Below are 55,351 nucleotides of genomic sequence, written 5' to 3'. Positions count from 1 at the left end.
CGTACCGTCGATACCGTCGAGGACATCGTGGTGATCGTGCACACCGACACCGGGCACATCGGCTACGGCGAAGCACCGGCCACCGCCGTGATCACCGGTGACACGCATGGCTCCATCATCGAAGCCATCGGCAAATTCATCCGGCCACGCCTGATCGGGCAGGAGATCGCCAACCTCAACCGGATCACCGACCTCATCCAGACGTCGCTGGAACGCAATACCAGCGCCAAGGCAGCGGTGGAGATCGCCGTCTACGACCTGTGGGCCCAGTTGTACGACGCCCCGCTCTACAAGATGCTCGGGGGCGGCGACCCGGTCATCACCACGGACATCACCATCAGCGTGGACTACATCGACAAGATGGTGGCCGATTCCATCAGTGCGGTAGAGCGTGGCTTCGAGTCGCTGAAGATCAAGGTGGGCAAGGACATCGGCCTGGACATCGAACGCGTGAAGGCCATCTATTCCGCCGTCGAAGGCCGCGCCCTGCTGCGGCTGGACGCCAACCAGGGCTGGACCGCCAAGCAGGCAGTGTTCGCCATGCAACACCTCGAAGACGCCGGCGTGATACTCGAGTTGCTGGAACAGCCGGTCAGGGCGCGCGATCTCGAGGGCCTGAAATACGTCACCGACCGCGTGCACACGCCGGTGATGGCCGACGAGAGCGTATTCGGGCCCGCCGAAGTCATCGATCTGATCAAGATGCGCGCCGCCGACATCATCAACATCAAGCTGATGAAGACCGGCGGCATCTCCAATGCCATCCGGATCGCCGACATCGCCTCGCTATACGGCGTGGAATGCATGATCGGCTGCATGATCGAGACCAGCATCAGCGTCGCGGCCGCTGTCCATGTGGCTGCCGCGAAAGCCAACGTGATCACCAAGGTGGACTTGGACGGCCCGTCCCTGGGCCAGTTCAACCCTGTGGAGGGCGGGGTGATCTTCAACGAATCCGAGATCACGATCACCGATGCGCCCGGCCTGGGCATCCGTGAGATCCGCGGGCTGGAGATGCTGCCGGGCTGAGCCCGGTGGCGATGGCCCGTTGTCAGTCCCGTCCGCCGCCATCACACTCACGCCATGACAACGTCCCTGGTGAAGATCCGCTCCGAACGCGACCAGATGTCGGCCATCGAGCGCCGCATCGCCGACTTCATCCTCGACAACGCGCACCTGCTGCGCGACTACTCCTCGCAGCAGCTGGCCAGCGCGCTGGGCATCAGCCAGTCGAGCGTGGTCAAGTTCGCGCAGAAGTTCGGGTTCAAGGGCTATCCCGACCTCAAGTACACCATCGGCGAGGCCGTGGCGCGCAATGGCAACGGCCAGGCACAGCCACAGGCCTCCTCGCTGGACGATGCAGGCGATGCCTACCAGCAGCTGCAGGACGGGCTGCGGCGCAGCAAGGCCTCGGCCGAAGAGGAAACCCGCAGCCTCAATCCGCGTTCGCACATCGAGCCGATCGTCGAGCTGATCGACCGGGCGGACAAGGTGTTCGTGTGCGGCCTGGGCGACGATGGCCTGTTCGCGCGCGAGTTCGCGATGAGGCTGTCACTGCTCGGCGTGCTGACGGTGCACCATACCGACCCGATACTCATGATGGCCAACCTGTCGGCAACGCGACCCGGCGACGTGCTGCTGATGTTCTCGGAGTTCGGCAAGTTGCCGGAACTGTCCCAGGTCAGCCGGCAATTCCAGGCCTGCGAAGGCAAGGTCATCTCGATCACACGGCACACGGCCAATCCGCTGCGCGCGCACGCCGATGCCGCGCTGGTGATTTCCGCGCACGACCCTGCGCCGCACGTGGAACAGCTGCTGTACCGCTCTTCGTTGCAATCGCTGCTGGATTTCGTCTTCGTGCTGTTATGCCAGACCAATCCGGACCGGAACCGGCAACTCGCCATCAACCTTGAACGCATCCATCATCTGCTGGAGTCGTGATGCCCGCACTGCAGTCCATGCGACACTCGTTTCGCTCGCTCGCCTTCGCGGCCCTCACGCTCGCGTACGGCGGTAGCGCTTCCGCCGCAGGCACTCAGGAGTCCACTTCGCTACCTTGGCGCGACGCACGCCAGATGGTGCTGGTCCTGACCGATGGCTGGGATGCCACCAGCGGCACGCTGCAGCGCTTCGAATTCAGGGATGGGCGCTGGCAATCCGAGGCTTCCGCCGCGCCCATCACGGTGGGACGCAATGGATCGGCATGGGGCGCAGGGCTGCACCCGGCGCAAGCGCAGGGACCGGTGAAACAGGAAGGGGATGGACGCGCGCCCGCCGGTATCTTCACTCTGGGCGAGGCATTCGGCTACGAATCCAAGGCAGGCACGGCCATGCCGTATCGTCCGATGCATGCGACCAGCTACTGCATCGACGTGCCGGACTCACCGCTCTACAACCGCATCATCGATACCCGCGAGCAAGGCGAAGCGGCCGCTAAGGGATCGACGGAACCCATGCGATTGGACCTGCACAACGACGGCGACCCGCGCTATCGCAACGGCCTGGTGATCGGCCACAACCCCAACGCGACGCCGCGCGGCGGCAGCTGCATCTTCGCGCACCTGTGGCGCAAGCCCGGCGAAGCGACAGCGGGCTGCACCGCGATGGCCTCCGAGACGATGGACGGCCTGCTGGCCTGGCTGCGGCCGGACGCACGACCCGTGTTCGTACTGCTGCCGCGCGAGGAGTACGCGCGCCTTGTGCATGACTGGCGGCTGCCGGAGACGACGCCATGAGCGGCCTGAGGTGGCCCAGCGCCACGGCGCGCGTATTGCTCGGATTGGGCGCGGGTGCCCTCGCAGGCCTGTCCCTGGCGCACTGGCTGCCGGACAGCGCCGGCGCTGCCGTCGCCATCGCGCAGCCGATCGGCAAGCTGTGGCTCAGCGGCCTGCAGATGACCGTGGTGCCGCTGGTGCTGTCGCTGGTGATCCTGGGCGTCGCCACCGCCAGCGATGCGGCGGCCTCCGGTCGCGTCGCCCGGCGCGCCATGGTGGTCTTCATCACCTTGCTCTCCCTGTTCGCCGCCTATGCCGCGATCGTTGCGCCACTTGTGTTGTCGCTGGTGCCGCCCAGCGCCAGTCTCACGGCCACCTTGCGCGGCACATTGCCGGCGGCAGGCGAGATCGCAACGCCAGGGCTCGCGGACTGGATCGGTTCGGTGGTGCCCAGCAACGCCATCATGGCGGCGGCGCAGGGCGCAATGCTGCCGGTGGTGGTGTTCGCGCTGTTCTTCGGGTTCGCACTGACCCGCGTGCAGGAAGACCGGCGCGCACAGATCATCGCGTTCTGCCATGGCATCGCCGACACCATGATCGTGATCGTGCGCTGGATGCTGCTGGCGGCACCGATCGGTGTTTTCGCCCTCGTGCTGGCCGTATGTGCGCAAGCCGGCATCGGCGTGATCGGCGCGCTGGCGGGCTACATCGCACTGCAATGCGGCATGTATCTGGGTGCCACCCTGATCTGCTATGTGCTGGTCGCGGTTTTCGCGGGCCAGTCGCCGCTCGCGTATGCGAAGGCGATCCTGCCGGCCCAGGTGGTGGCGGCCAGCACGCAGTCTTCCCTCGCCTCGCTTCCGGCGATGGTGGAGAGCGCGCGCTTCCGGCTGGGCCATCCGCGCGCGGTGGCTGCGCTGGTCCTGCCTATGGCGGTGACGCTGTTCCGCATCACCAGCCCGATCCAGTACATCGTCGCTGCATGCTTCGTGGCGTGGGCCTACGGCATCGACCTGAATGCCGTGACGCTCGCCGCGGGCGCCGCGCTGGCGGTCGTGATCAGCCTGGGCTCGATAGGCCTCCCAGGGCAGGTGAGCTTCATGGCGACGGTGATGCCGGTGACGCAATCGATGGGGCTGCCGATCGAGCCGTTGGGCCTGCTGCTGGCGGTGGATACCATTCCCGATGTCTTCGCGACGACGGGCAACGTCACCGGCGACCTTACCGCGACCAGCATCGTCGCGCGGCAATCACCCGATGCGCGGGATGCAGATGAAGTCGGCGGCTGAGGCGACGCACTTTTTCCAGAGATGACTGCGGGACGCGATGCATCGAAGAAGCATCTTCGCCACCGGTGATGAAGCTCCATGATGGACATCCGGCCGACCTGGCGCCCCAATGCCTAGAACGGCTGGTATCGCGGCATGGCGCGCCGTGCGCTCGATGCGGGATGGTTCGAGTTGCGGTAGGCACTGACCAGCCGCCGTAAGGGATCCGCGATGTCGGGATGCAGGTTCAGCGACGCGATCACCACGTCCCAAATTCCTTCGTGGGTCCACCGCGTGAAACGGACGTAGACGCTGTGCCAAGGGCCGCAGGCCTTGGGCAACCGGCCCCAGGGCTGCTGTGTGACTGCAACCCAGAGTACGCCTTCGAGGAAGGACCGCGTACGTACTCCGTTCAATGCCCTTGCGCGCACCAGCGGCGGCAATGCTGCAACGATTGCACTCCATCGCATCTCATCGAGTTGAACGGCAGGCGAGTCCATGTCCTCGTTCCTGCTGTCTGGGGCCTGCCCACAACCTTGATCTTCCATCATCGTCTAGCTCCTGCCGCTCCGAAAAAGCCTGCACGTCTGCACGCGCTGCGAAATCCTTCCGCTCAACGTTCCATTCGCCACGGCCTGATCGAAGAGGACAGGAATAAAGGGCGAATCCCGGGAAGCCAATAAATGCAACCGGCGAAAGTTCCTTGCCTCGACCCCTAATTTATGTACTGGTAAGTTTGATATTCAGGGCGTGTTGTGAGCTGAAGCGGATACTTCGCCCACCGTCGCTTCCCCCGAGGCGGCGGATACACAACAACAAAATAAAAGGCGTTTCCATGAAGAAGTCCTTGCTTGCCCTGACCTTGCTGGCTGCTGCTCCTTTCGCTGCTTCGGCTGCAGAAGGCGTTTCCTACAACTACGTCGAGGGTGGCTACACCGCCGCGAATCTCGATGGCCCTGACACTGACGGCTGGGCGCTCAAGGGTTCGGTTGCCGTGCATCCGAACTTCCACCTGTTCGCCGACTACAGCACCCAGGAAGTCGATGACGTGAATGTCGATTTCGACCAGTGGCGCGTCGGCCTGGGTTACAACCACGAACTGTCGCAGCGTGTCGACCTGTTGACCCGCGTTGCTTACGAAAAGGCGAAGACCGACAGCTTCACGGTGGGTGGTCAACGGGTGCCCAGCCTGAGCGCGGACGGCTATAGCGTCGAAGTGGGCGTCAACAGCGCTTTGACCAATCGCCTCACCGGCTACGCGCTGGCCGGTTACGAGGATGGTGATGACTATGACGGCGACTTCTACGGCCGCCTTGGCGCGCAGGTGAAGTTCACCCCGAACTGGAGCGCTTCCGCTGATGTGAAGTTCGCCGACGGCGTCACCCAGTGGTTTGTCGGTCCGCGCTTCAGCTGGTAGTACGCGACATCGTTCCCCGCGACGCGTCCCTCTCTCCCCGCGTCGCACCCAGCCCGGCCCTTGTGGCCGGGCTTTTTCATGCGCCAAAGAAAAGCCCGGCCACAGGGGCCGGGCTGTTCGTTTCCGGACTGCCGCGATCTACTTGAACAAGGTTTCCGGATATTCCGGCTTCTGCTCGCGCGACAGCAGGTGTTGCAAGCCGGCGGCGGGCGTGAGATCGCCATGCAGTACGGCACGCACCGCGCTGGAAATCGGCAGGTCGATACCGTGACGGTCCGCCTGGCGCATGACCTCGTCGGCGGTCTGCACCGATTCGACAACCTGCCCGATGTCGCGCACCGCGTCCTGCAGCGACTGACCACGACCCAGCGCGAGGCCGAGCCGGCGGTTGCGCGACAGGTCGCCGGTGCAAGTCAGCACCAGATCGCCCAGGCCGGCGAGGCCCATGAGGGTTTCCGGCTTCGCACCTATGGCGGCGGACAGGCGCAGCATTTCGTTCAAGCCACGGGTGATCAGCCCGGCACGGGCGTTGAGGCCCAGCTGCATGCCGTCCGCCACGCCCGTGGCGACCGCCAGCACGTTCTTCATCGCGCCACCAAGCTCGGCGCCCACCATGTCATCACCGGTATAGGCGCGGAACGCCGGCCCATGCATGACATCCGCCACCGCCTGTGCGAACTCCGCGTCGGCACCGTGGACCGTCACGGCAGTGGGCAGACCCAGCGCGACTTCCTTGGCGAATGACGGACCGGTGACCACGGCCAAGGGCACGTCCGGGCCCAGGATGTCTTCGGCTACTTCGTGCAGGAAGCGGCCCGAGCCGGTTTCGAAACCCTTGGTGGCCCAGGCAACGCCGGCACGCGCCGGGCGCAGCGGGGCGACCAGTTTCAGCGTCTCGGTGAAGGCGTGCGACGGCACCACGATCAGTACCTGGTCCGCATCGGCGAGCGATGCGGCCAGGTCGGTGGTGGCGCGCAGGTTTTCCGGCAGCGGAATACCCGGCAGATAGCGGGTGTTCTCGTGCTGCTGGTCGATGGCCGCAGAAACGACGGGATCGCGGCCCCACAGGGTGACCGCGTGCCCGTGCCGGGCCATCAGGGCCGCCAGTGCGGTGCCCCAGGAACCGGCACCGAGGACGGCGATCTTGAGTGGATTATCCGGCGTTGACTCGGCCATCCGTCCCCCTGCGCGTTGCGTCGCGGTGTCCGACGGTTGCACGGCCAATCAGGCGTTGCCGACGGGTTCCGAATTGGCCAGCTGGCCTTCGGCCCCGCCCTGCGCGGCGCGCTGGCGCAGCGATTCGGCGTACAACGCCTCGAAGTTGATCGGCTGCAGGAAGAACGGCGGGAAGCCGCCGGCCTGCACCAGGTCGCTGACCAGCTGGCGCACGTACGGGAACAGGATGTTCGGGCACTGCGTGCCGAGCAGCACGTCAACAGCCTGCGGCTCCAGGCCGATCAGGCCGAAGATGCCCGCCTGCTGCACTTCCGCCACATACGCCGTCTTGTCGCCGGCCTTGCAGCTCAGGGTCACGCCGAGCACCACTTCGAACGCATTCTCGCCCAGGCGCTGCACGCGCTGGTTGAGGTTGAGTTGCAGCTCCGGCTGTACGTTTTCGGCGAACACCGCCGGGGCGCCGGGAACCTCGAAGGAAACGTCCTTGACGTAGATCTTTTCGACAGTGAAAGCGGGGCCAGCGGCTTCGGCGGCAGGCGCAACCGCGCCGTTGGTGGTCTCGTCGGACATTTCTTGACTCCGGAATCTGGATTGCTGCGGTGAATGGAAATTATGTCATGGCGGCACGCGGGCCCCTGTTCAAGGGCGGGGCCGCGGCCAAAGCAGGCTCAGCGGCCCTTGACCAGCGGCAGGTCGGCCTGTTGCCAGGCGGCGATGCCACCATCAAGCGCATAGACCTTCTCGAAACCCGCTTTTTTCAAACGCTTGGCGGCACCCGCCGAGGCCTGCCCGGTCCGGCAGACCAGCACCACCGGCAGGGCCTTCGACCCGGCCAGCAGTTTGCTTTCGGGATCGAAGCTGCTGGGCAGCACGTTGCGACTGCCCGCAATGTGGCCCTTCTCGAAGTCGTTGCTCGCCGACAGGTCTACCACCAGCGCGTTCTCGCTGTTGACCAGGTGGGTCAGCTCGGCCGGGCGCAGCGCCTTGTAGCCGCGGAACAGGCGTGCGATCTCGGTGTAGATGATCGCGACCGTCAGGCCGACGAAGGCCAGTGACAGCATCTGGTTCCAGGGCGAACCGGTGGCAAAGGCCAGGATTTCTTGGAAATTCACGGGATTTGGAGGCAGTGGAGCGGGCGGCGATTGTCGCACAGGACGTCGCCAGGGCGGCGGACGGCTACTCCCCGTCCCACAGGTCCGGCAGACCCACTACCAGCCACCAACGCTTCATTTCCGGATCCCAGCGCCAGCGTTCGCGGTAGCGCAGGGTCCGCTCGGCCATGGTGTGCTTGTTGATCACGCGCAGTTCCACCGCACGCTCCACCGTCCCGTCCGGGCCGGCATTGGTCGAAACATCGCGGTACCCGGAGATCTGGACCTGCTGGTAGCGCTCGAACTCCAGTTCGGTCATCGGGTGTTCGAGCTTGTAGGCGGGATCGACGGCCTGCCATGCGTTCTCGAAATCCCCCCAGCGGATCGAGGCCGCGTAGGTATCCTGCATCTGCTGCAGCTTGCCGCGCTGCAGGCGACTCTGGGCAGCGGCGGGCGCAAGCACCAGCATCAGCAAGCCCACCGCCAACAGCATCTTCCGGATCACGTGCATGGCACCCCCTCTGTCATGCCGGCATGCTACCGCTTTGCGATGGCGACGAACCGTCCCACCAGGGTAGTGGCACTGCCGCCTTCAGGTAGCACAACCCGGGCATCGACCTGGATCCGCGCACGGCCACGCTGCACCAGCGTATCCAGAAAGGTCTCCCAGGACTGCCCTTCGCCGAACATGGCGTCTGCCACTAGGTCGGCATACAGCGGCGCGAGATAGCGGACCTGGCTGTCGGCCACGTAGACCTCGGCTTTCAGGCCCGCCAGACGGAGTTTCAGCGTTACCAGTCCCCACCCCGCCACGGTCATCAGCGAGGTCAGGCTGCCGCCGAAAGCGTTGCCCTTGTCGTTGACGTTGGCGGATAACGGAGCGGTCAGCCGCAATGCCCCGTCGTGGAAGCCGTCAACCTCCACGCCCATCGCCGCCACCGGCGGCATGCCACGACAATACTCACGCAGTTCCTGCAAGGCTTCTTCTGCACTCATCACTCATAATCCGCGCATGGGACACCCAACGCCGCCGGCATGGTACGTCATCTCGCTGCGGCCCCAGGGCGGCCACGATGCACTTCGTCGTGCCGCGCGACGCCACGGCGCCGGATTGCTGGCTATGTCGCCCTGGCGCATCCAGCGATGCGATGACAACGCCACGCGCGCTGATCTGCGTGACGCCCTCGCCTGCAAGAAAGTCGTGTTCACTAGCCCTGCCGCGGTTTCAGCGGCGCACGCCCTGCAGCCCCTGGACGCGCGACCCGGCCAATCATGGCTGGCAGTGGGTGCCGGCACTGCGACGGCGTTGCGCCGCGCCGGCATCGCGCACGTGTCGTTCCCTGCACGCATGGATAGCGAAGGCCTGCTCGCCCTGCCGGCGCTGGCCGACGTGCGCGGGACTGACGTCGGCTTCGTCACTGCACCCGACGGCCGCAACCTGCTGATACCCACGCTGGAATCCCGCGGCGCCCGCCTGCACCGCGCCGAGGTCTATCGTCGTGAACCCGTCGCACTGACACCCCGCGCCCTCGCGGCACTCGCTGGCCTGCACGCGCCCGCCTGCCTGCTGGTGAGCAGCGGCGGCGCCCTGGAGCAGGTCCTCGCACAGCTGCCGGGCCCGTTGCAGGCACGCCTGCGGGATACCACCGTGGTCGCCGCAAGTGCACGCCTGGCCGACGCTGCGCGCGATGCCGGGTTCGCGCATGTCCTTCAGGCCGCCGGTCCGCGCCCGGCCCAGATGATCAGGACGGCCTGCACGGCCATGCTTCCCGGCATCCGGTAGCATCTGCGGCGCCCATCACGCTTTCGACCGCCGACAAGGATGCTTGTGTGAACGAAGAACCGTCCCCTCCCCGCCGCGCCGATGGTGCGGGCCGCCTCATCACCGTGGCGCTGGTGGTGTTGGCCATCGGCGTCGGCGCATGGCGGGGCTGGGTGTGGTGGCAGGCTCGCAATGCCGAGGAGCAGACCGCACAGTCGGCGGCCATGCAGCGCATCGAGGCACTCGAAGCGCGCACGGACGCCCTGAGGCGCGATCAGCGCGCGCAGGCGCAGCGCCTGCTCGATGCGGCGGCCACCAACCGCGTGTTGCGCGACGAAGTGCTCGGCCTGGGGCAGCGCGGTGCCTTGCTCGAGGAGAGCGTCGCCAAGCTGACCGACCCGAACCGGCACGGTGCGCAGGCACTGCGGCTGGACGAAGTGGAACTCCTGCTTTCGCAGGCGGCGCAACGACTGGATATTGCGCGTGACCTGGACGGAGCGCGACGTGCTTACGCACTGGCCTCCGGCACCCTGGACGGGATGGACGACCACCGCCTGTTGAACCTCAAGCAGACACTGGCGCAGGAGCGCGCTGCGCTGGACGCGCTGGGCGCCGGCACTCAGGCGGCGTCGCTCACGCAGCTGGGCGCCCTCGCTGATGCGCTCGCGGGCCTCCCGCGCGACAACATGGTCGATGCACAGGCGCACGCTCGCCCGGCATGGCAGCGCATGCTCGCGCCCCTGGTCGACGTGCGGCCCACGCGCGATACCACGCTGGTGGCACCCGACGACCGCGCCACTGCCGACGCGGCGCTGCAGATCGAGATCAGCCTCGCGCGGGCTGCTCTGGAACGCGGGGACGCAGCCGCCCTGCGCGTCGCCCTCGCACGCATCGCGACATGGCTGCCGCGCTTGTGGCCCGATTCACCGCAACGACGGCAGGTTCAGGTCCAGCTGCGCACATTGCAGCAAGCGCCCGCACCCACGCGGCCGGCCGTGCTGGGCAGCACGCTGCAGCAGTTGCGCGCATTGCGTAACGCCGGCGTGCGATTGTCGGTGCCGGCCGCGAACACGCCGGAGGTGACGCCATGAAACCATTCCGCACCGTGATGCTGCTGCTGTTGCTCGTCCTGGCGGGCGTGCTGGCAGCGCAATGGATGGCGGGTACCGACCGCGACCTGGGCGAGGTCTTCATCCGCTTCGCCGGTTACGACCTGCACACGAACGTGCCGCGCGCGCTGCTTTCGCTGATCCTGATCGGTGCAGTGTCATGGCTGGCCTGGCGCCTGATCTCGCTGCCGTTCCGTGCATGGGGTCGCCATCGCCGCAAGCAGGCGCGCGCGCGCCTCATCGATGGCCTGGATGCGCTGCACGCTGGGCACTGGCAGAAGGCCGAGAAGTTGCTGGAGCGCGCCGCGGACGATGGTGAAGTAGGTCCCGTCGCACGCATCGCCGCCGTGCAGGCGGCGCAGGCGCGCGGCGATGAAACCTCGATGCAGCGCCATCTCGCCGCGCTGCGGGAGCGCTCAGTGACGGCGCATGCGCTGGCATCGGCACAGATCGCGCTGGACGCGGGACGGCCGGACGAGGCTCTCGCCATCCTCGATGGCGCAGACGTTCAGCCGCTGCCGCCGCGCGGCCTGCTACTGCGCACGCAGGCGTTGGCCGCCACCGCACGTGCGGGCGAAGCTTATGGCCTCCTGGGCTCGCTGAAGCAGAACCAGGCCATGGCGCCTGGCGCGTTCGAAACGCTGGAGATCCGCCTCGCTTCGCAATCACTGCTCGAAGCGACCGATCCCAACGTATTGGCGGAGCGCTGGGAAACGCTAACCAAGCCGCTGCGGCTCCACCCCGCAGCGGTCGCCGCCTACGCCGAACGCGCTGCGTCGCTGCGCTGGGAAGATGCCGCGACCCGCAGTATCGAGCAGGCGCTGGAAGCCCGCTGGGATGAATCACTCGCCGCGTTGTACGGCCGCCTGCCGGTCGGGAAGCTCGACTCCCGCCGGGCCAGCGCACAGCATTGGCTGGCGGCCCATCCCGCCAGCCCTTCGCTGTTGCTTACCCTGGGTCGACTTTCGCGCCTGCAGGGGCAATGGATGCAGGGACAGGACTTCCTGCACCGCGCGATCGCGCAGGGCGCGGGTGCAGAAGCATGGGAAGAGCTTGGCGACGGCTTCAGCGCGGCCGGCGACACGGCGATGGCGCAGCAGTGCTACGGCAATGCGCTGAAGGCCGCACGTGGCGGCGCGACCATGGAATTGCCCGGTCGCGACATGAAGCAGAAGATCCACGACGAGGCCGTCGTGGAGGAGCGCGATGCGCACGGATTGCCGCGACTCAGGGACTGAGCGCGCGGCGCGCGATCAGCCGACCGCCGGCTTCCGGCGCCAGCGCCGCCAGCCCAGCAACAGCGCAAGCACGCATAGCCACAACGGCCACAGTGCGGCCAGTGCGATGACGACCTCCAGCCCGCCGCGCCAGCCGATCGCGAGCGCATCACGCAGCCGGTTGAAGAAGCCGGGTCCGTTGTCGCGGAACACGGCATCCACGTCGACACGCTCGGTCCTGCGCACGTGCGCATCCTGGTGCAACGACAGGGTGATGGTGCTGAAGGCGACGCGGTCCTCGAACTCCTTCTGCGCGATCAGTGCCTCGTCGCGGCTGGCACGCGCCGCGCCGCGCGACTGGATCGCATCGGTCTTGTCGCCCAGCTTGCCGCCCGCCTGCACGGCCTCACCCAGTTCCTGCTGCTCGTCCTGCGCGCGCTGGCGTGCCAGTTGCTGGCGCAGCAGGTCGAACTGCGCATCGCGGGCCGAGAAGCTGCGCCGGTCCAGGAATGCCATCTGAGCGGCGACGGCGCGCAGGAAAGCCTGCGTGCGCTCGCTGGGTACGCGTACGGTCAACTCGCCCTGCAGGGTGTACTCGGTCAGTTCCAGTCGCTTGCCTTGCCCGAGCGGGCGGCTCAGCACACGCTGCACCTGCGAGGTGATCTCGTTGCCGACGACGAAACCGCCCTGTGCGGCGACCTCATCCTCGATCGCCAGCGCGGTGCGGTAGACATCCACCACCTGGAACTGTGCCTGCGCGGTGCGGATGAAGTGGCGTTGTGGGTCGACCTGGCTCGCCACATCCGAGGCCATCTGCGAAGGGTCGACCCCGGGGCCCTGCAACGCCGGCGACGCGACGTTCTTCTGGGGCGCCGCCGCGGCGAAATCATCGGAGGGCGCTTCGGCCAGTAGGGGCGCGCCTGTGGCGTCGGCGCGTGACTCGGCGGCAGCAGCGGCATCGGGCTCGGCCATTTCTCGCTTGCTGCAGGCAACAACGAGGATCGAGAGAGCTAACAGCGGAACAACGCAGTACATCCTGTGCAGGCGCATGGAAACTCCAAAGGCTGGGAGGGCGATGGCCGGGTTGCCGACCCGACTACCAACGCATGGCGCGGGCCACCGGGGTTGGCGGGCATCATTCCATGCTTCGATGCGCTGTGGCGCAGGTCTCGGCGTGGCCCGCCGAGACCCGCCTGGACCATGTGACAATCGGATCGCCTGCCCTTCGGTGATCCGCGATGACCCGACTCCTGCGTGCCGTCTTTCTGCTCGCCCTGCTGGCCGCCACGGGTGCGCATGCCAAAACGCCGGTCGCCTCCGGCACCGGCGGGGGTGCGGCGACGATCAGCGAACAGGCCACGCGGTCGGCGATCGCGGTCCTCGACCGCGGCGGCAATGCGGTCGATGCCGGCGTCGCGGCGGCGGCCACGCTGGGCGTCACGGATCCCTTCAGCTGCGGGATCGGCGGGGGCGGCTTCATGGTGGTTTATCTGGCAAAGGAGAAGCGCGTGGTCACCCTCGACCATCGCGAGACGGCGCCCGCCGCCGTTGCGCCCGCCCTCTTCATCGAGGAGGGTCGAGAGATGGACTTCGATACCGCCGTCGCCAGCGGCCTGTCGGTCGGCGTGCCCGGCACCGTGCGCGGTTGGCACGAGGCGCTGCGGCGCTACGGCACGATGTCGTTCGAACAGGTCCTGGCACCGGCGATCTCGGTAGCAGAGCAGGGCTTCACCGTCGATGCCAACTTCTCGAATCTGGTCGCGCGGAATGAAGGCAAGTTCCGTCGCTTCCCCGCCACTGCTGCGCTGTACCTGCGGGAAGGCAAGGCACTCCCTGCGGGTACGACGCTGCGCAATCCCGATCTCGCACGTGCGTACCGCCTGCTGGCGCGCGGTGGTGTGAAGGCCTTTTACGAAGGCCCGTTGGCGCACGCGATCGTCGACGCGGTGAATCGTCCACCGACGGCGGCCGGCGTTTCGGTGCGCGGCGGCCGCATGACGCTGGCGGATCTGGCCGACTACGAAGCCCGCGTGCGCGCGCCGGTGCGCTCCACCTACCGCGACTATGAGCTGTACGGCATGCCGCTGCCGAGCAGCGGTGGCGTGACCGTGTTCGAAGCGCTGAACATCCTCGAAGGCTACGACCTGAAGGCGCTGCCGCGCGCGCAGGCGGAGCATCTCTATCTGGAAGCGAGCCGTCTCGCCTTCGCCGACCGCGACGCTTACCTGGCCGATCCCGAGTACGTGGATGCGCCCGTGGCAGGTCTGCTCAGCAAGGCGTATGCCGCGCAGCGGCGCACATTGATCGATCCCGCGCACGCCGCGCCGGGTCCGGTCGCCGCCGGCGATCCCTTCGCCTTCCAACAGGATGCGAGTTATCCGCTGCGTCCCGCGCCGCGCGCGCTGCTACCGGAGAGCGCCCACACCACGCACCTGACCGTCTCGGACAAGGACGGCAACGTCGTCGCGTACACGTTCACCATCGAGGACTGGGGCGGCAGCGGCATGGTGGTGCCGGGTTACGGGTTCCTGCTCAACAACGAGCTGACCGACTTCGACTTCACCGGCCCGCACCCCAACGTGCCCGAAGGCGGCAAGCGCCCGCGCAGCAGCATGACGCCGACGCTCGCGCTGAAAGACGGGAGGCCCGCGTTCTCCATCGGCAGCCCGGGCGGTTCCACCATCATCAGCACGGTGCTGCAGACCATAGTCAATTACATCGACCTGGGCCTGCCCATGGATCAGGCGATAGACGCGCTGCGGCTGTCGCAGCGCAACGGCGACACGACGGACGTCGAGCCCGGTTTCGCCGGGAGCGCACAGGCTAACGCGCTGGTGCTTTACGGACAGCGCTGGTCGGCGCAGGCGGAGGAGATCGGCGCCGCGAATGCACTGGTGTTCAACACGGACGGCACGGTGACCGCCGTCAGCGAGGGCCACCGCCATGGCGTCGGCAGCGCGCAGGTGCAGATGCCGGCGCGGTGAGGCGGCATCTTCCCAGCCAAACAACGCGTTTGACGCTGCGGTGGCTCAACGCTCGATGATCGCCACCACGCCCATGCCGCCAGCGGTGCAGATGGAGACCAGCGCACGGCCGCCACCACGCTGCTTCAGTTCCTTGGCCACGGTGGCGACGATGCGCGCACCCGTGGCGGCGAACGGATGGCCCGTCGCCAGCGAGGAACCGTTGGGGTTCATCTTGGCGGGATCGATCCTGCCCAGCGGCGCGTCCAGGCCCAGGCGGTTGCGGCAGTAGTCTTCGCTTTCCCACGCGCGCAGCGTGCACAGCACCTGTGCGGCGAAGGCTTCGTGGATCTCGTAGATGTCGAAGTCCTGCAGCGTCAGGCCATTGCGCTTGAGCATTTCCGGCACGGCCACGGTCGGCGCCATCAGCAAGCCTTCGCCGTGGACGAAATCGACCGCCGACACCTGCGCGTCCTTCAGGTAGGCCAGTGGCTCGTGGCCGTGCGCCTTCGCCCACTCGTCGCTGGACAGCAGCACCGCGGCCGCGCCGTCGGTCAGCGGCGTGGAATTGGCGGCGGTCAGCGTGCCACGGCCAGAGGTCTTGTCGAAGGCCGGCTTCAACGTAGCCAGTTTTTCCAGCGAGGTGTCGGCGCGCAGGATGTTGTCGCGCTCGAGGCCGCGGAACGGAGCGATGAGGTCATCGAAGAAGCCGCGCTCGTACGCGGCGGCCAGCTTCTTGTGCGACGCGACGGCGAGTTCGTCCTGCGAGTCACGCGAGATGTTCCACTCCTTCGCCATGTCCTCGCAGTGGTCGCCCATGCTCTTGCCTGTGCGCGGTTCGGCCACCCCGGGGAACTCCGGCTTCAGTTCGCTGAACTTGAAGCCGCCGACCAGCGCCTTGATCTTGTCCTGCGTGGTCTTGGCACGATTCGCGGCCAACAGCCGCGCGCGCAGCTTCTTGCCGTAGACGATCGGCACTTCGGACGTGGTGTCCGAACCGCCGCCGATGCCGGAGTCGATCTGGCCCAGTGCGATCTTGTTGCCGATGTGGATGATGGTGTCCAGGCTGGTGCCGCAGGCGCGTTGCAGGGTGATGCCCGGCGTCAGCGGCGACAGGCCGGACGACAACGCGGCTTCGCGGCCCAGGTTCCAGTCGGAGGAATGCTTGATCACCGCACCCATCGCCACTTCGCCGAGTTGCTGGCCGTGCAGGCCGAAGCGCTCGACCAGCGCGCCCAGCGTGCGCACCGACATGCCCAGGTTCCCGACATCCGCATAGGCCGTGTTCTGGCGGCAGAACGGAATGCGGACGCCGCCGAGGATGGCGACGGGACGGGGAGCGGGCATGGGGACCTCGGTGCGGATGGCGATGATGGATGGGTGAAGATGCGCCTGCGTACGGCAGGCATAATGGGGGAGTGTAATGCGCCCCTCCATCGCCTCCAACCGCTGACATGACTCGACCCCCAACCGGCCCCGTCGTCATGGGCGTGATTGCCCTGGAGCTCGCCGCCGGCCATCCGCCGCAGCGCGCAGCGCTGGCCGCGTCTGAAGCGAGCGAACTGGCCGGCAAACTGGGGCGCGACCTGGCCGTGCATGCGCCGCAGGTGCGTGACCTGGATCTCGTCTTCGCCGCCGCGCATTTCGATCCCGCCGAAGCCCTGCGCCCCGGTTGGCCGCTGCACCAGCGGCTGCGCGAGCTGCACCAGCGCGCACCGGGAGGCGGCGAAGGCGCACGCCTGATCGCGTTCGGTGCCGATGAATCCGGCGACATTCCGATGCCGTTGCAGGCGGACGATGGCCTGCGCGGTGGCCTGCTGCGCGTGGTGCCGTTCTTGCTCAGTGGCGAGGACCATACGGTCGAAGCCGTCAGCGAACGGTTGGAGACCGTACTGCTCGAAACCGGCATGGCCCAAGCCGATACCGCGCTACTCGCACAGACCGCCTTCGGTGCGCAGATCGAGCACGCGCGCTACATGACCCTGCACGACCTCGCCGCGATGACCGCGATGCAGTACGAACACGGCGGCCTGGGCGCGCTGTGGCCGGTCATCGAAACCGCGCTGATGGCGCCGGCGGAAGAACAATGGCTGGATGCGCTGCCGGAACCGTTGCTGCGCTACGCGGGCGGCGAAGTGCACATTGCGCTGTTCGAACCGCTGGCATGGCGAGCGCGGTACGCGCCGCAGGAAGCCACCGATGAGCGACTGGAACGCGCGTACCAGCACTTCCAGGCACGCCAGCAGCAGATCGCCGCCGTGCTGGAAGCGCACGGCGTTCCGGTGACGTTCGCGCACTGCCCCGGCAACGCGGATCCGCGGACTGCGATGGCGTAATGGCGTAATGGCGGACATCCGCCCCACGCATTCCCTGCAGGAGGGGCTTCATCCCCGGCGCTTTCGCGGGGATGTCTGAGAAGCAAGAGCCTCGGGGCTGAAGCCCCTCCTGCAACACCAGGCCGGGTTACCGGGTGATCTTGATGATGCCGCAGGCCACCCGCGCCCCGGCGTTGCCGGCGGGCTGGCTGGCGTAGTCATCCGGCGCGGCGTGCACGATCAGTGCGCGCGTGGCGACATCGTTCACCGCGCCGCCACCCAGCGTGACGCCTTCCACATGTGCATCCACCTTCGCCACGCCGTCGGCGTTGGCGGTGAGGTTGTTCATGTCGCCTGCATGGTGCGCGCCGCTGCCGGCCTTGCCGTGCGCCGTGTTGAACGGATTGAAATGCGGGCCGGCGCTGCTGGCGTCGGCGGCGCTGCAGTCGCCCTTCTCGTGGACATGGAAGGCATGCGTGCTGTTGGCCTGCAGGCCACCGATTTCGCCGGTCAGGTGCAGGCCCTTGCCCATCGGGGTGAGCGTGACGCTGCCACTGACCAGGCTGCCGGACGCGGAAGCCAGCACCGCGACGGCCTGCTTGGCGGTGCTGGTGGTGGGAACGTCAGACGTGGCCGTCGACGGGGGCGAAGACGAGGATGGCGTGGTGCCGCAAGCCGCGAGCGTGAGGGCGGAGGCGGCGGCCAACAAGGCGATGCGCATGGGGAGCTCCAGGTGCAGGTCGTGGCCCGCTACCGTAACCATCGCTACCTTCATGTTCGATGAAAGCAGCGGGGCACGCCTATCCGCGCTTGCGACCGGGACCCAGCTTCCGGGTCACGGTATTGCGCCCAACGCCTAGCCGGGCCGCCGCTTCGGCGCGGCGGCCATGGGTCAGTTCCAGCGCGACCTCGAGCAGCGTGCGATCGAGTCGCTCGCGCGCCTCTGCATGCAGCGACTCGGCGCCTTCCAGCAGGCGACGGCGCGCCCATTCGCCCAGTGCATGGTCCCATTCGCCACGCGTGCCCGTCGCAGGCGCATGCAGCAGCGCACCCTGCAGATCGGCCGTGTTGATGAGATCGGCCGGTGCCAGTGCGGCCAGCCGCCAGCACACGTTCTCCAGTTCGCGCACGTTGCCGGGCCAGTCATGGGCCTGCAGCAGGTCCAGTGCCGGCGCGCTGAAACGCTTGGCCGCGATGTCGAGCTTGCGGGTGGCCGTCGCGAGGAAGTTCTCGGCCAGTTGCGGCACATCCGCGCGGCGCTCGCGCAACGGCGGCAGTTGCAGCCGCACTACGTTCAACCGGTGCAGCAGGTCGGCACGGAAGCGGCCTTCCGCGACCAGTCCGTCAAGGTCCTGGTGGGTGGCGGCGATCACGCGCACGTCCACGCGGATCAGCTCGCGTCCGCCGACGCGGAAGAACTCGCCCTCTGCCAGCACGCGCAGCAACCGGGTCTGCAGTGGCAGCGGCATGTCGCCGATCTCGTCGAGGAACAGCGTGCCGCCATCCGCCTGCTCGAAGCGGCCGATGTGCCGCTTCTGCGCGCCCGTGAAGGCACCGGCCTCATGGCCGAACAGTTCGCTTTCCAGCAACTCCGATGGAATCGCCGCGGTGTTGAGTGCCACGAACGGTTTTCGCGAGCGCGGCGACTCATGGTGCAACGCATGCGCAACCAGTTCCTTGCCGGTGCCGGTTTCACCGGTGATCAGCACCGACAGCGGCGCCTGCGCCAAGCGACCGATCGCGCGGAACAGCGCGCGCATGGCGGGCGTGTCCCCGATCAGCTGCGGCGTTGCCGATGCCGCTGCGTCGACATCCTGGGTCGTCCCTGCCGCCTCTTCCGCATCCGGCAGCGTGCGCGCGGCCAGCGCCACGGCATCGTCGAGGTCGAACGGCTTGGAGAGGAATTCATGTGCGCCACCACGGAACGCGCCGGCCGTGCTGGCAACATCGGTGTAGGCGGACATCACGATGACGGGCAGCTGTGGATGCGTGGCCTTCAGCTTGTCGAGCAGCACCAGGCCGTCGTCGCCGGGCATGCGCACGTCGGTGAACAGCAGGTCGGGCGCACCGCGGGAACCAAGCGCGTGCAATGCCGCGGCGGCGCTGTCGAAGCCGTCCACCGTGTAACCCGCGTCGCGCAATGCGGTGGCCAGCACGAAGCGCACCGAACGGTCGTCATCGACCACCCAGATCCTGCGGGCGTCGGTGGCGGCGCTGGTGGCGGCCAGGCGATCAGTGGACATGACGTTCCTCGTCGGGGTCGTGCAACGACTGCGGCAGCAGCAGGGTGAAGACCGTATGGCCGGGGCGCGAGCGGTAGGTCAGCGACCCCCGGTGTTCGCGCGCCACCTGCTGCGACAGCGCCAGGCCCAGGCCGCTGCCTTCCGCGCGGCCGCTGACCAGCGGCAGGAACAGATGCTCGGCGAGCGCTTCGGGCACGCCGCGGCCGTCGTCGACGATCTCCACCCGCAACGCCATCGTGTGCAGGTGGTCGTGGATGCGTGACCCGTGTTCGACACGGGTGCGCAGGATGATGTTGGCGGCGCCCGCCTGCAGGGCGTTGCGCACCAGGTTCCAGACCGCTTGCGTCAGTCGGTCGGCGTCGCCGGACAGTTCCGGCAGGCTGGGGTCGTAGTCGCGCTGCAGGCGCACCGACCAGCCACCCTCGTTCTCGGCCAGCCGCAGCACGCGCTCCAGCACGGTATGGATATTCAAGGCAGCGTGCGGGCGCTGAGGGGATGGCGAAAGCAGTTGTTCAAGCAGGGTGTTGAGGCGGTTGATTTCGGATTCGATCAGTTCGATCAGCTCGCGCTCGTCGTCGTTGTCGTTGCGATGCGCAGCCCGGCGCGCCAGCAGCTGGGCAGCGCCCTTCAGGCCGGCCAGTGGATTGCGCAGCTCGTGCGCCAGCCCCTTCAGCGCGGCGCTCAGTGCATTCGGCAGGACTTGGGTGGGATCGAGCGCGGGGAATTCGTCCACCGGATGCGCTTCCAGCAGCCAGCCTCCGCCGTCCAGCCGCGACAGCCAGCCCTCGGCGAAGCACGGCGACTCGCCGGGCATGCCCAGCGCCATGCGGTGCAGCCGCAGGACGTCGCGATCAGTGTTGTCCAGGAACCGTGCCATGGCGTCGCCTTCGATCTCCAAGGCCGCCAGGGGTTGTCCCAGCAGGCGGCGGCTACTGACGCCCAGCCAGCGGGCGAAGGCAGGATTCACGCCGCGGATCAGGCCGTCGGCATCCGCCCAGGCCACCGGTGTGCTGAGCGCGTCGGTGGTGGGCTCAAAACGCATGCGGGATGGGTCCGGGGACGACATTGCACCAGTTTAGTGCAAAGCCGTCCCCGGCAATCCATCAGGCCTCGTAGGCCGATTCGCCGTGCGAGGCGATGTCCAGGCCCTCACGTTCGGCGTCTTCGGTCACGCGCAGGCCGAACACGATCTTCGCGATCAGGAACGCGACCACCGACACCACGCCGATCCAGACGATGGTCAGGCCCACGCCGGTCGCCTGCTTGATGACCTGCGCCACCATGTCGAAGTCCTCGCCACCGGTGCCACCCAGCGACGGCGCATGGAACACGCCGGTCAGGATCGCGCCGATGATGCCGCCGACCGCATGCACGCCGAACACGTCGGCGGTGTCGTCAACCTTCAGCAAGCGCTTCAGGCCGGTGACGCCCCAGACGCAGACCACGCCGGCGATGAAGCCGATGGCCACGGCACCGAACGGACCCACCAGACCCGCGGCCGGCGTGATGCCGACCAGGCCGGCCACCGCACCCGAAGCCACGCCCAACGCGGACGACTTGCCCTTGAATATCTTCTCGGTCAGCGCCCAGGCGATGACGGCGGCGGCCGTGGCGACCAGCGTGTTGATGAAGGCCAGCGCGGCACCGGCATTGGCTTCCAGGTTGGAGCCCGCGTTGAAGCCAAACCAGCCCACCCACAACAGCGACGCACCCACGTAGGTCAGGGTGACGTTGTGCGGCTTCAGCGCGGTCTGGCCGTAGCCGAGGCGCTTGCCCACGAAGTACGCGCCGATCAGGCCGGCCACGCCCGCGTTGATGTGCACCACCGTGCCGCCGGCGAAATCCAGCGCGCCCATTTCGAACAGGTAGCCGCCGGTGGCCCACACGATGTGCGCGATCGGCAGGTAGCCGAAGGTGAACCAGATCACCGAGAACAGGATCACGGCGGCGAACTTCATGCGCTCGGCGAACGCGCCGACGATCAGCGCGCCGGTGATGCCGGCAAACGTCGACTGGAACGCGATGAACACGTACTCGGGCAGACTGACGCCGTCGGTGAACGTGGCCGCCAACGTTTCCGGCGTCACGCCCTTCAGGAAGAGCTTGTCCAGGTTGCCGAGCCAAGCGCCTTCGCCGGAGAACGCCAGGCTGTAGCCGTAGACGATCCATAGCACCACCAGCAGCGAGAACACGGTGATGACCTGGACCAGCACGGACAGTACGTTCTTCGACCGCACCATGCCGCCATAGAACAGCGCCAGGCCCGGCACCACCATCAGCAGCACAAGCAGCGTGGACGTCAGCATCCACGCCACGTCACCCTTGTCGACCACCGGCTCGGCAGCGGCTTCTTCAGCGGGCGCCGCCTCGGGCGCGGGTGCTTCGGTCACCGTCTCGGTGACGGTTTCGGTGACGGTTTCGGTGACGACACCCACCGCGGGTGCTGCTTCGGCGGTCGCTTCCGCCGCTGGCGGAGCGGTGTCCTGCGCGATGGCGGTCGCGGCCACGCCCAGGGTCATCAGGCCGCACAAGGTGGCCAAGCAGAGTACGTGCGCACGGGTCTTCCACCCGGACAACAGTCGAGTCTTCATGTGGGGGCTCCGAGTGTTAGAGCGCGTCCGCGCCGACTTCGCCGGTGCGGATGCGGATGACCTGGTCGATGGTGGTGACGAAGATCTTGCCGTCGCCGATCTTGCCGGTGCCGGCGGCCTGCTGGATGGCCTCGATGACGGCATCCAGTCGCTCGTCGGTCACGACGGTTTCGATCTTGATCTTGGGCAGGAAATCAACGACGTACTCGGCGCCGCGGTACAGCTCGGTGTGGCCCTTCTGCCGGCCGAAGCCTTTGACTTCGGTGACGGTGATGCCGGACACGCCCGCTTGCGACAAGGACTCTCGGACCTCGTCGAGCTTGAACGGCCGGATGATGGCGGTGATCAGTTTCATGCGCATACCCCGATGGTGGATGGAACCGGCCGACCGGAGCCGGCCGGCGGTTTCAGGTCACCGATGCGCGCAACCCCCTGGCCGCGTGCACGTGATCGGTGCGGAGCGATGCATGAACCGCATTCGTGCCCGCCGCGATCACTTGCGGCAGGCACGGATGACGTGGGAGGGAGCTGCGGTTCATGGACCTCTCCTGTGTTTCCCCTGGTACAGCGTTGGTGCGATCTCCGGAAATCGAAGATGGGTGGTGCCCCGGTTCCCCAACCGGTCGAAGCCATCGCAACGCGATGTCTCCAATAAGGTGCGGCGATGGCGACGGGTGGGAGGGGAGATCCGTCGCCATCGCCGCGGTGACTCAGTGCGCGCCCGCTGCGACACGGAGGACCGGTGCCCGGTCCTCCGCGTGCATCGCGATGTGCGCGTGCGCCCGCATCAGCTGGCGTAGTACAGCTGGTATTCCAGCGGGTGCGTGGCCGCGCGGAACTTGGTCACTTCCTGCATCTTCAGCGCGATGTAGGCATCGATGAAGTCGTCCGACATCACGCCGCCGGCCTTGAGGAAGTCGCGGTCCTTGTCCAGCGCGTCCAAGGCCTGGTCGAGGCTGGAGCAGACCTGCGGGATGTTCTTCTCTTCTTCCGGCGGCAGGTCGTACAGGTCCTTGTCGGAAGGAGCACCGGGGTCGATCTGGTTCTTGATGCCGTCCAGGCCGGCCATCATCAGCGCGGTGAAGGTCAGGTAGCCGGACTGCAGCGGATCGGGGAAGCGGATCTCGATGCGGCGCGCCTTCGGGTTGGCCACCCACGGGATGCGGCACGAGGCGGAGCGGTTGCGCGCCGAGTAGGCCAGCATCACCGGCGCTTCGAAGCCCGGGACCAGGCGCTTGTAGCTGTTGGTGCCCGAGTTGGCGAATGCGTTGATCGCCTTGGCGTGCTTGAAGATGCCGCCGATGTACCACAGCGCCAGCTGCGACAGGCCGCCGTATCCATCGCCGGAGAACAGGTTCTGGCCGCCCTTGGCCAGCGACTGGTGCACGTGCATGCCGCTGCCGTTGTCGCCGACGATCGGCTTCGGCATGAAGGTGACGGTCTTGCCGTTGCGGTGGGCGACGTTGCGCACCACGTACTTCATGCGCTGCAGTTCGTCAGCCTTCTGCACCAGCGTGTTGAACTTGGCGCCGATCTCGCACTGGCCGGCGGTGGCGACTTCGTGGTGGTGCACTTCGACTTCGATGCCGACCTGCTCCAGTGTCTTGCACATCTCGGCGCGCAGGTCGTGCAGCGAGTCGGTCGGCGGCACCGGGAAGTAGCCGCCCTTGATGCCGGGACGGTAGCCGCTGTTGGCGCCGTCGTAGCTCTTGCCGCTGTTCCACGCGCCTTCTTCGGAGTTGATCTTGAAGAAGGTGTTGCCCATGTCGTTGGCGAACTGCACGGAGTCGAAGATGAAGAACTCGGGTTCCGGGCCGAAGAACGCCAGGTCGGCGACGCCGCTGGCCTTCAGGTGGGCTTCGGCGCGCTTGGCGATGCCGCGCGGATCGCGCGTGTAGCCCTGCATGGTGGCCGGGTCGAGGATGTCGCAGACCAGGACCAGGGTCGGGTCGGCGTAGAACGGATCGAGGTAGGCGGTGGTCGGGTCGGGCAGCAGCACCATGTCGGACTCGTTGATGCCCTTCCAGCCCGAGATCGATGAGCCGTCGAACATCTTGCCGTCTTCGAACAGGGACGCATCCACGATGCTGACGGGGAAGGTGACGTGCTGCTCGACACCGCGCATGTCGACGAAGCGCAGGTCGACGAACTCGACCTTGTGGTCCTTGATCAGCTTCTCAACGTTGTCCAGGGACATCTCGGAACCTCGGGTTGGATAAGTGTGTGACGGGATAGAGCAATCCCCGTGCCAACCCCAAGATTCGCTCAACCTATTGATTTACATAGGCGCCTTTGACATGCCCGTCACGCAGAGTCCCTTGTTTGGTGCATTTTCCTTGCGTCACGAACCAACGCGGTGCATCGTCGTTTCCACTATTCTTTGCCGCCTCCCTTACCGCGCCCTCGCTCATGACAGACCTGCTCGCCGCGCTGCTGCTCGGCATCCTCGAGGGCCTGACCGAATTCCTGCCGGTCTCCAGCACCGGCCACCTGCTCATCGCGCAACACTGGCTGGGCGAGCGCTCGGACTTCTTCAACATCGTCATCCAGGCCGGGGCCATCCTCGCCACCACGCTGGTGTTCCGGCGCCGGATCTGGGAACTGGCGACCGGCTGCTGGCGTGATGCCGAGGCCCGCGACTACTCGATGAAGCTGGCGGCCGCCTTCCTGGTCACCGCGCTGGTCGGCCTGCCCGTCCGCTTGGCCGGCTGGGAACTGCCGGAGACCGTCACCCCGATCGCGTGGGCGCTGATCATCGGCGGCGTGTGGATGCTGGTGGCCGAGCACTTCGCCGAAAAACGCGGTGATGTGGCCACCATCACGTGGAAGGTGGCAATCCTGGTCGGTCTTGCGCAGGTGGTGGCCGGTGTCTTTCCCGGCACCTCGCGCTCCGCAGCGGCGATCTTCATGGCCATGCTGGCCGGCACCAGCCGGCGCTCGTCGGCAGCGGAGTTCGTCTTCCTGCTGGGCATTCCCACCATGTTCGCGGCCAGCGGTTACGCCTTCCTGGAACTGGTGAAGGACGACGCGCTGGGCAGCGAGAACTGGAGCGAAGTGGCGCTGGCGTTCGCCGCCGCCACCGCGACGGGCTTCGTGGTGGTGAAGTGGCTGCTCGGCTTCATCAAGGCGCACCGCTTCACCGGCTTCGCCATCTACCGCATCGTGCTGGGCGCGCTGCTGCTGTTGCTGATGCCCGTGGGCAGCTGAGCCGCCGCTCCCTATTCCCTGTAGGAGCGACGTCAGTCGCGACCGCGCCCCGATAGCCATTCACCGTGCATGAGGATGAACGCGCCGCAGCGCGCCCGGATGGCGAACAGCCGCTTCAGGGCATGCCGGCCGTGCGGTCGCGACTGACGTCGCTCCTACAGCAAGTGCGTCGCCCGGCCTTCACCCCGTTCCAACCCGTCACGCGTTTGCATACCGCCACCCCGATGGAGAACACCATGAAACGATTGCTGCTGCTCGCCCTGCCGCTGGTGCTGATCGCCTGCACCAAGCCCGCAGAACAGACCGACGTGCCCGCGCCCGCCAACGCCACCGCGGCGACGCCAGCGGCGGCCACCCTTGATGCGTCCGCACTGCTTCCGCAGTACCACTGGCAACTCATGGACGCCACCGACGCGCAGGGCAAGCGCATCGATGCCTTGTTCGCACGTGCCGACAAGCCGCTGCAACTCGATTTCAAGGAAGGACGGCTGGGCGTGTCCAACGCCTGCAATCGCATGGGCGGCACCTACACGCTGTCGGACACCAGCCTTACCATCGGCCAACTGACGTCCACCATGATGGCCTGCACCGACAACGCGCTGATGGCGCTCGACCAAGAGATCGGCAAGCGGTTGGAGGGCACGTTGAAGGTCGCTGCCACGCAGGACGGCGTCGCCCAACTGGCGCTCACCACCGCGACCGGCGACAAATTGCTGTTCGCCGGCAACCCCACGGTGGAAACCCGCTACGGCGGCCCCGGTGAACGCGTGTTCCTGGAAGTCGCGTCGGAGACCAAGCCCTGCAGCCACCCGCTGATCCCCGACAAGCAGTGCCTGCAGGTGCGCGAGATCGCGTACGACGACAAAGGCCTGAAGGTCGGCACGCCCGGTGAGTTCCAGCACTTCTACGACAGCATCGAGGGCTACACCCACGAACCGGGCGTCCGCAACGTGCTGCGCGTTGACCGCTACACCGTGAAAAACCCGCCAGCCGATGCCTCGGCGAATGCCTACGTGCTGGACATGGTGGTGGAGTCGGCGAACGAGAAGAAGTGACGGTCCGCCGCACGATGCGTGCCCTGCGTGCAGGGCGCGCATCGATGCTGCAGGCCAGCCGCTATAGTGGCGCGTCACTGGCTGCGACGCGCGATTGATGAACCACCCCGCAAGGAACGCTTCCGCCCTTCCCTGGATGGCCGCCGCCCTGTTGGCGGCCTCCGCGCTCCTGATGTGGTGGCCGGCACTGGACACGCCGTTCTGGGGCGATGACTACGTGTTCCTGCACGCCGCGCATGCGACCAATGCGGCCGGCGCGCCATGGTGGTCGGATTTCTGGCCGTCGTCGCCTCCGCGTTTCTGGCGGCCGTTCTCGCAGGAGGGCTATTGGCGCTGGATCGATGCGTCGCTGGGCGGCAGCGCGCATGCCGCGCACGTGGTCAGCCTGGTCCTGCATGTACTGGCCACGCTTGGCGTCGCGCTGTTCGCCTTCCGCGTGGCGCGCGCCTGCTGCTGGACGCATGCCTGGCGCATCGCCACACTCGCTGCCGCCGTGTATGGCGGACTGACGATGCACCTGCTGCCCGTGCACTGGGCGGCCGCCGCGAACAACGCCATGCTGACGCTGTTCACCACGCTGCTGCTGGCCGCCTGGACCAGCGCGCGCGACACCGCGGGCACGTGGCGCGCCCTGCTGTTGGCCTCGCTCCCGGTGTGGCTTGCCCTGGCGCTGCTGAGCAAGGAGTCCGCGGCACTGACGCCTGCGCTGATGCTGGTGGTGGCATGGTTCGTCGCCGCGCGCCGGCCACACCGCGATGAATTCTTCGCCTGGTTGGCCTGTGTCGCCGTCGTCGCAGTCTGGCTGTGGCTGCGCGCGCGCTTCACCGCCAATACCGATGACGCCTACGCATTGAGCCTCGGAAGCAACCTGTTGCGCAACGCGGCGTCGTTCGTCGCCTGGCTGCTGAATGTCCCGCGCGAGGCGATGCGGATGGCGGTCGCGGGTGACCGCATGCAGGGGCTGGCCTGGATCGCGACCACCGCACTCCCGATGCTGGCCGCCTGGGCGATCGCCGGCTGGCGCGGACGTGGCCTGTTGGCACCGCGGCAATGGGTATGCGTTGGCGCGTTCGCGGTGCTCGCCTACGCCCCGTACTTCCTGCTCGCATGGAACAGCTACGAGTACTACGCCGCCATCGCCGTGATCCTGCCCGTCGTCGCACTGGCGCGTTGCGTGGCGACCGATCGCGCCGCACTGCTGGTGGCCGCGCTGGTCGCCGTGTCGTCCTGGATCGCAGTGGAAGGCACGCGCCGGCTGGACCATCCCGGCCTCATCGGCCGCGCGCACTGGGCGGAGGCGACCCTGCAGGCACTGGCGCGGCAGCCCGTCGCCTCGCCACTGCACGTGAGCGTGGCAGATGACCAGCGCTTCTACGCCATCGGCCAGATGGGCCTGGCGTGGCGGCTCGGTATCGCGCCGAATGCCATCCACGTGGCGGCGACGTGTCCGCCCGCCGGCACCTGTCTGGTCATCGAGCGCGACGGGCGCTGGCGCTGGCGCGATCCGAACGGATGACGCGATCGCCGCGCGTCAGGCCGTGAGTGCCACCGCGCGGCGCGTCCGCACCACCCGCGTCCGCGGCCAGCGGTCATGCCAGCCTCGCGGGTCCTCCTCGTCGGCAAGCAGGACGGAGAACGCTTCGAACGGCACCACCCGCGTCACGCTGCGCAACAGCGCCTGGCGGAATGTCGCCTTGCGCCCGCTCTCATCGACGATGCGCGTGCCGGTCAGCAACTTGCCGAGGGTGGTGCCGGTGAGGCCTTCCATCAGCGTGTAGTAGACGATGATCGCCTCGAACCCGATCAGCTGGTCCTGCCACCAGGTGAGGCGTTCGGCCCACGCCAGCGCCTCGTCGCCACCCACGATGCCGACCACGATCATGGCCAGGAAAATGACGCCGACCACGATGACCCGGTCGATCAGCCAATGGACGAAACGCCGCAGCTTCGTGGCCGGAGTCAGGGGCCCGATCTCCTCGATGGTGTCCGCCACCAGGCTCCGGGGACTTTCGTACGGGTTGTCTCCGTCGCCGGCCGTCATCCGCGCAGCGCGGCGTTCAACGTGTAGGTGCCGTGCACGGCGGCTTCGGCGAGCACGTGCCCCTGCATCGTGCGCTCCACATCACCGGCGGTGAATCGCGCCGGCAGGTCGAGCGTGGCGAGATCCAGCGCGAACAGGCGGAAGAAATACCGATGCACACGCAGGTCGTTGAAGGGCGGGTATGGACCGTCGTAGCCGTAGTAGTCGCCCCCCATCTGCGCGTCACCGGCGAACCAGCCGGTGTAGTCGTTCAGGCCCTGCCGCGCACCCGCCGGTCCTGCAGGCTGCTGCTTGCCCTTGGCCGTGACGCCGTCGCTGCAGCTACCGGCGGCGATCTCCCGCACCTCCGGTGCGATGTCGGCCATCGCCCAGTGGATGAAATGCCCGCGCGGTTGCTCGACCGGGATCTGCAGGTCGTCGCGACCGACCGTCTCCGGGACGGTCGGTGCGTCGGGGTCGATGCACAGCAGGGCGAAGGACTTCGTCCCGGCAGGCACGCCGTCCCAGGCCAGGTGGGGATTGCGGTTCGCGGCGAATCCGTCGGGCTGGCCCATCGCGAAGCCGGCGGGGATGGGCTTCGTATTCTCGAAACTGTCGCTCCAGAGACGCATGCGTGACTCCTGCAGATGCGGGAAAAGGGGATCAGGCTTCCGGATAACCCAGCCGCACCGCCACCGGCGTCAGCGCGGCGAACGGGCCGGCCAGCACGTCGGCGTAGTGGCGCCAGTGACCAGCGGGGAAGCGGCGCGCACCCGAAGAAGGCGGTTCGGTCAGCTGCGCGCCCAGCGCCCGGCTCAGCGCCTGCGCCACGGCCGCGGCATCGTCCTTGATCGCATCCATCGCGATCAGTCGGCTCGGGAACAGGTCATGCTCGTGCACATCGGCGACCTGGTCGAACAGCTGCGCCAGCCAGCGCGCGCCGGCGTCCAGGTCGTCCAGGGCCAGCGGGGCCGGGGCACCGAATGCCAACCAATCCAGGAAGGCATCACGTGGATCGCGCACCGCGATGATCAGCAGCGCCTCCGGCAGATGCGGACGGAGGGCCAGCAGGAGCGCGTTGTCCCACCACGGCAGCCAATCGACGATGCCGCCATCTTCCGAGCGGTTGGCCAGCGTCTCGCGCCACCCCGCCACGCAGGCTTCACCCGACAATTCGCCGGACAGGAGCCGTGCCGGCGTGTGGTAGTTCTGGAAGGCGTCCACCGGCGGATTGGGCAGGAAGCGGTCACCACGCAGGCGATGGCTGATCGCGCCCAGGACACCGGCGATCGATTCGACCACGGTGCCCGGCGCGCCCCACAGCAGGATGGGGTATGGGCGGCCGGCGGACGACATCGGAATCGGCGCCACGTCGGGCCAGGGGCCCTGGGCGCCGCTCGGGGTCCACAACGGCAGGCGCGTGGGGGCGAGTTCGCGGGCCAGTGCGGCCCACGTGGCGGCGGCATCGGCATACCGGCCGGCGCGGTCGCGGACGAAGGCCTGCCAACTGCGCAGGCTGCGCTTGTGGTGCGGTTCGGTGGCCTGGTCGGCGAGTTCGCCGACGCGTGCGATAGCGGATACCGGATCGCGTTCGAACAGTGCCTCGACCACCCGCTGCTCGGCGCTCGCACGGCCCGGGTCGAGAGCGACGATCCGTCGCGCCACGGCTTCGGCCGCATCACGCTCGCCTGCCGCATCCAGCACCGACATCTGGGCCTCCATCGCGGGCACGTGCTGCGGCATCGCCGACACCCAGCGCTCGACCACCGCGCGCGCCTCGGCGCTGCCCACGGGCTCGAACAGCAGGCGCGCCAGCCACAGATCGTGCTCGTCCGGCGTGGTGGCCAGGGCGGCATCCAGCGTGTTGCGCGCATCATCCTGCATGCCCAGGCGACGCCACGCCTCGATGATCGCCAGCACGGTGTCGCGATCGCGCGGCTGTCCGGCCAGGGCGATCCGCAGCGAGGCCAGCGCTTCCTCATCCTGTCCTGCGGCAAGGCGCAGGTGGCCGATGTAGCGGTGCAGCGCGGGCGCGTTGTTGCGCGCCACCAGCGGGACCAGTTCGTCGGCGGCATCGGCGGGACGCCCCTGCCGGCGGATGAGGTCCGCGATCAGGCTGCGCAGGCTGTCCGCGCCCGGCGTCCGCTCCACCACGCCACGGAATGCCTGTTCGGCGAACGCCCAGTGCCCGAGCGCCATGTGGATGAAGCCGAGCGAATAGCGCAGCTGCACTTCCTCGGGTGCCACCTGCAACGCCGCACTCACGATCTTCAGGGCCGTGTCGGCATCGCCGCGACGCAAGGTGACCATGCCTTCGACGGCGGCAAGCTGCGGATGATCCGGTGACACACGGGCGGCAAGGCGGTTCAGGCGTTCGGCCTCTTCCAGGTCGCCGCGACCCAGCGCCAGCTGCGCCTGCACCAGGTACGCGGTGAACTGGTTGGGATCCAGCCCGGTGGCCTGGGCCAGCGACGCCTGCGCCTCGTCGGGCCGCCGGCTGCCCACTAGCACGCCCGCGCGGGCCAGGTGCAGGTCGGCGTTGTCCGGTGCCAGCGCGATGGCGCGGTCGATGCTGGCCAGGGCGGCGTCGGGCTGGCCGCCCTGAAGCTGGGCGGCGGACAGCCAGCGCAACGCCTGGGCATCGTCAGGGCGTTCGGCCACCAACGCTTCCGCAGCGATCAGGGCATCGGCCACTGCGCCGCGGCGAAGGGCATCGAGGATCGGGTCGTACATGGAGAACTACCAGGATTCGGGCAAACGCCGATTGTACCGGCCGTTCCGCGGCTCAGGCGGTGCCGCCGGCCAAGCGTTCGGCCACCCAGCGCTCGGCGTAGCCGTCGCAGGCGGCGTTCTCGATGAAGGCGCAGTGCCCACCCCACGGGGCGATCTCCAGCGTCGCCTGCGCCGGCAGCGCCCAATCGCGGAAGGTCTCGAACGGGATCACCGGGTCGTCCTCTGCCATCAGGATGTGCGCCGGCACGGTCAGCCCCGCCAGGCGGCCACCGGCGATGGCATAGCCGTCGAAGTAGTCCTCCAGCGTGCCGAAGGCCGTGTGCCGCTGCACCAGCCAGTCGGTCAGCGCGCGGATGTCCAGCGCCAGCACCGTGTCGTCGAAGTCATGCCGCTGCGGGAACAGGCTGCGCTTGCGTTCCAGCGAACGGCGCCATTTGCGCGCGAAGTACCAGTCGTACAGCGGCAGGCCACTCTCGATGCGGTCCATCGTCGTGGCCGGATCCAGCAGCGGGCAGACCGCCGCCACGTGTGCCAGCGCCAGTCCCGCCTCCGGGGCGCGCAGTGCCAGCCGCAACGCGAAGTTGCCGCCCAGCGAATAGCCCGCCACCCGCATCGGCACATCGCCGGCGAACCGCCGCGACACGTCGAGCGCCGCATGCACCACTTCATCCAGGCGGTTGGAGTGGAACAGGTCTTCGTTGAGGTGGTGGGTATCGCCGTGGTCGCGGAAGTTCAGCCGGAACACGTCGAAACCGCGCGCCAGCAGCTGCGCGGCGGTCAGGCGCATGTAGCTGGAATCGGCACTGCCTTCCCAGCCGTGCAGCAGCAGCACCAGGCCGCGCGGGGCCTGTCCCGACATCCGGCTGAGGAAACCCTGCAGGCGCACGCCATCGCCGCCATCCACGATGTGCTCCACCGTCACCGCACCACTGCCCGCCAGCGCGCGCAGCCCGCGGCGGCGGCGCAGTGCGCTCGAACCCAGCACCGATTGCAGGTGCGGATTGCGCAGCCAGCGTGGCGGGCGGTAGTCGGCGGCAGTGATCATGGGGTCATCGCAGCGGCGTCGGGACGAGAGTGGCACCGCAGTGTGGAGTATTCCTTCGATTCCGTCGCGATGCCGGTGGAAGGCATCCGCTCAGACTTCCGACATCGCCTGCACGATGCGCTCGCGCGACAGCTCGGCGATGCGGCGGCGGCCTTCGACGTCGGCGACCCGGATCGGCTCCAGGAAACAGATGTCGGCCGTGCGGGCCGGCTCTCCCAGCAGGCGAACGAAGTTGGCGAAGAAGCTCTCCTTCGGCCCGAACGCCACCACCGGCTGCGCACTGCCGCGCTCACCGTAGCGCAGCGCCACCGGCTGCACCGGCACGCCGGCTTCCACCGCCGCCAGGAAGATGCGGGCGTGGAACGGCCCCACCGAGCGGCCGTCGCGGGTACGTCCTTCCGGGAACACCCCCACTGGCCGGCCCTCGCGAAGACGCTGCATCATGGCCTGCAACACGCCGCCCAGCGACTCCTGGCTGCCGCGCTGGTGGAAGATGGTGTGGCCCTGTGCCGCCAGCCAGCCGACCACCGGCCAGCCGCGGATCTCATGCTTGGCAACGAAGCCCATCATGCGCTGGCTGTGCAGCGCTTCGATGTCGATCCAGCTGACGTGGTTGGCCACGAACATCGTGGCGCCAGGGAGTGGCGTGCCCACGCGGCGCAGGCGGAACCCGAAGATGCGCATCAGTCCGCTGGACCACCAGCGCACCGCCACCTCGCCCACCCGCACCCAGGCCAGCAGTGGCGACAGGCATAGCAGGATGATCGGTAGGAAAACCAGCAGGTGGACCAGCAGCAACGGCACGCGGTAGAGGTAGCGGATTGCCCGCGCCACACCGCTGCCGCCAGCAACATGAACAGGGGGCGGCGTCATCCCGTCACGATAACAGGAGTTGGGGGGGAGAGGAGCGAGGAGGGCATCAGCAGGATACCTGCGTCGCGATCATTCCCCGCTCGTTTCCCCGCCCATCAGCCCTTCACCACCGGCACCACCGCCAGGGTCAGGCGCGACACGCATACCAGCTTGCCCTCGTCGTTCTCGATGCGGATTTCCCATAGCTGCGTGCTGCGGCCCACATGCAGCGCACGCGCGGTGCCGGTCACCATGCCACCGCGCATCGCGCGCACATGGTTGGCGTTGATCTCCAGCCCCACCACCATCTCCTTCGTGGTGTCCACGCACAGGTTGCCCGCCACGCTGCCCAGCGTTTCGGCCAGCGCCACCGACGCACCCCCATGCAGGATGCCGTAGGGCTGCACGGTGCGCGCATCGACCGGCATCGTGCCGCGCAGCCAGTCCTCGCCCGCTCCCGTAATGACGATGCCGAGATGGGACACCAGCGTGTCGGCGGCGTGGGCGTTGACGGCGGCGAGATCGACGGGGGCGCGGAAAGCCATGGCGTGCGGTATCCGAGGGAGAAGAGCGGATTCTACGCGGCGCTTGCAGGAGGGCTTCGGCTCCCGGCAGAGAACGGCGCGCATCGATTCACCAGGTGGGCGCGCTGCGGCGCGCGCTTCATCGCGCGGGCGGCCGGACCGTCGGGGCGCGGGCTGAAGCCCCTTCTACAAGGGCGCTGCCGCCAACCGTTGCAGCCGGCGGCGCTACAGGATCGGCACCAACCCCGCACCGAACGCGGTCAGCACGCGCGTGTAGAGCCATTTCGGGCCGACATTGACCTCCGGGAAGTCGCCCACCGCCACGTAGCACCGGTGGAACGCCGGATCCTTCGGCCCGACCGGCAGCGGGCAATCGGGACCAGGCTGGAACTCGTAGCTGGTCGCATACCGCCACGGCCAGACGTCGAAGATCGGCAAGGCCTCGGACACCTTGCCCAGGCTGTAGTCCAGGCCCGAGAACACCGGCGGCTTGGCGCGCGGCGCGATCACCCATGCGTTGCGCGGCGACATGTCGCGGCGGATGCTGTCCGCGAGCGCCTGCGCGAAGGCAGGGTCCTGGATCACCACGGCCGCCTCGGTGTTGTAGTTCTCCGAGCGCGGATCGAAGTTGTGCGTGCCGATCACCGCCGTGCCGCCGTCGATGACCATCGATTTCGCGTGCAGGCCCATGCGCACGCCGGCACGCTTCAACGGCAGCGGCTCGGAACCGGCGCCGCTGCTCAGGAACGACGGCCGTGATTCGGTACGCTGCAGGCGACGCGTGGTCTCGCCCTCGGAGCCGGCCGACGGCCCGATGGATCCCGAGGGTCCGCGAACGCGCCCGCTGCCGCGACTGCCGCCGGTACCGCTGGCCGACGTCGCCAGCGGTGGTCCTTCCGGCATCAGCGCGGCGTAGTCCACCGGCGCATCTTCCGGGAACGGCTTGTACTCATGGATCTGGAAACCGAACTCGCGCAGGTAGCGGCGCTTGTACTTGAACGACATCGAATACACGACCGGGTTGTCGGTCGCGGCCAGGCTGTTGGTCGATACGATCACCTGCGGCGGCGGTTCGCGCGTACGCATGTCGCGGAACATCGCCTGTGCCTGTTTCGACATCACCAGGTAAGGCGTCTGCAGCAGCACTTCAGACTGGGCGCTGCGGATCAGCGCTTCCAGTTCCGGTGCGGCGGGCGCATCGTCGTCGCGGCGCTCGCGCCGGTGCTTCTGCGGCAGGTCGGCGATGTAGCGCACCGCACCGACCGCAAAAGCCGCATCGACGAAGCGCTCCCGCATCACGGCCGGGTCGCTCGCCTCCACCCGCGCCGCCTGCACCCGCGCCGGGCGCAGATAGCGCGGCACCGGCATCGCCGGCACGCCTTCGTACAGCAGCGTACGGCCGACATCGTTCAGTCGCTCTGCCGGCACGCTGCGCCGCGCCTCCCAGAACGCCTGGAAATTGGTGGCCATCGCCGCCGCCTCCGGACCCGCGACCAGCACGTCCCGGTCACGGAAGTTGTATTCCGCGTCCCAGTCGAAATAGTCGTCCTGGTAATTGCGCCCGCCGCTGATGCCGATGCGGTCGTCCACCAGCAGCAGCTTGGTGTGCATGCGCTGGTTGAAGCGGCGGAAGCAGCACAGCACGCTGCCGGCATAGTCGAAGTAGTTCAGCTTGGCCTTGCCGAAACTGGGGTTGTAGATGCGGATGGCGAAGTTCTGATGCGCACCGGACAGCGCCGCGAGGATCTCCAGGTCGGCGATGGCGGACAATTGGTCGATCAGCACCCGCACCTTCACCCCGCGCCGCGCCGCCGCCAGCAGTTCGTCCAGCACCAGCCGCGCGCTGTCGTCCTTGTCGAAGATATAGGTCTGCAGGTCGATGCGCGCGCGCGCGCTGCGGATCAGGTTCAGGCGTGCCAGCAATGCATCGGAGCCCTGGTCCAGGATCACCGCGTAGTGGCGCGGCGCCTCCGGTGTGGACGCGGCGCGCGCCTGTCCGGCCAGGTCGTAGAGCGGCGACGACAGCGCGCAGGCATCGGCCTGCGTGCATTCGACCACCGAAGAACGCGCGCCTGCGGCGATGCCGGCAGCACGCTCACGCTGGCGGTCGGACAGGCTGGCGCAGGCGCTGCCCAGCAGCGCGACACACAGCACCGCGCACCGCGCGGCCAAGGCGGGGAAACGGCGGTTCACGGTGTCTTCGCACTCCGGATGCGCGCACGCAGCACGAACACCACGCGGTCACTGACCGCCAGCATCCAGTCGTCCATGTCGTAATCGCTGCGGCGCACCGCGCCCGTCGCCACCACATCGCAACCCACCGCTGGGTGCGAACAGGTGGCCGGCGCCACGTCCAGGCTGCGCGGCCGGTTGATGCCCTTGATGCTCAGGTCGCCCTCCAGTTTGCCGCCGTCGTACAGCAGCATCGGGTCATACGGCCTGGAGGTGAACGTCACCACCGGGTAGCGGTCGGCATCGAAGAATTTTTCGCTGCGCGCCCACTCGCTGTAGCGCGGATGCCCGGCGATCTCCACCTCGCGCGTGTACATGCGCAGGCGGACCTGCTGGCGGCCATCGGGCAGGTGTTCCACCGAGCCCTCGTAGCGCTGGAACACGCCATCCAGCACCTGCCCCCAGCGCGTGCGCAGTTCGAACCCCAGGCGCGTGTGCGAGGGGTCGAAATCGTTGCGTCCATCGGCCAGGGCAGGCGCTGCCAGCAGCGCGCCCAGCCCCAGCGCGGCCAGCCGCATGATCCCCGGGACTGCCTGTGTCATGGCCACCAGAAAGCGGAAAGCTGCGCCACTCCCGGCTCGATCGCGGTGTCCACCGGCAGCGTCAGCACCACCACGCTGGCGGGCGGCATGCCACGGTATTCGCTGGTCACGCCGGAATACATCAGCGCAGCCAGCTGCTCGAAGCCGGGATTGTGGCCCACCATCAGCAGGCGCTCGGCTTCACGGTGCTGGTCGGCCAGGTCGGCCAGCGTGCCCGGCGTGGCTTCGTAGATGCGCTCCTCCAGCCGCTGCTCCACGTACCCGACGGCACCCAGCACCGCCTCCAGCGTTTCGCGGGCCCGGCGTGCCGGGGAGCACAGCACCCGATCGGGCACCAGGCCCTTGTCCTGCAACCAGCGCGCGGCGGCCTCGGCCTCGGCCAGGCCCTGCGGCGACAGGGGGCGATCCAGGTCCGACTGCCCGGAGGTCGCGGGTTCGGCATGGGCATGGCGCAGCAGGATCAGTTCACGCATGGGACAACGACTCCTTCGGGTTTGGCCTGATCAGGCCTTCTTGATCCATTTCAACAACGGTTCCCAGTCAGCCTGGTGATCGCGCACCTGGGCCGAGCGGTAGTCGAACAGGCTGCGCCCCAGGCCGGCCATCACGACATAGGCCTGGGTATCGCGCAACTGGGTAATCACCGGATACGGCCAGGTCTTCAGCATTTCGACCGCCTGCTGCGACGCATTGGTCCACGGCTTGCTGCGGTTGACCACCAGGCCCACCGGCAGCTTGCGCTTGTGCACGCGTGGCACCTTGGCCATGGTGTTCAGGAAGCCCACCGTCGCCTCGATGTCCAGCGCCGACGGCAGCACCGGCACCACCACGGCATCGGCATGCTCCAGGAAGCCACCCAGGTCGTCGGCCATCGCGCCGGCCGGGGCATCGATCACCACCCGCTCCGCGTCTTCCGGCAGCCAGGCGCGCCAGGCGCGCTTGCCACTGGCATCGATCGGCAATACGGCGGTTTCCAGTTCCGCCCGGCGCTCGGCCCAGCGGGTGGAGGAATGCTGCGGATCGGCATCCACGAGGACCGTGCGCTTGCCGTCCAGTGCGAAATGTGCGGCCAGATTGGTCGCCAGGGTGGTCTTGCCCGCGCCGCCCTTGGAGCTGGCGACCAGAATCGTCTTCATGCGCGCACCTCGTTGCTGGAGAACCCGGAGGGTACACCGGGGCAAGTTAAGCGGGAACCGGCGCGGTGAAGCGCGACCCGTTGTCGCGGGCCGGTCGGCTCCCCGTACCCGTGCGCGCTTGCTATCGTGCCCGTCCCCACGGACCGGATGCCCCATGAACGAGCTGCAGGACCTGACCGCGCTGATCCGCGCCAACACCCCGCTGATCGTCATCGAGACCCAGGACGAAGCCCGCGTGGTCGACCTGTTCCGGCAGGCCCTGGGCCAGGTGTGGCGGGCGCTGCACCGCTGGAGCATCACCGAAGGCCTGCGCCGGCTGGACATGGACCGCGAAGACGACGCCGTCGGCCCGCCCGACGCCAGCGCCGCCCTGCAGGCCATCAAGCAGGCCGACCAGCGCGGCATCTATCTGCTGCTCGATTTCCATCCCTATCTGGGCTACGCCAGCAGCCAGCGCCAGCTGCGCGACATCATGCAGCGGCGCCACAGCCTGCCGCACGTGGTGGTGCTGGTGGGCGCGAAGATCGAACTGCCGGCCGAACTGGAAGCGCTGGCGGTGCGCTTCAATCCGCGCCTGCCCGACGGCCATGCCCTGTTGAAGATGGTGCGCGAGGAAGCCGACCACTACGCCCGCGAACACGGCGGCCGCCGGGTCGAAGCCGACGGCGAGGCGGTCAAGCAGATCGTGCGCAACCTGCAGGGCCTGAGCCTGGTGGATGCGCGCCGCATCGCGCGGCAGCTGATCTTCGCGGACGGCGCCCTGACCAGCAGCGACCTGCCCGCGCTGAACAAGCTCAAGTTCGAACTGCTCAACCGCAGCGGCCACCTGCACTACGAATACGACACCGCGAAGTTCGCCGAGGTCGCCGGCGCCAGCCGCCTGAAGCGCTGGATCGAGCAGCGCCGCGCGGTGTTCGTCTCCGGCAACCCGCCGCCCGGGCTGGACCTGCCCAAGGGCGTGCTGCTGCTCGGCGTGCAGGGCTGCGGCAAGTCGATGCTGGCCAAGGCCACCGCCGCCGGTTTCGGCGTGCCCTTGCTGCGGCTGGATTTCGGCACGCTCTACGACAAATACCACGGTGAAACCGAGAAGAACCTGCGCGCCGCGCTGGCCTCGGCCGAACAGCTGGCGCCGTGCGTGCTGTGGATCGACGAAATCGAGAAGGGGCTGGCCAGTGGCGGCGACGAGGACGGCGGCGTCTCGCGCCGCGTGCTCGGCTACCTGCTCACGTGGATGGCGGAACGCAAGGCCGGTGCCGGCAGCGGCCAAGTCTTCCTCGTGGCCACGGCGAACCAGGTGCAGGACCTGCCGCCGGAACTGCTGCGCAAGGGCCGCTTCGACGAGATCTTCTTCGTCGACCTGCCCTCGCCCGAGGCGCGCGTCGAGGTGCTACGCGTGCACCTCGCCCGCCGCCAGTTGGATCCGGAAGCCTTCAACCTGCCCGCACTCGCCGCCGCCGCGAACGGGTTCTCCGGCGCCGAGCTGGAACAGGCCATCGTCTCCGCGCTGTACGCCGCGCATGCCGAACAGAAGCCGCTCGACACCGACCTGGTGATGCACGAGATCCGCAGCACCCGCCCACTCTCGGTGATGATGGCCGAACAGGTGCAGGCCCTGCGCGACTGGGCGCGCGAGCGCACCGTGCCCGCCGACTGACGGCCCGTTCCGTGGCGGGAGCGGCGCGGCTGACAAGCGCACGTCCCGCGCCAGGCGACGGCATTCACTGGTTGCATACTCGCGCCATCGCATCATGCCGTTCCCACGGAGACTGCCATGACCCGCCGTCGCAGCGCTGCACGTGCCCTGGGCACGCAACTGGTGGAACTCGGCACCGCGGCGCCGTTCGTCATCTCCCACCGCATGGCGCGGATGGCGACGGCCGGCCCCAACCCGTCGGCCCGCGACCGGCGCGAGTTCGCGCTGATGTCGAACGAGAAGGTCGCGGCCGCCTGGGAGTCCTGGCGCGCCATGGCCGGTTACGCGGTGACGTTGAACACCACGGCAACGCAAGCCGCGCTGGCATTCTGGATGCCATGGGCATTCACGGCCAAGCCCCTGCCATCCCCTGAGGACGCCGTAGTCGACATGGCAAGCGCCGGCATGAAGCCCTACCGCCGCATCACCGTGGCCAACCAGCGCCGCCTGAGCAAGCGCAAGCCGTCCCGCTGATCCAGGGCCGCCGGAGGGTTGGGCTGCAGGACTGCAGGATGGATTGAGCCGCAGGCGGCTTTCAACGGCGAAGCCGGTATACCCATCGATCCGCTTCTTTGGATGATTCTTCAGGCATGGCGCGTCCAGCGCCGTACACACCAGACGAAAGCGTATTGCAATGCCATGGGCAACAAGCCGAATACGACAATGCAGAAGGCGATGGAGCCAAGGAAGACAAGCCCTACGTCCATCGCCAGGAGAACGAACGGCCTCACCTGCGCTGCTGGATGAGCGTACTCCGAGCGAAATGCGACCAGACCCAGTGCAGGAAGTGCTCCGATGACCGCACCGACCGCGCCCGTGCTGATGATGGTTTCCCTTAGCTGCCGTCTCTGCCACATGGATGCATGCCACCTGGGTTGAGCCGACCCATCATATGACCCGGCGCGAATGACGTGTCTGGCCGCGCGGCGGGAGCCGCCCGCTACTCAACCCACTTGCATGCGGGCCACGGCACCTCAGGCATCCACGATGACGTTGAAGCCCCCGTAGATCATGCGCCGTGCGTCGAAGGGCGGGACTTCATCGCCGCGCTCCATCCTCGGGTCGGCCATGACCTTGCTGTTTCCCTCGTCGCGCGCCTCTTTCGAGGGCCACGAGATCCACGCAAAGACCACCACTTCATCCGGCTTCCGTTTGACGGCCGAGTGGAACGAGGTCACTTCGCCCTCCGGCACGTCATCGCCCCAGCACTCGACAACATTGAGCGCACCGTGTTCACGGTAGATCGCGGCGGCCTCGACCGCCATCTTCCGATAAGCCTCCAGGTTGGCCACCGGTACGGCCGCCACGAATCCGTCGATATACATATCGCCCTCCTGATGTCGTCCACGTTGCGTTGTGCGCTTTGAAGCCGAGGCAAGCATGGGGACCGGGGAAACGTCCCTCCGTGGCTTGGCGCATGGGTGGCACAAGCGTAGCGCACTCCAACAATGTCGCTCCCGTGCAAGTTCCCGGCCCGGAAGACCCGGCCGCGCTTCGCGTATCCGGATTACGTTGGCTGATCGAGTTTCATGGGGTGATGACGCCCAGGTTGAGCCCTGTCGCGAAGGGACATCGACCTGGGGAAATCATCAGGGGACAAGCTGCACTTCTTCACGGCGTACATCCGAACCCAGTTCGCCATAGACCTTCGTTGCCGTTGCACGCTTCATGAAGTCCGCTGCCAGAAGCGTCGGGCGGACGGCCTCAAGGAGGGCATCGGCATCCGGTCCGTAGAGGTACAGATAAGCATCGCTGCCATCTGCCGCGACTTCGTTCCCGTCAAACTCTCCCGCACCGGTCTTCTCCAGTACTTCTTCCAGCTGCGCTTCCAGCGCGAAAAGCGGCGTCAGCTCGGTCGATCCGTAATCAAAGTGGACGATCACGGCCTGTTCTTCGCTCACAGTCTCTCCCCCGGCCCCACACGCGGCGAGCAATGCGCTTAGTGCCACTCCAAGTGCTGCGAATTTCACCTTTCTCCCCTGACGTCTTATGTCTTCCGATGAGCCGCGCCGAGAAGCGGCGTCGGCTTGAATGAATTGTTAGCGGGCATACGCGCGCCAATGTAAACCGCGCTGTCCGGTCTTGTGTATGCCCACAAATTCGAGATGGGTTGATGCGTCCGACTTGCATCGAGAGAACACATAGGACGCCCTCAGCTCCTCTGGAGTTGGCCACCATGACCGATTGAAATGCGATGGGACGAGCCCCGGGAAGGTGATGGGCTTGCAGTCGCCTGGAAGTTGCAGGCGCGAACCGTTTGGAAGGTCGAATGTCAGTGCGCTGACATTTGTATCAAGGTTATGGACCTCACGGAGGTTTGTGGCGGTGACCGGAATCCACTCAGGCACCCATCCGCGAGTGATCGCCCCATCCGCAATGGCGGCCGCCGTGGTTGGGTATTTCGCGTCAAGGGTGGTGTCCAGGCAGCCCGTGACCGAGATGGTCGTCAGGAGAAGAAGTACGGCTTGCTGCGATCTGGACATATCCGCTAACGGTTGACATGAGGGGCGGCCGACAGCTGGCGAAGCCAGATGTTGGACGTCCCCTCGATGGAAGGGTTAGGCCCCGCGCACGATGGCATGGACGAACTCTGCTTTGGCATCGGTGTAGGCCTCCCGATCGTTGGGATGCGTCGCGGCGAGCTGAGTCTTGAGCGCGGCATACTTTGCGGCGAGCTCTGGACTGGACCGTAGCGCATTGCGGAACCTCAGCCGTGCGTGCCAGACGGGACTGCCATGGACGACGAGATGAAGATGATGCGTTCGATGCCCGTTTGCCCAGCGCATGAACCACTTGCGATCTGACAAGGACTCGTTGAACTCTGCAGAAGTGGTGTAGCCGGATTGGCACAACGGCAGCGCAAGTCGTTCAGCAACTGTGATGGACTGAACGCCGGCAAGAATGTCGATGACCGGTTTGGCACTGAGTCCCGGAACCGCGGTGCTTCCAATGTGCTGAACGTCCATGAAGGTACCTGGGAACAGAGACAGGAGGCGATCTCGCTCGACTTCAAACGCCTGAGGCCAAGAGTCGTCATACGAGTGCAGCTCTACGTCTTCGTATATGGCAGCGAGGAGAGACTCTTCTTCGGTCACGGTTGGTTCTCTACTAGGCGTAACGCCTTATGTCTTCCGATGAGCCGCGCCGAGAAGCGGCGTCGGCTTGAATGAATTGTTAGCTGGCAACCGCAGTTCCCAGCTGTCGGCCAAGCACTCAAAGGTCTCGTCCTTCAGGTAGAACAAGTAGTGCAGGGTTGCGGGACCTTGAGGGCCAAGTATTACCCAGTCGGGTGGGGATACGAGCAGCTCTGAATCCCCCGAGATTTGGTAGAACTCACCCCAGGCTGGTGCCATGCTGCCAAACCGGCACTGGCCCATGTGCCACCCCTCGTCGTTGGTCGGACCTAAACGATAGCGTTTGCAGCTTTTGAAGCGAATAGTTGCTTTAGAGTCCTTGGCGAACCCGGGGAACTGAAACGTGTTGACGTAGAACGTCAGTTGCAACTCGGAACCATCAACAGACACCAAAGGCTCAGGCGCATTTGGATCCGCATTCCAGCCGTGGTTGAGCTGCTTAAAAGTCACCATTGCCAGCTAACGCCCGAATTAAGCCGACCCGCGAAGCGGGTGGCAGTTCCTACGAAAAAGTGGACACCGGTTCTCTAGCAGCACTGCTCGAATTCCACCGGTGATCGATAGCCCAACGCCGAGTGCAGGCCCTGGTGATTGTAGAACTGGATGTAGTCGTTGATCGCCGAGCGCAGCGAGCGGTCACTGTCGAAGCGACCGCGGTGATACATGTCCGACTTCATCGACTTGTTCCATGACTCCATGTGCGCGTTGTCGTTCATGCGGCGCGGCCGGTTGACCGACTGCACCAGCCCGGCCCGCTCCAATCCCTGTCTGAAGCCATTGGCCATGAACTCGATGCCCCGGTCGCTGTGGAAGAGCGTATCGCAGGCCGGCGCGCGTGTCCGCAGGGCGGCGGCCAGGGCCCGACGGGTCAGCGAGGCCGTGCGTTCGGGCCCCAGCGACCAGCCCAGCAGGCGGCGGGAGTAGCGATCCATCACCGTGGCCAGATAGCGCCATTGGCCAGCGACCTTGAGGTAGGTGACATCGCCGACCCACACCTGATCGGGTCGATCGCAACGTTGTTCGTGGGCACGGCTGGGGACGCTGTCCAGGAACCGCGCCAGGCCGGGACGTCGGCGATAGAGGCGGACCGAGCAGGCGCGTACGCCTTCCTGCCGCATAAGCCTTTCAACCCGGCGGCGCCCCACGGACTGGCCCTGACGCCTGAGGGCGGCATGGACCCGTGGGCTGCCATAAGTGTGCCGGCTGGCCTCATGCACGCGACGGATCTCCTCCATCAGCGCGGCATCCTCGATCTGGCGGTCACTGGCCGGCCGCCGAGACCATGCATAGTAGCCAGCGGCACTGACCCGGTAGAGACGGCACATCGTCCTCACCGGACAGGTTTCCTTGTGGTGCTCGATGAAGGCGAAGATTTCGCTTTTCGATCGGAAGTGAACGCGATCGCTTTTTTTAAAAGGTCGTGTTCGAGCTTGAGTTGCTCGTACTGCCGCTTGATCTTGCGCAGCGCCTTCAGTTCGGCCGTGGTCGACGGATCCATCGGTGCACCCTTGGTCACGATAACGCCCTCCCGCGCGAGCCTTCGCCAACGAGACAGCATGTAGGGATGGATGTAAAGCGACTGGGCGACATCGCTGATCCGTACGCCGGGCTGCTGGCTCAAGCGGACGGCAGAGGCCTTGAAGGCATCGCTGTAGCGATGGATGGTTCTGGGGCCTGGCTTTGGCATTGGGACACTCCTGAGGGTTAGGTCAAGGTGTCCACTGAACCGTGGGAACTACCGCGTCGGCTTGAATGAATTGTTAGGGCTCATTAGCGCGCCGGGTGATGAGACCTATCCACGGATTATGGCCTGGTGGGCGCAATCCAGCTTCCTGCAAGCGCTGATAGTAGTCAGCCTGCATGGCCTCTGCTGATTCGAGTGTGTGCTCCACATAGCGCTTGACGACATCTGCGAATATATCAAGCTCTTCCTCGCACTCTGGCGAAGAGACTCGTTGCAAGTACTGCGCGCTAGCAATGAATCTTTCCGCCATTGCTGCGTCAATGACCTCTGCGGGAACGGACCACTGTCCGTTCGCGAGAAGGTCGACATAGAACGAGAGTTGCTTTATCAAGTCGCCTAGGGCGGGATGAGCGCTTGCAGGGCTGCTTAGCGCGAAGACATTACCCAGGAACTCTGACCTACTCCAATCCATGTTGGACGCAGTCCATAGAACATTCTTGGCCGTGTGGGAGCGAAACGCTCTCCAGCTCGACTTCAACGCTGCCGCATTATCCGCGATAAAAATGGAGCGTATTTGGCCAATCTTTCCGAACTCCTCAATTGCGAGGATCGCCAGAGCGGTTGCGCTGGGAAAGCGCCCAGCAGCGAAAAGGCTCTGCGCATCCTCAAGCAGTCTGGCGCCGTTAGATGCAGCATGCCTCATACCTAGCGCTGCTTCAGCGGAGTTGATCTTGCCTTTGTATGGTGCGAACTTGTCCAACATGAGCCCTAACGCCTAGTAGGCCCTACCCCCGGGTGGTAACGCGGATGTTCACGTCCTCCCCACTACGCGTCAAGGCAGACGATGCATTGCTGCACATAGGTGTTGAGCGCATGCCGGGAAGTACGGGCCCAAGCGCCACAGGCATGCTTCGCCGAGGATCATCACCCCCAACCCGGGGCGATGATCGACTCAATCCCCCACCGCAATCCCCACCGCCGTCCCACTCACCCGCACCCCCTCGCTTACATCCACCGGCACCTCCACCCGCAACACACTCGGGCGTCCGAGATCTTGTCCTTGGTGGATGGTGACCCTGCGGTCCTCGGGCAACCGGTCCTGTGACGCCAGATACGCACCCAGCGCAGCAGCGGCCGCGCCGGTGGCCGGATCTTCCACCACGCCGCCAGGCGGGAAGGGATTGCGCGCGTGCAGCGTGCGCGCGTTCTCGCGCCACACCAGGTTGATCGTGGTCCAGCCGCGTGCTGCCATCAACGCGGCGAGGGCATCGAAGTCGTAATGCAGGTCGGCCAGGCGCGCGCGCGATGCGGCGGCGATCACCGGATGCCACGCGCCCGCATACGCCAGCCCGGGCGGCAAGGCGCGATCGAGTTCGTCGTGGCGCCAGCCGAGCGCCGCGAGCAGCGCGTCCAGGTCGGCCGCCTGCAGCGTATCGACGCGGGGCGCGACGCTGGTCAGCGTGGCGACGAAACCGGCATCGACCGTCACCCGCACGCGTCCCGCCTGCGTGTGCAGCACGACATCGCCGGGACCGTGTGCGTGCGCCTGCGCGACCATCGCCGCGATGGTCGCGTGCCCGCAGAAACTCACTTCGGCCAGCGGACTGAAGTAGCGCACATCGAGATCCCCGTCCGCGCGCGGCAGCAGGAACGCGGTTTCCGAATAGCCCACCTCGGCGGCGATGCGTTGCATGGCGGCGCCGTCGAGGCCACGCGCGTCCAGCACCACGCCGGCGGGATTGCCGCCCTGCGGATCGGTGGTGAAGGCGCTGTAGCGCAGCACGGCGGAGGTCATGGTGTTTCCTCGCCGAGCGCGACCGCCTTCGGCGCGTCCAGCGGCACCACCAGGTAGCGCAGGAAGAACTGCGTCAGCGGGCCCACGCCGAACGCGAACAGCACGGTGCCGACACCGGCGACGCCACCGAGCAGCATGCCGATGATCAACACGGTGACTTCGATCAGCGTGCGGATACTGCGGATCGACCAGCCAGTACGGCGCGCGAGTCCCGTCATCAATCCGTCGCGCGGACCCGGGCCCAGCTGCGCGCCGATGTACATCGCGGTGGCGAGGGCGCACAGCACCACGCCGGCCAGCAGGTAGGCGCAGCGCAGGGGCAGGCCCTCCGGCGTACCGAGGAGGGCGAGGTTGAGGTCCGCGAACGGACCCAGCAGCAGCGTGTTGGCCACCGTCCCCAGGCCGGGCATCTGGCGCAGGGGAATCCAAGCCAGCAACACAGCGACGGCGGTGACCACCATGACCATGCCGAAGGACAGTGGCACGTGCCGCGATACGCCCAGGTGGAAGACATCCCAGGGCGATGCGCCGACGGCGCCTTCGATCATCAGTGCGATGGCCAGGCCATACAGCCACAGGCCCACGCCCAGCCGCAGCAGGCGTTCGGGCAGGCGGCCGGCTTTCAGTTGCGCGAGCGGTCCGAGATTGGCGAGTCCGGGGGGAGAGGTGAGTGGTTTCATGGGGCCACCATCGTTGCAATTGGCTCTTTCTGATAGAGCCAATCCTGCGATAGTGGCCCCATGGACAGATCACTGGCACCCGACCACCTCGCCACCCTCGTGGGTGACTTCCCCCGTACCCCGGCCTACCGGGGCCTGCGCAAGGCGCTGGAGGAACTGATCGGCGATGGCCGCATCCCGCTCGGCACCCGCCTGCCCAGCGAGCGCGCCGTCACCCGGGTGCTGGGGGTGTCCCGCAACACCGTCACCCGGGCCTACGCGGACCTGGTCGCGGCCGGATTCGCCACCGCCCGCCAAGGGGCCGGCACGTACGCGGCCGTGCCGCTCGACCGCCGGCGCGCACACGACCATGCCCTGCATGCCCTCGGCACGGCGGCGTCGACGGAAGGCGTGATCGATCTCAACTGCGCCGCCGGTGCGGCCACGCCCGGCGTCGCCGCGGCCTACGAGCGCGCCATGGCCGCACTGCCGGCCTACCTGGCCAGCGACGGCTACCTGCCCTCGGGCCTGCCGGCGCTGCGCGCGCTCATCGCGGCATCGTACGTGCGGCGGGGACTGCCCACCGCGCCGGAGCAGATCGTGATCACCTCGGGGGCGCTGTCGGCCATCGCCATCATCGCGCGCGCACTGTCGCGACCCGGCGACCGCATCATGATCGAGTCGCCGGTGTATTCGAACGCGATCGAAGCGCTGCGCCTGGGCGGTGGCCGCCTGGTGAGCGCGCCGATGGCCGATCCGCTCGGCGACGAAGGCTGGGACCTGGCGGCCATCGAGGCCACGCTCAGGCAGACATCGCCACGCGCGGCCTACCTGATTCCGGATTTCCAGAACCCCACCGGCTTCCTGATGCGCGACGGCCAGCGCGCCCGCTACGCCGCCGCGCTGCGGGCGACACGGACGACCGCGATCATCGACGAGACGCTGCAATCGACCTGCCTGTCGGGCGATCCCATGCCTGCGCCCTTCGCCGCGCACGCGACGGATGCCTTCACCATCGGCAGTGCATCGAAGCTGTGCTGGGGCGGCCTGCGCGTGGGCTGGATCCGCGCACCACGGTCGGCGGTCGACCGCATCATCGCCGCGCGCGTACAGATGGACCTGGGCAGTTCCCTGTTCGATCAGTTGGTGGTCGCGGAAATGCTGGAGGCGGACGGCGCGCTCGCCACCCGGCGTACGCAGCTGCGGCAACGGCGCGACGCGCTGGCGCAGGCACTGCATGAGCACCTGCCCGGGTGGTGCTTCCGCCTGCCCGATGGCGGCCTGACGTTATGGGTGAAGATGCCGCACGGCAGCGCCACGCAGCTGGCCGCCGACGTGGAGCGCAAGGGCGTCTACCTGGCGCCGGGCCCCGTCTTCAGCGTGGAAGGTGGCGCCGACACCTGGTTGCGGATTCCCTACGCCAAGCCAGAAGAGCAACTGGTGCAGGCGGTCCGGATCATCGCCGATGCGTGGTCGGAGAGCGCCCGCGATACCGGTCACCGCCGCAACGCCACGCGGCGACTGATCGCGTAAAGAGCGTGACTGCATTGCCGGGCAGGGTTCGCGACGCCTGATCGCTAGCCTGCGTCGTCGCGGCGCGTCACGCGACGCTCCAGCCACGCAAGTACTGACAGCACCGCGAGGGTCAGCAGCGTGGCCAGCAGGGCCAGCCAACCATGGCCGAAGCCGACCGCCACGCCGATCACCGCCACCATCAGCAGCGAGGCGGCCGTGGTGATGCCGGCGACCACGCGGCCGCGATGCGCGATCATGGTGCCGGCACCGATGAAGGCGACACCGGCGATCACCGCTTCCACCAGCCGGAACGGATCGATCTGCACGCGGCCGTCATGGTCGTGCTGCGCCTGCGCCAGCATCATGTCGCCCATGCCGGTGAGCATGGCCGCCGCACCGGCCACCAGCGTGTGCGTGCGGAAGCCCGCGGGCCGATCTTTCATCTCGCGCTCCAGGCCGATGACACCTCCCAGCAGCATGGCGAACGCGATGCGCGCGACCACCGCCGCCTGCACTTCCCATCCATCGAACATGGCGTGATCCTCCTGCGCCGATGCTTCCATCGGCCGGGTCAACGCGATGCGAAGGCGGTCAGGGTGCGGTTGGCGGGTTGCCGGTCAGCAAGGCGCGATAGTCCCGGTTGTCCGGCAACCAGTCGGCAGGCGGTTCGCCCGCGACGCCGTTGGCTTGCAACTGGTGGCGCATGGCGGCGAGCTCGCCATCCCGCAGGAACACATCGACGTAGTCGCCCGGCAGGTGTCGCGCGGTCGAAGGACGCTGGTACAACTGCATGACGTTTTCATACACCCAGGCGAAGCGGCGCAGGCGCTCGCGCGCCGCGTCGCGTTCGACATCGGCGTCGGCCCACTGCACCAGCTGCGGCAGCGCGATAGCCGGACCGATCACGATCGAGCCGTCGGCGGCCAGCAGCGTGTAGATCCGCTTGCAGGCGGCGCGTACGTCGGCCGGCAACGATCCGACCTGCGCCCGGCATCGCTGCGTGATCGGATGCAGGGTCGGGATCGCGATGGCCGCATTGATGGCCATCACCGCGACGTCCGCCATGTCCTGCGGCGTGGCGGCCCGCCCGATCCCGAGATCCTCGCCAATGGCGGCCGCCAGTGCGGGATCCAGCGGCGGCACCGGCACCTGCCGCAGCGTCGTGGCCATCAGCAGGCCGACGTCGTTGAAGTGCGCGCGGTAGTGGGTCGCGTTGGCAGCCGCCTGCCAGTACCGCTCGGCGGCGGCCATGTCCTTGCGCTGGACGGCGTCATGATGGGCCGTGAGCAGGAGTTCGGCGTTGCCCGGATCGGCGGCCATCAGGCGTTGCAGCAGCAGGCCGCGGTCGCAGCGGGCGTCGTTCTTCGGGCAGGCATTCAGCAGCGCCCAGTCGACGAGCGGATCTTCGCCGGTGGACGCCGCGTAGGCGGCCTCGACCCATGCACCGGACTGGGCCCAGGCACGCGCCTGGATGTCCGCATTCTCGCCACTCCTTGGCCACAGCCAGCCTGCGACCAACAGGTCACGCGGCGTGCCGCGTGCAGCAATGGTGCGCAGATGCGCTTCGACATTCGCACGCCAGGCGTCATGCCAGGCCTGGCTGGCAGCCGCCAGCTGCGGATCGGATTCGACCCGGCCCGGTACCTCCGGCGGCGGACCCTCCTGCGCGAAGGACGGTGATGATGCGAACACGGATGCCATCAACACCAGCCACGTGCAGGCCTGCATTGCCTTGCGCATTGCCCACTCCTGTCGGGAACTGCGCCAACGTTCGCATGAATGCCGCACCGCGCGCCAGCGGCGGCTATGCGACGAGGCTTCCCACCACCCACGCCCACATCGGCAGCGTCACCAGCGACAGCAGGATGCCGTAGCCCACCAGCGCGGCGGCCAGGCGCGGGGCCAGCTGGTGCGAGATCGCGAGTGCGGCAGCGGTGATCATGGTGGGCATGGCCGACTCCAGCACGTTGGCCTGAAGCATCTCGCCGGTCATGCCGAAGGCGAGCGACAGCGGCAGGGCGAGGGCCGGCATGACGATGAGCCGCAGCAGCAGGCCGACCGCGAGCGGCTTCACCTCGTCGCGCGGCAGCTTCAGCTGGATGGTCAGGCCCACCGCCAGCATCACCAGCGGCAACAGCGCGTCGGCAAGCTTCTGCAATGCGGACGCGATCCAGGCCGGGGGCTGTTCCGGCATCAGTGTCAGGCCGAACAGCAGCGCCCATACCGGCGGGAACTTCACGATGCGCAGGCCGATCTCGCGTGCGGTCGGTGGCGCGTCGCCGCCGTAGCGCGCCAGCACGTACAGACCGAAGGTGGACAGAAGGACGAAGGTGCCGAACTGGTCGTAGACCACCGCGTAGGGCAGCGCGTGCTCGCCCAGCAGCGCGCGCACCATCGGATAACCGATGAAGCTGCTGTTGCACAGCGCCACGCACAGCAACAGCACGGCGTGCTCGTCGCGGCGGAACCCGAAGATGCGCGTGGCCAGCGCGACCAGCGCCACGGTGACGACGGTCAGCACCCACGGCGTAGCGATCACGCCCAGCAGCGAGGCGTCCACGTGCAGGCGTGGCACGTAGGTCAGCACGGCGGCGGGCAGGCAGACGTACAGCACCACGCGATTCAGCACATCCGCCGCGTTGTCGGGGAACACGCGCAGGCGCGCGAACACCATGCCGAGCGCCAGCATGGTGAGGATCAGGGCGAAGGCATCGAATGCCATGGGCACCGGGGCAATGCGTGGGGCGTGCAGGATCGCACAGGCGTATCCAGGTGCGCCTGCGCCTTTCGTCGATGCCCATGCATTCCTCAGGCGCCGCATCGCCGCGGGCCGCGCCTGACCGCGATGCGGGCAACCATCACGCTTCCCTCCCGGATGGAAGCAAGCCCATGGCACGCACGATCCCGGTTCCCGCCGGTTCAAACACGGTCAACCCGTTCCTGATCACCGATCGCGCCAGCGACCTGATCGCGTTTCTTGTAGAGGTCTTCGGCGCAGAAGAGGTCTCCGAAGCGCGCACGCTGGATGCCGACGGCCTGATCCTGCACGCCGAACTGCGCATCGGCGACGCGCTGCTGACCCTCGCCGACCGCAAGCCGGGCTGGCCGTTCACGCCCGCGCTGACACGCGTCTACGTGGCAGATGCCGCCGCGACCCTGGTGCATGCCGTGCAACGCGGTGCGCACGTGGTGACGCGACCGACGCCGTTCTTCGGTGACACGCTGGCGCGCTTCCAGGATCCTTCCGGCAACCTGTGGTGGGTCCAGCAGCACGATCCCCTCGCGGTCACCTCGTGGAACGACGGCGCGGGCCCACTGGAGGATGCGCACGGCGATGGGTGGGCGTATTCGAATCCGGATCTGGACGAGATCCACGCCACCCTGATGGTCGCCATGGCCCGCCTGCGCGATCCGCGCACCACGCCCGGCTGATCCCGCCGCGCCTTGCCGGCACGCGCCGTCCGCAGCCCTGCGTGGCTCTGGGCTTATCATGTCGGCATGAACGCACCTGCATTCCCCACCGCGTCCGGCCCGATCACGCTGGCAGGCCCCGAGGGCCCGCTGGAGGCCCACGTCGACTGGCCCGAGGAAGGCGAACCGGTGAAGCCGGTCACCGCCGTGATCTGCCATCCGCTGCCCACCGAGGGCGGCACGATGCACAACAAGGTCGTGGTGATGGCGGCACGCAGCATGCGCGAGCTGGGTGCGGTGACGGTGCGGTTCAACTTCCGCGGCACCGGGGCGTCCGCCGGCTTGTTCGACCAGGGCGATGGCGAGGTCGATGACCTGCGCGCCGTGGTGCAGTGGATACGCGAACAGCGGCCCGGCACGCAGCTGTGGCTGGCCGGTTTCAGTTTCGGCGCCTATGTGTCGCTGCGCGCCACCGAAGGGCTGCAGCCCGATGCGCTGGTGTCGATCGCACCGCCCGCCGGGCGCTGGGATTTCAAGGCGATCACGCCGCCGGCCTGCCCGTGGCTGGTGATCCAGGGCGAGGAGGACGAGGTCGTCGAACCGCAGGCGGTGTACGACTGGATCGATTCGCTGAAGCAGCCGCCGGAACTGATCCGCATGCCGGAAACCAGCCACTTCTTCCACCGCAAGCTGATGGACCTGCGTGGCGCCATCAAGCACGCCATGAAAGCCTACGTGCCGGCGTGATGGGGGACGACGTACGGGGCACGGGGCCCACGCCGTCGCAGGTCTACGCGCGCGGCGCCGCGGAAGGCCAATGGCAGGACGACCCGGCGCAGCATCCCGCGCTGGCCGAGCTCGACCGCATCCATGCGGCGTTGCTGGCGGAGCCGGCGTCGCCCGGCCTGTTCGGCAGGCTGTTCGGCAAGCCACCGGAAACCGTCAAGGGGCTGTACTACTGGGGTGAAGTCGGTCGCGGCAAGACGTTCCTGGTGGACCTGTTCTACGACAACCTGCCGCTGCCCACCTATTCGGTCTCGCAGAACAAGGCGCATGGCGAGGGCGGGGGCAAGTACCGCACCCACTTCCACCGTTTCATGCGCGGCGTGCACGAACGCCTGCGCCTGCATGCCGGCGAAAGCGACCCTCTGGCGAAGATCGTGCGCGAGGTGCGCGGCAAGCTGCGCGTGCTGGTGCTGGACGAGTTCTTCGTCACCGACATCGGCGACGCGATGCTGCTGGCACGCCTGCTGGAGCGCATGTTCGCCGAGGGCATCGCGCTGGTGACCACGTCCAACACCGCGCCGGAGAACCTGTACCGGGACGGGCTGCAGCGTGCCGGGTTCCTGCCCGCCATCGACCTGCTGCTGCAGCACTGCGTGGTGCTGCGCTCGGACGGACAGGAAGACTACCGCCTGCGCGCGCTGACCCGTTCGCCGGTGTACCGCACGCCGCTGGACGCCGCGGCCGACGGCTGGCTGGCGATGCGCTGGCGCGAACTGAGCGGCGGCGAAGCGGCGCACGGCGGCAACATCGAGATCGACAGCCGCAAGATCCCGGTGCGTGGCCGCGGCAAGAGCATCGCGTGGTTCGATTTCGGCGCGCTGTGCGAAGGTCCGCGCGGCACCACGGACTACATCGAGATCGCGCACGAGTTCAACACCCTGCTGCTAGGCGGCATCCCGCGCTTCGATGCGCTGAATGAAGATGCCGCGCGCCGCTTCGTCAACCTGGTCGACGAGCTCTACGACCGCCACGTCAACCTGGTCTGCACCGCGGCGGAAGCGCCGACCGCGCTGTACACCGGCGCGCGCCTGCAGGGCGCGTTCGAGCGCACCGCCTCACGCCTGATCGAGATGCAGAGCGCCGAGTACCTGGCCACGCCGCACAAGGCCTGAGCGCATGGACGTCGTGCCCGCCGCGATCGACGACGTGCTGCGCCGGACGATCGACAGCGGCGGCCACATCTACGTGCTGACCGGCGCCGGCATGTCCGCCGAGAGCGGCATCCCCACCTTCCGCGGGACCCACGACAGCCTGTGGTCGCGCTTCGATCCGATGCGGTTGGCGACGGCCGAGGCGTGGCGCGAGGATCCTGCGCTGGTCTGGGGCTGGTACCGCTGGCGGATGCACCTGGTCCGCGAGGCGCAGCCGAATGCCGGCCATCGCGCGCTCGCGGAGCTGGCGCGCCGCGTGCCGCTTTGGCTGGTCACCCAGAATGTGGATGACCTGCATGAGCGCGCCGGCAGCACGGTCGACGCGCATGTGCACGGCAGCCTGTTCGCATTGCGCTGCTTCGCCTGCGGGCGCGCGCACGAGGGACCGCTCGAAGAGTACGTAGACGATGCGCAGCATGTCGAACCGATGCGTTGCGTCGGCTGCGGTGATCGCATCCGACCGGGCGTGGTGTGGTTCGGCGAGGCGCTGCCCGAGGATGCCTGGTCAACGGCGGTGGACGCGGCGACGCGTTGCTCGCTGATGCTGGTGGTGGGCACGTCGGGGCTGGTGTATCCCGCGGCAGGTCTCCCCGCGCTCGCCCGCCGCCATGGCGCGGTCGTGGTGGAGATCAATCCCGAGCCGACCGCGCTGTCTGCGGATGCGGACCATGTGTGGCGCGCGACGGCGGTGCAGGCGCTGCCGTTGCTGGCGCGCTAGGGATTGCTCCTTTCCTTCTCCCCGCAAGCAGGGAGAAGGTGCCCGGAGAGCGGATGAAGGGCGCTTTTTGGCGCAGACGCTTCTGCTTCATCTCCATAATCTTGTTGATCGAATACTGCGTGTTCACGACGAAGTGTCTGTCCACCGACGCCGTTCGCCCCCTCACCCGCCTTCGGCACCCTCTCCCCGCTGCGCAGGGAGAGGGGAGCTGTCTCGCCGCGCTTGTGCCTGAAAGAAAACGACGCGCGTGTGTCCTTCTCCCCGCAAGCGGGGAGAAGGTGCCCGAAGAGCCTGTCCCGTACTGGATACGGGAGCGGATGAGGGGCACTCTTCGCGCAGAACGCTTGGTGTTCGTTGAAGGCGCGCATGCGCAACCACCTCAACGCTTCCTGCTGCGCCTGAATCAAGACAGTTGCTCTCCCCGAGCACGGGAAGAGGGATACTTCGTGCTGCGGGGATACCTAGTGCAGCTGTCTATGGACAAACGCATCCACCGCGTCCGTGTATCCGGAAGGCGTCCCCAGCAATCGATTCACTTCCGCATGCGAAAGGTCCTCGGGCAGCACCTCCATCGCCACTGCGAGCGTATTCGCTTTCTCCACCATCGCTCGGCCCTGCGGACAGGCATCCTTGCGGCGCGAGGAACAGACGAACAGCATCGGCACGGCATCGCGGGTGAGCTGGTGGTACGGCGAGGCGGCGATCCAGTCGTCGTGGTTGCTGCCGAACGCACGGTCGTAGATGCCGGGAAGCGGCGGCTTCTGCATGGTCAGCGGCACGTCCAGCGCTCCGCTGTCCAGCGACACCACGCCGCGCGGCTCCTTGGCGCCGGCCTCGCGCCACAGCGTGGACGAGGCGCCGACCAGCGCAACGAGATGCGCGCCGGCGGAGTGGCCCATCAGCAGCACGCGCGAAGCATCGCCGTTCCACTCCGGCGCGCGTCGCTGCACGGCGGCCAGCGCACGGGCGACATCGCGCGCCTGATCCAAGGGCGCGGTGTCGGGCCGCATGCGGTAGTTGGTGGATACGAGGATGTACCCTTTCGGCAACCAGTAGGCCGCCTTGTTCTCCACCACGCCGGGATTGTCCTTGTTGCCGTTGGCCCAGCCGCCGCCATGGACGAACAGCAGGATCGGCGCATTGCGCGGTTGCGCCGGCAGGTAGACGTCGAAGCGCTGGCGCGGATCGTCGCCATAGGCGACATCGCGCAGCGCTCTTGCGCCTGCAGGGAGGGCCGGGGCGCGCGCGGCGGGCTGGCGCGAGGCCTCGCGCGCCTGCTGCAGGCGTTCGCGGAAGGTCTGCGCAGCCAGCGGCGGCAGCGTCACGATCAGGCCGACTGCGAGCAGGCCGGCTCGGAACAGCATCTTCATCGCATCACCTCGTGGGGACATCCGGTTCAGACGGCGCGCAACACCAGTTGCGCACGTAGGCCGTGCGGCGTATTCGGCAGCAGGCGCAGCTCGCCGCCGTGCTGGCGGGCCACGCGGTCGACGATGGGAAGGCCCAGCCCGCTGCCACCTTGCGCCTGGTCGTGGACGAAAGGCTGGCGTGCGCGTTCGGCCGCTTCGGCGGAGAGACCGGGGCCGCCGTCGG

General features: G+C 67.4%; 57 protein-coding genes and 1 pseudogene (2 of these 58 only partly in view). 20 read left to right on the top strand and 38 right to left on the bottom strand.

The annotated features are described in order from the left end of the window. The 4 genes in view from FB548_RS01375 to FB548_RS01360 are tightly spaced (at most 54 nt apart) and all read left to right on the top strand, a layout consistent with a single transcriptional unit that may run on beyond the window. A protein-coding gene (locus FB548_RS01375) for a dipeptide epimerase (protein WP_142122982.1) crosses the window boundary here: on the top strand, window positions 1-1,029 show its 3' portion. The gene continues 69 nt to the left of window position 1, outside the view; the window shows 1,029 of its 1,098 coding nt (coding positions 70-1,098); the start codon falls outside the window, past its left edge; it ends in the stop codon at window positions 1,027-1,029. A gap of 54 nt (window positions 1,030-1,083) precedes the next feature. Next, complete coding sequence (locus FB548_RS01370) at window positions 1,084-1,941, top strand: MurR/RpiR family transcriptional regulator (RefSeq protein WP_142122981.1); 858 nt, start codon at window positions 1,084-1,086, stop codon at window positions 1,939-1,941. Beyond that, window positions 1,941-2,735 carry a hypothetical protein gene (locus FB548_RS01365; RefSeq protein ID WP_255470269.1) on the top strand — a complete coding sequence of 265 codons (795 nt, stop codon included), beginning with the start codon at window positions 1,941-1,943 and terminating at the stop codon, window positions 2,733-2,735. Before FB548_RS01370 ends, FB548_RS01365 begins: the two co-directional genes overlap by 1 nt. After that, complete coding sequence (locus FB548_RS01360; RefSeq protein WP_142122979.1) at window positions 2,732-4,003, top strand: dicarboxylate/amino acid:cation symporter; 1,272 nt, start codon at window positions 2,732-2,734, stop codon at window positions 4,001-4,003. Before FB548_RS01365 ends, FB548_RS01360 begins: the two co-directional genes overlap by 4 nt. Before the next feature lie 113 nt (window positions 4,004-4,116). Here the strand turns inward: FB548_RS01360 and FB548_RS01355 are convergent, their stop codons facing one another. Then, a complete protein-coding gene (locus FB548_RS01355; RefSeq protein WP_185741929.1) occupies window positions 4,117-4,482 on the bottom strand; it encodes a transposase in 366 nt (121 codons plus the stop codon). A gap of 335 nt (window positions 4,483-4,817) precedes the next feature. Here FB548_RS01355 and FB548_RS01350 point away from each other — a divergent pair, with 335 nt between their 5' ends. Beyond that, the gene (locus tag FB548_RS01350) at window positions 4,818-5,399 is read left to right on the top strand and encodes a diffusible signal factor-reguated Ax21 faimly protein (RefSeq protein WP_142122977.1); all 582 of its coding nucleotides are present in this window, start codon (window positions 4,818-4,820) and stop codon (window positions 5,397-5,399) included. 138 nt (window positions 5,400-5,537) lie between these two features. Here FB548_RS01350 and FB548_RS01345 read toward each other — a convergent pair whose 3' ends face one another. The 5 genes from FB548_RS01345 to FB548_RS01325 form a co-directional block, all read right to left on the bottom strand. Beyond that, window positions 5,538-6,575 carry an NAD(P)H-dependent glycerol-3-phosphate dehydrogenase gene (locus FB548_RS01345; RefSeq protein ID WP_142122976.1) on the bottom strand — a complete coding sequence of 346 codons (1,038 nt, stop codon included), beginning with the start codon at window positions 6,573-6,575 and terminating at the stop codon, window positions 5,538-5,540. Between the two features lie 48 nt (window positions 6,576-6,623). After that, window positions 6,624-7,145 (bottom strand): protein-export chaperone SecB, encoded by a 522-nt coding sequence (gene secB, locus FB548_RS01340; RefSeq protein WP_142122975.1) that lies wholly within the window; start codon window positions 7,143-7,145, stop codon window positions 6,624-6,626. Between the two features lie 98 nt (window positions 7,146-7,243). Next, a complete protein-coding gene (locus tag FB548_RS01335) occupies window positions 7,244-7,687 on the bottom strand; it encodes a rhodanese-like domain-containing protein (protein WP_142122974.1) in 444 nt (147 codons plus the stop codon). Window positions 7,688-7,751: 64 nt separating this feature from the next. After that, on the bottom strand, window positions 7,752-8,168 hold the full coding sequence (locus FB548_RS01330; RefSeq protein ID WP_185742007.1) for a hypothetical protein: 417 nt from the start codon (window positions 8,166-8,168) through the stop codon (window positions 7,752-7,754). Between the two features lie 35 nt (window positions 8,169-8,203). Further along, window positions 8,204-8,662: a YiiD C-terminal domain-containing protein gene (locus FB548_RS01325; protein WP_142122973.1), complete on the bottom strand. Its 459-nt coding sequence runs from the start codon at window positions 8,660-8,662 to the stop codon at window positions 8,204-8,206. 16 nt (window positions 8,663-8,678) lie between these two features. Here FB548_RS01325 and FB548_RS01320 point away from each other — a divergent pair, with 16 nt between their 5' ends. From FB548_RS01320 to FB548_RS01310, 3 genes are read left to right on the top strand one after another with little or no spacing between them, the layout of a single operon-like run. Further along, window positions 8,679-9,449, top strand: coding sequence for a uroporphyrinogen-III synthase (locus FB548_RS01320; protein WP_142122972.1), 771 nt, complete (start codon window positions 8,679-8,681; stop codon window positions 9,447-9,449). 47 nt (window positions 9,450-9,496) lie between these two features. Continuing rightward, complete coding sequence (locus FB548_RS01315; RefSeq protein ID WP_142122971.1) at window positions 9,497-10,519, top strand: uroporphyrinogen-III C-methyltransferase; 1,023 nt, start codon at window positions 9,497-9,499, stop codon at window positions 10,517-10,519. Then, on the top strand, window positions 10,516-11,775 hold the full coding sequence (locus FB548_RS01310; protein WP_142122970.1) for a heme biosynthesis HemY N-terminal domain-containing protein: 1,260 nt from the start codon (window positions 10,516-10,518) through the stop codon (window positions 11,773-11,775). Before FB548_RS01315 ends, FB548_RS01310 begins: the two co-directional genes overlap by 4 nt. Before the next feature lie 15 nt (window positions 11,776-11,790). Here the strand turns inward: FB548_RS01310 and FB548_RS01305 are convergent, their stop codons facing one another. Next, window positions 11,791-12,726 carry a DUF4349 domain-containing protein gene (locus tag FB548_RS01305; RefSeq protein ID WP_185741928.1) on the bottom strand — a complete coding sequence of 312 codons (936 nt, stop codon included), beginning with the start codon at window positions 12,724-12,726 and terminating at the stop codon, window positions 11,791-11,793. Window positions 12,727-12,992: 266 nt separating this feature from the next. On the opposite strand from FB548_RS01305, the gene ggt reads away from it, so the two are divergent. Next, window positions 12,993-14,738 (top strand): gamma-glutamyltransferase, encoded by a 1,746-nt coding sequence (ggt, locus tag FB548_RS01300; RefSeq protein ID WP_185741927.1) that lies wholly within the window; start codon window positions 12,993-12,995, stop codon window positions 14,736-14,738. A 45-nt stretch (window positions 14,739-14,783) separates the two neighbouring features. Here ggt and FB548_RS01295 read toward each other — a convergent pair whose 3' ends face one another. Beyond that, complete coding sequence (locus tag FB548_RS01295) at window positions 14,784-16,064, bottom strand: acetyl-CoA C-acetyltransferase (protein WP_142122968.1); 1,281 nt, start codon at window positions 16,062-16,064, stop codon at window positions 14,784-14,786. 107 nt (window positions 16,065-16,171) lie between these two features. Between FB548_RS01295 and FB548_RS01290 the strand changes: the two genes are divergently transcribed. Next, complete coding sequence (locus tag FB548_RS01290; protein ID WP_142122967.1) at window positions 16,172-17,053, top strand: hypothetical protein; 882 nt, start codon at window positions 16,172-16,174, stop codon at window positions 17,051-17,053. 127 nt (window positions 17,054-17,180) lie between these two features. Here FB548_RS01290 and FB548_RS01285 read toward each other — a convergent pair whose 3' ends face one another. From FB548_RS01285 to glnA, 6 genes are all read right to left on the bottom strand, one after another. After that, the gene (locus FB548_RS01285; RefSeq protein WP_142122966.1) at window positions 17,181-17,753 is read right to left on the bottom strand and encodes a superoxide dismutase family protein; all 573 of its coding nucleotides are present in this window, start codon (window positions 17,751-17,753) and stop codon (window positions 17,181-17,183) included. A 79-nt stretch (window positions 17,754-17,832) separates the two neighbouring features. Then, on the bottom strand, window positions 17,833-19,260 hold the full coding sequence (ntrC, locus tag FB548_RS01280) for a nitrogen regulation protein NR(I) (RefSeq protein ID WP_185742006.1): 1,428 nt from the start codon (window positions 19,258-19,260) through the stop codon (window positions 17,833-17,835). A 4-nt stretch (window positions 19,261-19,264) separates the two neighbouring features. Continuing rightward, complete coding sequence (locus tag FB548_RS01275) at window positions 19,265-20,317, bottom strand: ATP-binding protein (RefSeq protein WP_142122964.1); 1,053 nt, start codon at window positions 20,315-20,317, stop codon at window positions 19,265-19,267. Between the two features lie 61 nt (window positions 20,318-20,378). Beyond that, on the bottom strand, window positions 20,379-21,866 hold the full coding sequence (locus FB548_RS01270; protein ID WP_142122963.1) for an ammonium transporter: 1,488 nt from the start codon (window positions 21,864-21,866) through the stop codon (window positions 20,379-20,381). A 16-nt stretch (window positions 21,867-21,882) separates the two neighbouring features. Then, the gene (locus tag FB548_RS01265) at window positions 21,883-22,221 is read right to left on the bottom strand and encodes a P-II family nitrogen regulator (protein ID WP_056880236.1); all 339 of its coding nucleotides are present in this window, start codon (window positions 22,219-22,221) and stop codon (window positions 21,883-21,885) included. Window positions 22,222-22,653: 432 nt separating this feature from the next. Then, complete coding sequence (glnA, locus tag FB548_RS01260) at window positions 22,654-24,063, bottom strand: type I glutamate--ammonia ligase (protein WP_142122962.1); 1,410 nt, start codon at window positions 24,061-24,063, stop codon at window positions 22,654-22,656. A gap of 212 nt (window positions 24,064-24,275) precedes the next feature. Between glnA and FB548_RS01255 the strand changes: the two genes are divergently transcribed. The 3 genes from FB548_RS01255 (at window position 24,276) to FB548_RS01245 (ending at window position 27,644) form a co-directional block, all read left to right on the top strand. Continuing rightward, window positions 24,276-25,073 (top strand): undecaprenyl-diphosphate phosphatase, encoded by a 798-nt coding sequence (locus tag FB548_RS01255; protein ID WP_142122961.1) that lies wholly within the window; start codon window positions 24,276-24,278, stop codon window positions 25,071-25,073. Between the two features lie 236 nt (window positions 25,074-25,309). Further along, complete coding sequence (locus tag FB548_RS01250) at window positions 25,310-26,128, top strand: META and DUF4377 domain-containing protein (RefSeq protein ID WP_142122960.1); 819 nt, start codon at window positions 25,310-25,312, stop codon at window positions 26,126-26,128. Between the two features lie 97 nt (window positions 26,129-26,225). Then, window positions 26,226-27,644, top strand: a complete 1,419-nt coding sequence (locus tag FB548_RS01245) for a hypothetical protein (protein ID WP_221625893.1) — start codon at window positions 26,226-26,228, stop codon at window positions 27,642-27,644. Window positions 27,645-27,659: 15 nt separating this feature from the next. On the opposite strand, the gene FB548_RS01240 is transcribed toward FB548_RS01245, so the two are convergent. The 10 genes from FB548_RS01240 to FB548_RS01195 all read right to left on the bottom strand — a co-directional run bounded on the left by FB548_RS01240 (window position 27,660) and on the right by FB548_RS01195 (window position 37,212). Then, window positions 27,660-28,121, bottom strand: a complete 462-nt coding sequence (locus FB548_RS01240) for an RDD family protein (RefSeq protein WP_221625892.1) — start codon at window positions 28,119-28,121, stop codon at window positions 27,660-27,662. Window positions 28,122-28,165: 44 nt separating this feature from the next. Beyond that, a complete protein-coding gene (locus FB548_RS01235) occupies window positions 28,166-28,780 on the bottom strand; it encodes a YbhB/YbcL family Raf kinase inhibitor-like protein (protein ID WP_142122957.1) in 615 nt (204 codons plus the stop codon). Window positions 28,781-28,811: 31 nt separating this feature from the next. Further along, the gene (locus FB548_RS01230; RefSeq protein WP_142122956.1) at window positions 28,812-30,881 is read right to left on the bottom strand and encodes a tetratricopeptide repeat protein; all 2,070 of its coding nucleotides are present in this window, start codon (window positions 30,879-30,881) and stop codon (window positions 28,812-28,814) included. Window positions 30,882-30,933: 52 nt separating this feature from the next. Further along, a complete protein-coding gene (locus tag FB548_RS01225; protein ID WP_142124046.1) occupies window positions 30,934-31,923 on the bottom strand; it encodes an alpha/beta fold hydrolase in 990 nt (329 codons plus the stop codon). Between the two features lie 93 nt (window positions 31,924-32,016). Next, entirely contained in the window at window positions 32,017-32,799 is a 783-nt protein-coding gene (locus FB548_RS01220; protein ID WP_142122955.1) for a lysophospholipid acyltransferase family protein, read from the bottom strand. Window positions 32,800-32,894: 95 nt separating this feature from the next. Beyond that, entirely contained in the window at window positions 32,895-33,323 is a 429-nt protein-coding gene (locus tag FB548_RS01215; protein ID WP_142122954.1) for a hotdog fold thioesterase, read from the bottom strand. A gap of 204 nt (window positions 33,324-33,527) precedes the next feature. Then, entirely contained in the window at window positions 33,528-35,495 is a 1,968-nt protein-coding gene (locus FB548_RS01210) for a phospholipase D family protein (RefSeq protein WP_255470268.1), read from the bottom strand. Next, a complete protein-coding gene (locus tag FB548_RS01205) occupies window positions 35,492-36,076 on the bottom strand; it encodes a YceI family protein (RefSeq protein WP_255470267.1) in 585 nt (194 codons plus the stop codon). Before FB548_RS01205 ends, FB548_RS01210 begins: the two co-directional genes overlap by 4 nt. Further along, window positions 36,073-36,549 (bottom strand): histidine phosphatase family protein, encoded by a 477-nt coding sequence (locus FB548_RS01200; RefSeq protein WP_142122953.1) that lies wholly within the window; start codon window positions 36,547-36,549, stop codon window positions 36,073-36,075. Before FB548_RS01200 ends, FB548_RS01205 begins: the two co-directional genes overlap by 4 nt. 30 nt (window positions 36,550-36,579) lie before the next feature. Further along, entirely contained in the window at window positions 36,580-37,212 is a 633-nt protein-coding gene (locus tag FB548_RS01195; RefSeq protein WP_142122952.1) for a ParA family protein, read from the bottom strand. Between the two features lie 154 nt (window positions 37,213-37,366). Between FB548_RS01195 and FB548_RS01190 the strand changes: the two genes are divergently transcribed. Together FB548_RS01190 and FB548_RS01185 are read left to right on the top strand one after the other, a co-directional pair. Continuing rightward, window positions 37,367-38,866, top strand: a complete 1,500-nt coding sequence (locus tag FB548_RS01190) for an AAA family ATPase (RefSeq protein ID WP_142122951.1) — start codon at window positions 37,367-37,369, stop codon at window positions 38,864-38,866. A gap of 117 nt (window positions 38,867-38,983) precedes the next feature. Further along, complete coding sequence (locus tag FB548_RS01185; protein ID WP_142122950.1) at window positions 38,984-39,379, top strand: polyhydroxyalkanoate granule-associated phasin; 396 nt, start codon at window positions 38,984-38,986, stop codon at window positions 39,377-39,379. A gap of 500 nt (window positions 39,380-39,879) precedes the next feature. Here FB548_RS01185 and FB548_RS01180 read toward each other — a convergent pair whose 3' ends face one another. The 9 genes and pseudogenes from FB548_RS01180 to FB548_RS01140 form a co-directional block, all read right to left on the bottom strand. After that, entirely contained in the window at window positions 39,880-40,230 is a 351-nt protein-coding gene (locus tag FB548_RS01180; protein ID WP_142122949.1) for a DUF1428 domain-containing protein, read from the bottom strand. Window positions 40,231-40,494: 264 nt separating this feature from the next. After that, window positions 40,495-40,806 carry an aminopeptidase gene (locus FB548_RS01175; RefSeq protein WP_142122948.1) on the bottom strand — a complete coding sequence of 104 codons (312 nt, stop codon included), beginning with the start codon at window positions 40,804-40,806 and terminating at the stop codon, window positions 40,495-40,497. A gap of 657 nt (window positions 40,807-41,463) precedes the next feature. Next, window positions 41,464-42,000 (bottom strand): GrpB family protein, encoded by a 537-nt coding sequence (locus FB548_RS01170; protein WP_142122947.1) that lies wholly within the window; start codon window positions 41,998-42,000, stop codon window positions 41,464-41,466. 27 nt (window positions 42,001-42,027) lie between these two features. Beyond that, window positions 42,028-42,492, bottom strand: coding sequence for a hypothetical protein (locus FB548_RS01165; RefSeq protein WP_142122946.1), 465 nt, complete (start codon window positions 42,490-42,492; stop codon window positions 42,028-42,030). Window positions 42,493-42,566: 74 nt separating this feature from the next. Continuing rightward, entirely contained in the window at window positions 42,567-43,586 is a 1,020-nt protein-coding gene (locus FB548_RS01160) for an IS3 family transposase (protein ID WP_142122945.1), read from the bottom strand. Then, window positions 43,496-43,726, bottom strand: a pseudogene (locus tag FB548_RS01155) (transposase); the annotation flags it as partial. The pseudogene FB548_RS01155 and the gene FB548_RS01160, both read right to left, overlap by 91 nt. Window positions 43,727-43,799: 73 nt before the next feature. Further along, entirely contained in the window at window positions 43,800-44,486 is a 687-nt protein-coding gene (locus FB548_RS01150) for an AbiV family abortive infection protein (RefSeq protein ID WP_142122943.1), read from the bottom strand. 189 nt (window positions 44,487-44,675) lie between these two features. Continuing rightward, window positions 44,676-45,518, bottom strand: a complete 843-nt coding sequence (locus FB548_RS01145) for a PhzF family phenazine biosynthesis isomerase (protein ID WP_142122942.1) — start codon at window positions 45,516-45,518, stop codon at window positions 44,676-44,678. Further along, window positions 45,515-46,198: a hypothetical protein gene (locus FB548_RS01140; protein WP_142122941.1), complete on the bottom strand. Its 684-nt coding sequence runs from the start codon at window positions 46,196-46,198 to the stop codon at window positions 45,515-45,517. The genes FB548_RS01145 and FB548_RS01140 overlap by 4 nt, the downstream gene beginning before the upstream one ends. Window positions 46,199-46,258: 60 nt before the next feature. On the opposite strand from FB548_RS01140, the gene FB548_RS01135 reads away from it, so the two are divergent. Beyond that, window positions 46,259-47,710 carry a PLP-dependent aminotransferase family protein gene (locus FB548_RS01135; protein WP_142122940.1) on the top strand — a complete coding sequence of 484 codons (1,452 nt, stop codon included), beginning with the start codon at window positions 46,259-46,261 and terminating at the stop codon, window positions 47,708-47,710. Between the two features lie 44 nt (window positions 47,711-47,754). Here FB548_RS01135 and FB548_RS01130 read toward each other — a convergent pair whose 3' ends face one another. From FB548_RS01130 to FB548_RS01120, 3 genes are all read right to left on the bottom strand, one after another. Then, complete coding sequence (locus FB548_RS01130; RefSeq protein WP_142122939.1) at window positions 47,755-48,225, bottom strand: MgtC/SapB family protein; 471 nt, start codon at window positions 48,223-48,225, stop codon at window positions 47,755-47,757. A gap of 58 nt (window positions 48,226-48,283) precedes the next feature. Beyond that, window positions 48,284-49,432 carry a hypothetical protein gene (locus FB548_RS01125; protein ID WP_142122938.1) on the bottom strand — a complete coding sequence of 383 codons (1,149 nt, stop codon included), beginning with the start codon at window positions 49,430-49,432 and terminating at the stop codon, window positions 48,284-48,286. Between the two features lie 64 nt (window positions 49,433-49,496). Next, entirely contained in the window at window positions 49,497-50,414 is a 918-nt protein-coding gene (locus FB548_RS01120) for an AEC family transporter (RefSeq protein ID WP_142122937.1), read from the bottom strand. A 167-nt stretch (window positions 50,415-50,581) separates the two neighbouring features. On the opposite strand from FB548_RS01120, the gene FB548_RS01115 reads away from it, so the two are divergent. From FB548_RS01115 to FB548_RS01100, 4 genes are all read left to right on the top strand, one after another. Continuing rightward, window positions 50,582-51,124 (top strand): VOC family protein, encoded by a 543-nt coding sequence (locus FB548_RS01115; RefSeq protein ID WP_142122936.1) that lies wholly within the window; start codon window positions 50,582-50,584, stop codon window positions 51,122-51,124. Between the two features lie 66 nt (window positions 51,125-51,190). Next, a complete protein-coding gene (locus FB548_RS01110; RefSeq protein ID WP_142122935.1) occupies window positions 51,191-51,850 on the top strand; it encodes an alpha/beta fold hydrolase in 660 nt (219 codons plus the stop codon). Then, complete coding sequence (zapE, locus tag FB548_RS01105) at window positions 51,850-53,001, top strand: cell division protein ZapE (RefSeq protein ID WP_142122934.1); 1,152 nt, start codon at window positions 51,850-51,852, stop codon at window positions 52,999-53,001. Before FB548_RS01110 ends, zapE begins: the two co-directional genes overlap by 1 nt. A gap of 4 nt (window positions 53,002-53,005) precedes the next feature. After that, window positions 53,006-53,758 carry an NAD-dependent deacylase gene (locus FB548_RS01100; RefSeq protein WP_142122933.1) on the top strand — a complete coding sequence of 251 codons (753 nt, stop codon included), beginning with the start codon at window positions 53,006-53,008 and terminating at the stop codon, window positions 53,756-53,758. A gap of 461 nt (window positions 53,759-54,219) precedes the next feature. Here FB548_RS01100 and FB548_RS01095 read toward each other — a convergent pair whose 3' ends face one another. Then, window positions 54,220-55,128, bottom strand: coding sequence for an alpha/beta hydrolase (locus tag FB548_RS01095; RefSeq protein ID WP_142122932.1), 909 nt, complete (start codon window positions 55,126-55,128; stop codon window positions 54,220-54,222). Between the two features lie 26 nt (window positions 55,129-55,154). Further along, on the bottom strand, window positions 55,155-55,351 hold the end of the coding sequence (locus FB548_RS01090; RefSeq protein WP_185741926.1) for an ATP-binding protein. Its footprint extends 1,069 nt past the window's final position; 197 of the gene's 1,266 nt are visible here — the last part of the coding sequence; the start codon falls outside the window, past its right edge; its stop codon occupies window positions 55,155-55,157.

Origin of the sequence: Pseudoxanthomonas sp. 3HH-4 (assembly GCF_006716465.1) — a bacterium.
Classification (GTDB): domain Bacteria; phylum Pseudomonadota; class Gammaproteobacteria; order Xanthomonadales; family Xanthomonadaceae; genus Pseudoxanthomonas_A.
The sequence above is the reverse complement of the archived record's forward strand: the minus strand, read 5'-3'. Positions and strand labels throughout refer to the sequence as shown.

Excerpts from the sequence above, each read along its gene's own strand:
- FB548_RS01245 (WP_221625893.1), top strand. The coding sequence starts at position 26,226 with ATGAACCACCCCGCAAGGAACGCTTCCGCCCTTCCCTGGATGGCCGCC.
- FB548_RS01120 (WP_142122937.1), bottom strand. The coding sequence starts at position 50,414 with ATGGCATTCGATGCCTTCGCCCTGATCCTCACCATGCTGGCGCTCGGC.
- FB548_RS01270 (WP_142122963.1), bottom strand. The coding sequence starts at position 21,866 with ATGAAGACTCGACTGTTGTCCGGGTGGAAGACCCGTGCGCACGTACTC.
- FB548_RS01150 (WP_142122943.1), bottom strand. The coding sequence starts at position 44,486 with ATGTTGGACAAGTTCGCACCATACAAAGGCAAGATCAACTCCGCTGAA.
- FB548_RS01370 (WP_142122981.1), top strand. The coding sequence starts at position 1,084 with ATGACAACGTCCCTGGTGAAGATCCGCTCCGAACGCGACCAGATGTCG.
- zapE (WP_142122934.1), top strand. The coding sequence starts at position 51,850 with ATGGGGGACGACGTACGGGGCACGGGGCCCACGCCGTCGCAGGTCTAC.
- FB548_RS01235 (WP_142122957.1), bottom strand. The coding sequence starts at position 28,780 with ATGCGTCTCTGGAGCGACAGTTTCGAGAATACGAAGCCCATCCCCGCC.
- FB548_RS01355 (WP_185741929.1), bottom strand. The coding sequence starts at position 4,482 with ATGGACTCGCCTGCCGTTCAACTCGATGAGATGCGATGGAGTGCAATC.
- FB548_RS01165 (WP_142122946.1), bottom strand. The coding sequence starts at position 42,492 with ATGGTGACTTTTAAGCAGCTCAACCACGGCTGGAATGCGGATCCAAAT.
- FB548_RS01215 (WP_142122954.1), bottom strand. The coding sequence starts at position 33,323 with ATGGCTTTCCGCGCCCCCGTCGATCTCGCCGCCGTCAACGCCCACGCC.
- FB548_RS01100 (WP_142122933.1), top strand. The coding sequence starts at position 53,006 with ATGGACGTCGTGCCCGCCGCGATCGACGACGTGCTGCGCCGGACGATC.
- FB548_RS01250 (WP_142122960.1), top strand. The coding sequence starts at position 25,310 with ATGAAACGATTGCTGCTGCTCGCCCTGCCGCTGGTGCTGATCGCCTGC.
- FB548_RS01275 (WP_142122964.1), bottom strand. The coding sequence starts at position 20,317 with ATGCGTTTTGAGCCCACCACCGACGCGCTCAGCACACCGGTGGCCTGG.
- FB548_RS01255 (WP_142122961.1), top strand. The coding sequence starts at position 24,276 with ATGACAGACCTGCTCGCCGCGCTGCTGCTCGGCATCCTCGAGGGCCTG.
- FB548_RS01205 (WP_255470267.1), bottom strand. The coding sequence starts at position 36,076 with ATGACACAGGCAGTCCCGGGGATCATGCGGCTGGCCGCGCTGGGGCTG.
- FB548_RS01265 (WP_056880236.1), bottom strand. The coding sequence starts at position 22,221 with ATGAAACTGATCACCGCCATCATCCGGCCGTTCAAGCTCGACGAGGTC.
- glnA (WP_142122962.1), bottom strand. The coding sequence starts at position 24,063 with ATGTCCCTGGACAACGTTGAGAAGCTGATCAAGGACCACAAGGTCGAG.
- FB548_RS01220 (WP_142122955.1), bottom strand. The coding sequence starts at position 32,799 with ATGACGCCGCCCCCTGTTCATGTTGCTGGCGGCAGCGGTGTGGCGCGG.
- FB548_RS01115 (WP_142122936.1), top strand. The coding sequence starts at position 50,582 with ATGGCACGCACGATCCCGGTTCCCGCCGGTTCAAACACGGTCAACCCG.
- FB548_RS01365 (WP_255470269.1), top strand. The coding sequence starts at position 1,941 with ATGCCCGCACTGCAGTCCATGCGACACTCGTTTCGCTCGCTCGCCTTC.
- FB548_RS01305 (WP_185741928.1), bottom strand. The coding sequence starts at position 12,726 with ATGGCCGAGCCCGATGCCGCTGCTGCCGCCGAGTCACGCGCCGACGCC.
- FB548_RS01130 (WP_142122939.1), bottom strand. The coding sequence starts at position 48,225 with ATGTTCGATGGATGGGAAGTGCAGGCGGCGGTGGTCGCGCGCATCGCG.
- FB548_RS01345 (WP_142122976.1), bottom strand. The coding sequence starts at position 6,575 with ATGGCCGAGTCAACGCCGGATAATCCACTCAAGATCGCCGTCCTCGGT.
- FB548_RS01140 (WP_142122941.1), bottom strand. The coding sequence starts at position 46,198 with ATGAAACCACTCACCTCTCCCCCCGGACTCGCCAATCTCGGACCGCTC.
- FB548_RS01360 (WP_142122979.1), top strand. The coding sequence starts at position 2,732 with ATGAGCGGCCTGAGGTGGCCCAGCGCCACGGCGCGCGTATTGCTCGGA.
- secB (WP_142122975.1), bottom strand. The coding sequence starts at position 7,145 with ATGTCCGACGAGACCACCAACGGCGCGGTTGCGCCTGCCGCCGAAGCC.
- FB548_RS01190 (WP_142122951.1), top strand. The coding sequence starts at position 37,367 with ATGAACGAGCTGCAGGACCTGACCGCGCTGATCCGCGCCAACACCCCG.
- FB548_RS01095 (WP_142122932.1), bottom strand. The coding sequence starts at position 55,128 with ATGAAGATGCTGTTCCGAGCCGGCCTGCTCGCAGTCGGCCTGATCGTG.
- FB548_RS01350 (WP_142122977.1), top strand. The coding sequence starts at position 4,818 with ATGAAGAAGTCCTTGCTTGCCCTGACCTTGCTGGCTGCTGCTCCTTTC.
- FB548_RS01145 (WP_142122942.1), bottom strand. The coding sequence starts at position 45,518 with ATGACCTCCGCCGTGCTGCGCTACAGCGCCTTCACCACCGATCCGCAG.
- FB548_RS01135 (WP_142122940.1), top strand. The coding sequence starts at position 46,259 with ATGGACAGATCACTGGCACCCGACCACCTCGCCACCCTCGTGGGTGAC.
- FB548_RS01180 (WP_142122949.1), bottom strand. The coding sequence starts at position 40,230 with ATGTATATCGACGGATTCGTGGCGGCCGTACCGGTGGCCAACCTGGAG.
- FB548_RS01195 (WP_142122952.1), bottom strand. The coding sequence starts at position 37,212 with ATGAAGACGATTCTGGTCGCCAGCTCCAAGGGCGGCGCGGGCAAGACC.
- FB548_RS01200 (WP_142122953.1), bottom strand. The coding sequence starts at position 36,549 with ATGCGTGAACTGATCCTGCTGCGCCATGCCCATGCCGAACCCGCGACC.
- FB548_RS01320 (WP_142122972.1), top strand. The coding sequence starts at position 8,679 with ATGGGACACCCAACGCCGCCGGCATGGTACGTCATCTCGCTGCGGCCC.
- FB548_RS01185 (WP_142122950.1), top strand. The coding sequence starts at position 38,984 with ATGACCCGCCGTCGCAGCGCTGCACGTGCCCTGGGCACGCAACTGGTG.
- FB548_RS01290 (WP_142122967.1), top strand. The coding sequence starts at position 16,172 with ATGACTCGACCCCCAACCGGCCCCGTCGTCATGGGCGTGATTGCCCTG.
- FB548_RS01325 (WP_142122973.1), bottom strand. The coding sequence starts at position 8,662 with ATGAGTGCAGAAGAAGCCTTGCAGGAACTGCGTGAGTATTGTCGTGGC.
- FB548_RS01230 (WP_142122956.1), bottom strand. The coding sequence starts at position 30,881 with ATGTACGACCCGATCCTCGATGCCCTTCGCCGCGGCGCAGTGGCCGAT.
- FB548_RS01310 (WP_142122970.1), top strand. The coding sequence starts at position 10,516 with ATGAAACCATTCCGCACCGTGATGCTGCTGCTGTTGCTCGTCCTGGCG.
- FB548_RS01110 (WP_142122935.1), top strand. The coding sequence starts at position 51,191 with ATGAACGCACCTGCATTCCCCACCGCGTCCGGCCCGATCACGCTGGCA.
- FB548_RS01125 (WP_142122938.1), bottom strand. The coding sequence starts at position 49,432 with ATGCGCAAGGCAATGCAGGCCTGCACGTGGCTGGTGTTGATGGCATCC.
- ggt (WP_185741927.1), top strand. The coding sequence starts at position 12,993 with ATGACCCGACTCCTGCGTGCCGTCTTTCTGCTCGCCCTGCTGGCCGCC.
- FB548_RS01295 (WP_142122968.1), bottom strand. The coding sequence starts at position 16,064 with ATGCCCGCTCCCCGTCCCGTCGCCATCCTCGGCGGCGTCCGCATTCCG.
- FB548_RS01285 (WP_142122966.1), bottom strand. The coding sequence starts at position 17,753 with ATGCGCATCGCCTTGTTGGCCGCCGCCTCCGCCCTCACGCTCGCGGCT.